General features: G+C 72.9%; 45 protein-coding genes, 1 tRNA gene and 2 pseudogenes. 28 read left to right on the top strand and 20 right to left on the bottom strand.

All coding sequences use genetic code 11. From position 1 onward, the window contains the following. The 3 genes and pseudogenes from ACFC1R_RS29530 to ACFC1R_RS29540 all read left to right on the top strand — a co-directional run. Positions 1–191 (top strand): annotated as a pseudogene (locus ACFC1R_RS29530) (transposase); the annotation flags it as partial. A gap of 41 nt (positions 192–232) precedes the next feature. Continuing rightward, positions 233–985: pseudogene (locus tag ACFC1R_RS29535) on the top strand (GNAT family N-acetyltransferase); the annotation flags it as partial. A gap of 143 nt (positions 986–1128) precedes the next feature. Further along, a complete protein-coding gene (locus ACFC1R_RS29540; RefSeq protein ID WP_375943810.1) occupies positions 1129–1398 on the top strand; it encodes a sterol carrier protein domain-containing protein in 270 nt (89 codons plus the stop codon). A gap of 114 nt (positions 1399–1512) precedes the next feature. Here the strand turns inward: ACFC1R_RS29540 and ACFC1R_RS29545 are convergent, their stop codons facing one another. Then, entirely contained in the window at positions 1513–2325 is an 813-nt protein-coding gene (locus ACFC1R_RS29545) for a TetR family transcriptional regulator (RefSeq protein WP_375943811.1), read from the bottom strand. Positions 2326–2587: 262 nt separating this feature from the next. Here ACFC1R_RS29545 and ACFC1R_RS29550 point away from each other — a divergent pair, with 262 nt between their 5' ends. Continuing rightward, complete coding sequence (locus ACFC1R_RS29550; RefSeq protein WP_375943740.1) at positions 2588–3118, top strand: GNAT family N-acetyltransferase; 531 nt, start codon at positions 2588–2590, stop codon at positions 3116–3118. Positions 3119–3249: 131 nt separating this feature from the next. Here the strand turns inward: ACFC1R_RS29550 and ACFC1R_RS29555 are convergent, their stop codons facing one another. Continuing rightward, on the bottom strand, positions 3250–3744 hold the full coding sequence (locus ACFC1R_RS29555) for a macro domain-containing protein (RefSeq protein WP_375943742.1): 495 nt from the start codon (positions 3742–3744) through the stop codon (positions 3250–3252). A 10-nt stretch (positions 3745–3754) separates the two neighbouring features. Continuing rightward, the gene (locus ACFC1R_RS29560) at positions 3755–5053 is read right to left on the bottom strand and encodes an MFS transporter (RefSeq protein ID WP_375943744.1); all 1299 of its coding nucleotides are present in this window, start codon (positions 5051–5053) and stop codon (positions 3755–3757) included. A 249-nt stretch (positions 5054–5302) separates the two neighbouring features. Between ACFC1R_RS29560 and ACFC1R_RS29565 the strand changes: the two genes are divergently transcribed. Beyond that, complete coding sequence (locus ACFC1R_RS29565; protein ID WP_375943746.1) at positions 5303–6268, top strand: LysR family transcriptional regulator; 966 nt, start codon at positions 5303–5305, stop codon at positions 6266–6268. A gap of 238 nt (positions 6269–6506) precedes the next feature. Here the strand turns inward: ACFC1R_RS29565 and ACFC1R_RS29570 are convergent, their stop codons facing one another. After that, the gene (locus ACFC1R_RS29570) at positions 6507–7118 is read right to left on the bottom strand and encodes a YceI family protein (protein WP_375943748.1); all 612 of its coding nucleotides are present in this window, start codon (positions 7116–7118) and stop codon (positions 6507–6509) included. 171 nt (positions 7119–7289) lie between these two features. Further along, on the bottom strand, positions 7290–7820 hold the full coding sequence (locus tag ACFC1R_RS29575) for a DinB family protein (RefSeq protein WP_375943750.1): 531 nt from the start codon (positions 7818–7820) through the stop codon (positions 7290–7292). Positions 7821–7955: 135 nt separating this feature from the next. Here ACFC1R_RS29575 and ACFC1R_RS29580 point away from each other — a divergent pair, with 135 nt between their 5' ends. Both ACFC1R_RS29580 and ACFC1R_RS29585 read left to right on the top strand, forming a co-directional pair. Next, a complete protein-coding gene (locus ACFC1R_RS29580; protein WP_375943752.1) occupies positions 7956–11687 on the top strand; it encodes an SNF2-related protein in 3732 nt (1243 codons plus the stop codon). A 2-nt stretch (positions 11688–11689) separates the two neighbouring features. After that, positions 11690–11950 carry a hypothetical protein gene (locus tag ACFC1R_RS29585; protein WP_375943754.1) on the top strand — a complete coding sequence of 87 codons (261 nt, stop codon included), beginning with the start codon at positions 11690–11692 and terminating at the stop codon, positions 11948–11950. Between the two features lie 127 nt (positions 11951–12077). Here the strand turns inward: ACFC1R_RS29585 and ACFC1R_RS29590 are convergent, their stop codons facing one another. Beyond that, entirely contained in the window at positions 12078–12728 is a 651-nt protein-coding gene (locus ACFC1R_RS29590; RefSeq protein ID WP_375943756.1) for a class I SAM-dependent methyltransferase, read from the bottom strand. Positions 12729–12992: 264 nt separating this feature from the next. After that, positions 12993–13901 carry an aminoglycoside phosphotransferase family protein gene (locus ACFC1R_RS29595; RefSeq protein WP_375943758.1) on the bottom strand — a complete coding sequence of 303 codons (909 nt, stop codon included), beginning with the start codon at positions 13899–13901 and terminating at the stop codon, positions 12993–12995. A 234-nt stretch (positions 13902–14135) separates the two neighbouring features. Between ACFC1R_RS29595 and ACFC1R_RS29600 the strand changes: the two genes are divergently transcribed. The 3 genes from ACFC1R_RS29600 (at position 14136) to ACFC1R_RS29610 (ending at position 15707) form a co-directional block, all read left to right on the top strand. Continuing rightward, positions 14136–14549 carry a helix-turn-helix domain-containing protein gene (locus ACFC1R_RS29600; RefSeq protein WP_375943760.1) on the top strand — a complete coding sequence of 138 codons (414 nt, stop codon included), beginning with the start codon at positions 14136–14138 and terminating at the stop codon, positions 14547–14549. Between the two features lie 104 nt (positions 14550–14653). Further along, positions 14654–15214, top strand: a complete 561-nt coding sequence (locus ACFC1R_RS29605) for a hypothetical protein (protein ID WP_375943762.1) — start codon at positions 14654–14656, stop codon at positions 15212–15214. 163 nt (positions 15215–15377) lie between these two features. Further along, positions 15378–15707: a DUF2516 family protein gene (locus ACFC1R_RS29610; protein ID WP_082119946.1), complete on the top strand. Its 330-nt coding sequence runs from the start codon at positions 15378–15380 to the stop codon at positions 15705–15707. A 136-nt stretch (positions 15708–15843) separates the two neighbouring features. On the opposite strand, the gene ACFC1R_RS29615 is transcribed toward ACFC1R_RS29610, so the two are convergent. Continuing rightward, positions 15844–17493: a PP2C family protein-serine/threonine phosphatase gene (locus ACFC1R_RS29615; protein ID WP_375943764.1), complete on the bottom strand. Its 1650-nt coding sequence runs from the start codon at positions 17491–17493 to the stop codon at positions 15844–15846. A gap of 281 nt (positions 17494–17774) precedes the next feature. Here ACFC1R_RS29615 and ACFC1R_RS29620 point away from each other — a divergent pair, with 281 nt between their 5' ends. Beyond that, the gene (locus ACFC1R_RS29620) at positions 17775–18344 is read left to right on the top strand and encodes an O-acetyl-ADP-ribose deacetylase (RefSeq protein WP_375943766.1); all 570 of its coding nucleotides are present in this window, start codon (positions 17775–17777) and stop codon (positions 18342–18344) included. A gap of 147 nt (positions 18345–18491) precedes the next feature. Here ACFC1R_RS29620 and ACFC1R_RS29625 read toward each other — a convergent pair whose 3' ends face one another. Continuing rightward, entirely contained in the window at positions 18492–19313 is an 822-nt protein-coding gene (locus ACFC1R_RS29625; protein WP_375943768.1) for a class I SAM-dependent methyltransferase, read from the bottom strand. A gap of 244 nt (positions 19314–19557) precedes the next feature. On the opposite strand from ACFC1R_RS29625, the gene mshA reads away from it, so the two are divergent. Both mshA and ACFC1R_RS29635 read left to right on the top strand, forming a co-directional pair. Further along, a complete protein-coding gene (mshA, locus tag ACFC1R_RS29630; protein WP_375943769.1) occupies positions 19558–20928 on the top strand; it encodes a D-inositol-3-phosphate glycosyltransferase in 1371 nt (456 codons plus the stop codon). Positions 20929–21233: 305 nt separating this feature from the next. Further along, complete coding sequence (locus ACFC1R_RS29635) at positions 21234–21815, top strand: YbjN domain-containing protein (protein WP_375943771.1); 582 nt, start codon at positions 21234–21236, stop codon at positions 21813–21815. Between the two features lie 118 nt (positions 21816–21933). Here the strand turns inward: ACFC1R_RS29635 and ACFC1R_RS29640 are convergent, their stop codons facing one another. Next, the gene (locus ACFC1R_RS29640; RefSeq protein WP_375943773.1) at positions 21934–23268 is read right to left on the bottom strand and encodes an MDR family MFS transporter; all 1335 of its coding nucleotides are present in this window, start codon (positions 23266–23268) and stop codon (positions 21934–21936) included. A 142-nt stretch (positions 23269–23410) separates the two neighbouring features. Between ACFC1R_RS29640 and ACFC1R_RS29645 the strand changes: the two genes are divergently transcribed. Continuing rightward, positions 23411–24169 carry a phosphoglyceromutase gene (locus tag ACFC1R_RS29645; RefSeq protein WP_375943775.1) on the top strand — a complete coding sequence of 253 codons (759 nt, stop codon included), beginning with the start codon at positions 23411–23413 and terminating at the stop codon, positions 24167–24169. Positions 24170–24568: 399 nt separating this feature from the next. Beyond that, the gene (locus ACFC1R_RS29650) at positions 24569–25156 is read left to right on the top strand and encodes a lytic polysaccharide monooxygenase (RefSeq protein ID WP_375943777.1); all 588 of its coding nucleotides are present in this window, start codon (positions 24569–24571) and stop codon (positions 25154–25156) included. A gap of 187 nt (positions 25157–25343) precedes the next feature. On the opposite strand, the gene ACFC1R_RS29655 is transcribed toward ACFC1R_RS29650, so the two are convergent. Next, on the bottom strand, positions 25344–25523 hold the full coding sequence (locus ACFC1R_RS29655) for a hypothetical protein (protein WP_045305533.1): 180 nt from the start codon (positions 25521–25523) through the stop codon (positions 25344–25346). A gap of 222 nt (positions 25524–25745) precedes the next feature. Next, complete coding sequence (phoU, locus tag ACFC1R_RS29660) at positions 25746–26426, bottom strand: phosphate signaling complex protein PhoU (RefSeq protein WP_375943779.1); 681 nt, start codon at positions 26424–26426, stop codon at positions 25746–25748. Positions 26427–26720: 294 nt separating this feature from the next. Here phoU and ACFC1R_RS29665 point away from each other — a divergent pair, with 294 nt between their 5' ends. Continuing rightward, on the top strand, positions 26721–28007 hold the full coding sequence (locus ACFC1R_RS29665) for a sensor histidine kinase (protein WP_375943781.1): 1287 nt from the start codon (positions 26721–26723) through the stop codon (positions 28005–28007). Further along, a complete protein-coding gene (locus ACFC1R_RS29670; RefSeq protein WP_045305536.1) occupies positions 28004–28699 on the top strand; it encodes a response regulator transcription factor in 696 nt (231 codons plus the stop codon). Before ACFC1R_RS29665 ends, ACFC1R_RS29670 begins: the two co-directional genes overlap by 4 nt. Before the next feature lie 91 nt (positions 28700–28790). Here the strand turns inward: ACFC1R_RS29670 and ACFC1R_RS29675 are convergent, their stop codons facing one another. Beyond that, entirely contained in the window at positions 28791–29477 is a 687-nt protein-coding gene (locus tag ACFC1R_RS29675) for a DUF461 domain-containing protein (protein WP_375943783.1), read from the bottom strand. 456 nt (positions 29478–29933) lie between these two features. Here ACFC1R_RS29675 and ACFC1R_RS29680 point away from each other — a divergent pair, with 456 nt between their 5' ends. The 7 genes from ACFC1R_RS29680 to ACFC1R_RS29710 all read left to right on the top strand — a co-directional run bounded on the left by ACFC1R_RS29680 (position 29934) and on the right by ACFC1R_RS29710 (position 37152). After that, complete coding sequence (locus tag ACFC1R_RS29680) at positions 29934–30416, top strand: CarD family transcriptional regulator (protein ID WP_014136563.1); 483 nt, start codon at positions 29934–29936, stop codon at positions 30414–30416. A gap of 352 nt (positions 30417–30768) precedes the next feature. Continuing rightward, positions 30769–31524: a 2-C-methyl-D-erythritol 4-phosphate cytidylyltransferase gene (ispD, locus tag ACFC1R_RS29685; protein WP_375943812.1), complete on the top strand. Its 756-nt coding sequence runs from the start codon at positions 30769–30771 to the stop codon at positions 31522–31524. Beyond that, complete coding sequence (ispF, locus tag ACFC1R_RS29690) at positions 31514–32005, top strand: 2-C-methyl-D-erythritol 2,4-cyclodiphosphate synthase (RefSeq protein ID WP_375943785.1); 492 nt, start codon at positions 31514–31516, stop codon at positions 32003–32005. The genes ispD and ispF overlap by 11 nt, the downstream gene beginning before the upstream one ends. A gap of 151 nt (positions 32006–32156) precedes the next feature. Next, positions 32157–32549, top strand: a complete 393-nt coding sequence (locus tag ACFC1R_RS29695) for a PPOX class F420-dependent oxidoreductase (protein WP_375943787.1) — start codon at positions 32157–32159, stop codon at positions 32547–32549. A gap of 95 nt (positions 32550–32644) precedes the next feature. After that, positions 32645–34039 (top strand): cysteine--tRNA ligase, encoded by a 1395-nt coding sequence (cysS, locus tag ACFC1R_RS29700; RefSeq protein ID WP_375943788.1) that lies wholly within the window; start codon positions 32645–32647, stop codon positions 34037–34039. Between the two features lie 154 nt (positions 34040–34193). Continuing rightward, positions 34194–35189, top strand: coding sequence for a 23S rRNA (guanosine(2251)-2'-O)-methyltransferase RlmB (rlmB, locus tag ACFC1R_RS29705; protein WP_045305542.1), 996 nt, complete (start codon positions 34194–34196; stop codon positions 35187–35189). 151 nt (positions 35190–35340) lie between these two features. Then, positions 35341–37152 carry a DoxX family membrane protein gene (locus ACFC1R_RS29710; protein WP_375943790.1) on the top strand — a complete coding sequence of 604 codons (1812 nt, stop codon included), beginning with the start codon at positions 35341–35343 and terminating at the stop codon, positions 37150–37152. 413 nt (positions 37153–37565) lie between these two features. Here the strand turns inward: ACFC1R_RS29710 and ACFC1R_RS29715 are convergent, their stop codons facing one another. From ACFC1R_RS29715 to ACFC1R_RS29725, 3 genes are all read right to left on the bottom strand, one after another. Beyond that, positions 37566–38345 (bottom strand): NDP-sugar synthase, encoded by a 780-nt coding sequence (locus ACFC1R_RS29715; protein ID WP_375943792.1) that lies wholly within the window; start codon positions 38343–38345, stop codon positions 37566–37568. 261 nt (positions 38346–38606) lie between these two features. Beyond that, positions 38607–39044 carry a hypothetical protein gene (locus tag ACFC1R_RS29720; protein WP_375943794.1) on the bottom strand — a complete coding sequence of 146 codons (438 nt, stop codon included), beginning with the start codon at positions 39042–39044 and terminating at the stop codon, positions 38607–38609. Positions 39045–39251: 207 nt separating this feature from the next. After that, positions 39252–40343, bottom strand: coding sequence for an ABC transporter ATP-binding protein (locus tag ACFC1R_RS29725; protein WP_375943796.1), 1092 nt, complete (start codon positions 40341–40343; stop codon positions 39252–39254). A 295-nt stretch (positions 40344–40638) separates the two neighbouring features. Here ACFC1R_RS29725 and ACFC1R_RS29730 point away from each other — a divergent pair. Beyond that, positions 40639–40712 (top strand) — tRNA-Thr (locus ACFC1R_RS29730). A 219-nt stretch (positions 40713–40931) separates the two neighbouring features. Here the strand turns inward: ACFC1R_RS29730 and ACFC1R_RS29735 are convergent. The 4 genes from ACFC1R_RS29735 to ACFC1R_RS29750 form a co-directional block, all read right to left on the bottom strand. Next, positions 40932–41501, bottom strand: a complete 570-nt coding sequence (locus tag ACFC1R_RS29735) for a hypothetical protein (protein ID WP_375943798.1) — start codon at positions 41499–41501, stop codon at positions 40932–40934. Positions 41502–41662: 161 nt separating this feature from the next. After that, complete coding sequence (locus tag ACFC1R_RS29740) at positions 41663–41863, bottom strand: hypothetical protein (protein WP_375943800.1); 201 nt, start codon at positions 41861–41863, stop codon at positions 41663–41665. 267 nt (positions 41864–42130) lie between these two features. Continuing rightward, positions 42131–43063: a nuclease-related domain-containing protein gene (locus tag ACFC1R_RS29745; RefSeq protein ID WP_375943802.1), complete on the bottom strand. Its 933-nt coding sequence runs from the start codon at positions 43061–43063 to the stop codon at positions 42131–42133. A 472-nt stretch (positions 43064–43535) separates the two neighbouring features. After that, entirely contained in the window at positions 43536–44762 is a 1227-nt protein-coding gene (locus ACFC1R_RS29750; protein WP_375943804.1) for a 4-hydroxybenzoate 3-monooxygenase, read from the bottom strand. Positions 44763–45060: 298 nt separating this feature from the next. On the opposite strand from ACFC1R_RS29750, the gene ACFC1R_RS29755 reads away from it, so the two are divergent. The 3 genes from ACFC1R_RS29755 to ACFC1R_RS29765 all read left to right on the top strand — a co-directional run bounded on the left by ACFC1R_RS29755 (position 45061) and on the right by ACFC1R_RS29765 (position 48910). Then, positions 45061–46287 carry an FAD-dependent oxidoreductase gene (locus tag ACFC1R_RS29755; RefSeq protein WP_375943806.1) on the top strand — a complete coding sequence of 409 codons (1227 nt, stop codon included), beginning with the start codon at positions 45061–45063 and terminating at the stop codon, positions 46285–46287. 274 nt (positions 46288–46561) lie between these two features. Continuing rightward, positions 46562–47494, top strand: a complete 933-nt coding sequence (locus tag ACFC1R_RS29760) for an alpha/beta hydrolase (protein WP_375943814.1) — start codon at positions 46562–46564, stop codon at positions 47492–47494. Between the two features lie 453 nt (positions 47495–47947). Further along, positions 47948–48910: a quinone oxidoreductase gene (locus ACFC1R_RS29765; protein ID WP_375943808.1), complete on the top strand. Its 963-nt coding sequence runs from the start codon at positions 47948–47950 to the stop codon at positions 48908–48910. The last annotated feature ends 141 nt before the right edge of the window (positions 48911–49051 follow it).

Below are 49051 nucleotides of genomic sequence, written 5' to 3' on the forward strand. Positions count from 1 at the left end.
CCCCCGCCCGGGTGCGGCGCGGGTTTCGCAACATCCGCGCGATGGCGGCCTGCCCGGCGGCCGCGCCGAAACCCTCCCGGCCGGGCCCGGGACGGTCTCCCGGCTCGAAGAATAAGCACCGGGCCAAGCGCCACGGCGTCGGCAAGACCGTCAAACGCGCCGAGTCAATCAAGGAACACCAAACCCGGTGACCATAAACGCCAAGCTCAGAGGGGGATTCCTCCGGCCGCACGTGGGGGACTGCAGCGAGTTCCGCCGGCGGCTGTTCGAACCGGAGCGCTGGCAGGGCGCGTTCGACGGCTCCGACGGGGGGCGCTGCGTCGGGACGTTCCGCAGCTTCGACACCGGCCTGACGATTCCCGGCGGCGCCGTGATCGAGGTCGACGCCATCACCGCGGTGACGGTCGGCGCCACCCACCGCCGGCGCGGCCTGCTGAGCGGCATGATGCGCCGGGACCTCGCCGCCGCCCGTGAACGCGGCTCGGTCGCCGCGATCCTGATCGCCAGCGAGTACAACATCTACGGCCGGTACGGCTTCGGCCCGGCGACCCGGGCACACGGCTGGCAGATCGACCTGGCGCGGGCCGGCGGGCTGCGTGCGGAACTGCCCGACTCGCCCGGCGGCCGGATCGACTTCGTGACCATGGAGGAGCTCCGCAGGATCGGCCCCGAGCTGCACGAGCGCTGGCGGCCGGCCCAGCCGGGCGCGATCGGGCGGACGCCCACCGGTTGGGGGCGCGCCACCGGTGAGATCCAGGTTCCGGGGGACGAGTGGAAGGAGCCGTTCGCCGCCGTGCACCGGGACGCCGAGGGCACCGTCACCGGCCTGGCCGTCTACACCGTGGACGGCGCCTGGGAGGGCAGCTACCCCAACTGCACCCTCACGGTCGGGGACTTCCTCGCCCTCGACCGGGGCACCGCCGTCGCCCTGTGGCGGTTCCTCCTGTCGGTGGACTGGGTGCGCAGGGTCACGGTGAAGAACCTCGCCCCGGACGACCCGCTGCCGCTGCTGCTCACCGACCCGCGCGCCGCCACCCGCACCCGGAGAACGCCGACTTCACCTGGCTCCGCCTCCTCGACGTGCCCGCCGCCTTCGCCGCCCGCAGCTACGCCGCGCCCGGCCGGGTGGTGCTCCAGGTCACTGACCCGGAGCGGTACGCCGAGGGGCGGTGGGCCCTGGAGGCCGGTGCCGACGGCGTCGGACGCTGCACGCCCACCGAGGACGAGCCGGACCTGGCCCTCGGCGCGGGCGCCCTCGCCTCGCTCTACCTCGGCGGCGAGACGGTGCCCCGGCTGGCCGCCGCCGCACTGGTCACCGAGCTGCGCCCGGGTGGGATCGCCGCTGCCGACCTGCTGCTGCGCACGCCGTTCGCGCCGTGGAACCCGGACCTCTTCTGACCGCTTCCCGATTCCGGCCGTCTGCCGACCGGCCGGCGTCCGATGACCGGTGGAGCCCCGTCCACCAGAACCCAAGCCGGGTGGACGGGGCCCCACCGGGCGGCGGGTCTTCCGTTACCTGGCGGTGCGCCCGATCGTCGGCAGGATGAAGTCCTGGATCAGCCCCTTGGCGTCCCGGACTATCGGGCGGAACACCCGGTAGCGCGAGAGGTTGATGATGCGTGCCGCCATCGGGGTCGAGCGGCGGACGAACTCGCGGGTGCGCTCGGTGTCCGGCGTCCGGTCGAACACCCAGTAGAGGACGACGACCATCAGGTGCAGCCAGAGCAGGTCGGGCAACAGCTCGGCGAGTTCGGAGTCCAGCTTCGGCGCGAGCTCCGAGCCGGCCAGTACCTCGCTGAACAGGGCCACCGCCGTCGTGCGGGCCGGGTGCGACTCGTTGGAGAACGGGCTCAGCGAACTGGTCGGGTCGGCCGCCGTGCGGAAGAACTGGGCCGCGAATTCGTGGTAGTCGGTCGCGCAGTCGAGCCACGAGGTGAGGGCGATCTCCAGCCGTTCGGCGAAATCGCTGGTGCCGGCCATGCGGACACGGGCGTCGGCGGCGTGCTCGTACGTCATCCGGTCGTAGAACCCCTGGATCAGGAATTCCTTCTTCTCGAAGTAGTAGTAGGCATTCCCGACCGAGACGCCCGCCTCGGCGGCGATGGCGCGCATGGTGGTCTTCTCGTAGCCGCGTTCCTGGAACAACCGCATCGCGGTCTCGAGAATCAGCGCACGGGTCTGCTCGCTCTTGTCGGTCTTGGGCTGGGCGCGCCCGCCGCGTACCTCGGGAGCGGGGCCGGAGACGGGCGGCCTGCCGTCCGGGGCGGCTGCGCCCGCAGGGCTGTCCGCGCTGGTCGGGCCACTGCCGCCGTTCGTCGTTGCCACGTCGTCCACGGTTCCTGAGCCTAGCGGGACACGGCGGCGGCGCGGTCGTCGCTATCGGGCTGCGTCGTACCGGATGTCCCCGGTGCATCCGGTGCGACGCAGCCCGATGATCCCCTTCCCCCCGTCCCCCTCGTTCCCCCCGGGGTCTCCGGTGTCCAGTCGGTGACCCCGGGTGGTTTCGAACGCGTTCAAAACCACCCGGGCATGACTCTAGGGGCAGTCCCTGAACGTGTTCAAGTCGGTGACGTGGGAGGCTCGTCACATGAACAGACAGACCGTCATCCGCGTCGGGGGCGCCGCCGACACCGAAGCCGTCGCCGCGCTGCACTCCGAGAGCTGGCGTACCGCGTACGCGGGAATCGTCCCGCCGGGGGCGCTGGGCGACGGGCTGGCCGAGGAACGCCGCGACATCTGGGCGATCCGGCTGACCGCCGACTACGGCACGCCCGGGAACACCCCGCTGCTCCTGGTCGCCGAGCTGGACGGGGAGACGGTCGGCTTCGCCTACCTGGTCCCGCAGCCCGACGGCCGGGTGCTGGTGGACAGCCTGCACGTCCGTCCCGGACTCACCGGCGGCGGTATCGGGCGCGCGTTGCTGGACGAGGCGTTGGTGCGCACCCCGCACGCCCCGCTCTATCTGGAGGTGCTGTCCGGCAACACCCGTGCGGTCGCCTTCTACGAGCGCGCGGGCGGCGTTCGGACCGACGAGCGCGAGGGTTGGTTCCCGGGCGGGCACCTGCTGCCCGAGTACGAGTACACCTGGGCGCCGGGCACCCGCGGCGCGTCGGCCTGAGCGGGCATCCGGCGGGTCGGCGGGCCGGGGTGCCCGACGGCCGGCCGTACTCGGGCGGTTGCCGTCGGGCCGGCGAGCAAGGGCCGCAGGCGGCGCCCCGGCGAAGGCCGGTGGCCCCTGCACACCCCCGGTCAGTCGTGGTCGTACACCGTCACCGGAACCCCGCGATCCGTCAGCCGGGCCCTGACCAGCGGCTCGATCAACTCCCAGCGGCCGCCCGCCAGGCCGCAGCCGATCCGGGGCATGTGCACGGACGCGCCGAGTCGCAGCGCGTGCTCGCCGAGCCGGGCCAGCGCCGAGTCGATCGCCTCGTACCGGACCGGGACGCCCGTCGACCGTCCGGTCCTGATGCCCCGCTGGCCGATCAGGTTGGCCACCCACACGTACCTCTCGACCTGCACCAACTGGGCTGCGCCGAGGCCGAAGTCGTTGCCCGGACGCTCACGGTGCCAGCGCCGGTACGCCGCCTCCGGCTCGGGCCAGCGGCGGGAGAGCGCCACCACGAAGCCCTTGCCCCAGCCGCCCAGGTCGTTGTAGACGTGCGCGATCACCTTGACGCCCTTACCCTGCGGGGCGGTCGCGTCCCCCCGGAGGTACCTGATCCCGCTGCTCGTCCCTTCCCCCATGGCCGCAACGCTAGCGATCGGCACCGACAGTCGCCGCTGGATTTCGTGCGGGGGCCTCGGTCGGTGCCGCCGGTGCTGACGTCGCTGGTGCTGCTGCCGTCGGTTCCACCGGTGCCGTCGTGGGTCGTTGCAGCCGGCGGTGGCCCACGGCAGTGAGCAGCAGGGCCAGCACCGCAGCGGACGCCGGGACGAGGTAGCCGGTGCCGGGGGCGGTGTGCTGGGCGATCGTGCCGCCGAGTGCGGAACCGGCGGAGATCCCGACCACGATGCCGGACACCGCGAGCGCCATCCCTTCGTTCAACTGTCCCTCCGGCACCGCCTCCTGGACCACCGTCATGCCCGCCACCATGGTGGGGGCGGTTCCCGAACCGGCCACGAACAGCGCGACCGCCAGTACGGCCGTCCCCGCCCCCGCGGACGCAACGGTCAGCGGCAGGAGCAGCAGTCCGGCCATCGCGGCCGTCCCCGCGAGCAGCCGGGTGGCCGCCGGGCGCCGGAACCGGACCAGGCCGAACGCCAGCCCGGACGCGCAGGAGCCGGCCGCGAGCAGCGCCAGCATGCCGCCCCCCGAGGCCCGCTGTCCGAGGGCGTCGGTGTACGCGATGGTGGTGACCTCCATCGACCCGAACACCAGGCCGGTCGCGAGGAAGACCGGTACCACCGCCCGCAGCCCGGCCGCCCGCCAGGCGCCGCCCCCGCCTCGAGCCACCGGCCGCACCGGCGGCTCGGTGCGGCGCTGCGCGGCGAACAGCAGCACGCCCGTGCCCGACAGCAGCCCGGCGACCAGCAGTCCGGCCTCCGGGAAGAGCGTGGTGCAGAGCAGCATCGACAGCACCGGCCCGGTCATGAAGCAGAGTTCGTCCAGGACCTGTTCGAAGGAGTTGGCGAGATGGCGGGCGGCCGGGTCGTCCCGGTGGAGGTGGGCCCAGCGGGCCCGCACCATGCCGCCCAGGTTCGGCTGCACCGAAGCGGCGGGCCAGCATACGAAGTACGTCCAGGTGGGCGCGCCGTAGTGCACGCAGAGCAGCAGGCCGGCGAACGGACCGGCGGCGACCAGTACGCTGCGCACCGCCACCTTCCGCTGCCCGTACCGGTCGACCAGCCGTCCCAGCAGCGGCATCCCGAGTGCGACGGCCGCCACACCGGCCGCCGATACCGCTCCCGCGAGCGCGTAGGAGTCCCGGCGGGTGGCGATCATCACCAGGGTCCCGACGCCCGTCATCGAGGACGAGAGCCGTCCGCACAGTCCGGCCAGGGTGAAGGCGACCGTCCCCGGCGGGGCGAAGATGCGGCGGTACGAGGCGAGCACGGGTCTCCCGGGGCGGTGGTGGGTGGTGGTCGGTCCGCCGGTAAGCCTTGCGCCGCCGGGTGCGGCCGGTCCAACACCTGTTCTGCCGGATTGACGCGTCCGCGTTGTCAATCGCCGTTGTCGATCGCCGCCGTCGAACTCCGCTGTCAATCGCCGCTGTCGGCCGCCCGAGGCGGGTGGCGGATCGCGGCGCAGGTGGGGCTGAGCTCTCCCGGGGCGGGGCGGGAACCGCGTTGCTAACCTGCCGACATGCCCGTCGACCTGCATCCGCGCCTGCTGCGCGGCTTCCTGGCCACCGCCGAGACGCTGCACTTCGGCCGCGCGGCCCAGCGGCTGCACATCGCGCAGCAGGCCCTCAGCCGGGACATCCGGGCGCTGGAACGGGCGCTCGGTGGCGCGCTGTTCAGCCGCACCACCCGGACCGTCCAACTCACCCCGGCCGGAGAGCAGTTGCTGCCGAAGGTGCGCCGACTGCTGGCACTGCACGACGAGATCGTGGCCGGCGCCGACGAGCGGGCCCTGCTGGTCGATCTCAACAGCGCGGTCACCGGCGAGGACCTGACCGCGGACCGGCTGCTCGCCGCCGCCCGCACGGCACTGCCCGCCTGTGAACTCCTCGCCCGCTACTGCGGAGGGCTCGCCGCCGCCGCGGGGGAGTTGCTGGCGCACCGGCTGGATGTCTCGTTCGGCCGCTACGCCGGTCTGGCGGTGCCGGTCCGCAGCCAACTCGCCCACACGCCGGTGCGGTTGGAGCGGATGGCGGTGCTGCTGCCGGTGGCGCACCCGCTCGCCGGGCAGGAGGGGATCCCGCTGGCCGCGCTGGCCGGCCACCCGGTCGACATCTGCGCGGGCAACCCGGCGACCACCGAGTGGACCGACCTCGGGCGCCGACTCGCCGCCGAGCACGGCCTGGTGGCCGCCCCGCCGTACACCCCGCCGGTCGGCGCGGACGAGATGGCCCATTATCTGACCCGGCACGGCGAGGCGGTGCTCACCACGGTCGGCGGGCCCGTGATTCCCGGCGCGGTCACCCGTCCGCTGGTCGAACCGGTTCCGCTGAGCCTGGTCGGCCTGGTCCACCGCCCGGAACTGCGCCACCCGGGACTGGGCGCACTGCGCACCGCGGCGGCGGAGTTCGGTGCGCGCGAGGGCTGGCTGCGGCGGCCGCCGGGCAGTTGGCTGCCGCGTGAGGACGCCGCGCTGCTGGCCGGCTGACGTCCGGACCGGGCCGGTCGGGCCAGGTGGTCGGTTCGGGTCGGCTGTGCTCGGAACGGGTTGTCCCGGGTCGGCGCGGGTCCGCTGCGGCCGGGACGGGTTGTCCTGGCTCGGCGGGGGTCGGCCGTGATCGGGGGCAGCGGTGCGGAAACGCGAGCGCCCCCGCCGTCAGGGGATCGGCGGGGGCAGCTCGCGATGCTCGATGTGTCCGGGGCGCACGGTGGTTCGGGTGGCCGGTTCAGGCCGCCTTGACCGCGGAGATGTCGAAGGACAGCTTCACCTTCTCGCCGATCAGCACGCCGCCGGTCTCCAGTGCCGCGTTGTAGGTGAGGCCCCACTGGGTGCGGTCGATGGTGGCCGAGCCCTCGAAGCCGACCCGCTCGGCGCCGTAGACGTCGGTCGCGTGGCCGGTGAATTCGAGGTCGAGGACGACCTGGCGGGTGGTGTCCTTGACGGTGAGGTCGCCGGTCATCCGGTAGGAGTCGCCGCGCAGCCGTTCGGCGGAGGTGCTCCGGAAGGTGATCTCCGGGTAGGTGTCGGCGGCGAAGAAGTCGCCGGTGCGCAGGTGCTCGTCGCGCTGGGCCTGGTTGGTGTCGATGCTGGCGACCTTGATCACCAGTTCGGCGGAGGAGTCGGCCGGGTTGCTGCCGTCCAGGTGCAGCTTGCCCTCGTACTCGGTGAACTCGCCGCGCACGTTGGTGACCATGGCGTGGCGGACGGCGAAGCCGACCTGGCTGTGTGCCGGGTCGATGCCGTAGTCGCCGGTCAGGTGGGACAGGTCCGAGCCTGCGGGTGCTGCGACGGTGGCGACCGCGGTGGCGGCGTTCTTGTTGCGGCTGAAGATGTTCATGGCTCCTCCTGGTGCTCCGAAGCCATTTGTTTAGGCTTCAACTTGTTGGCTCCAGCGTAGCCCGCTTTCGTTCAATGTTCAACCATGCGGTGGGGGATTCCCGGAGGAATCCCCCGAACGGCCCTGCCCGCCGGGGTGCACCAGGGGTGCACCCCGGTGTTCGGCGGCCGGTCAGCCCCGGGTGGCATCCACCAGTTCGAAGGCGGTGCGGCCGTCGATGCTCTCCCGGACGATGTCCGCGTGCCCCGCGTGCCGCGCCACCTCCTCGATCAGGTGGGTCAGGATCCAGCGCGCCGTGCGCCGGCTGTTCGGCGGGAACCACGGCGCGGGCGGCAGCGGCGCGTCCACCTCCAGGCTGGGCAGGCCCCGGACGATCTCCTCGGTCTCGGCGGCCACCGCCTCGTACTCCTTGAGCCAGCCCGCGAGCGTCTCGCCCTCCAGCAGCCGGTGCTCGTCGGCCCACTGCTCCGGCTGCAGCTTCCCGCGCTCGTCGTCCATCAGGACGCCGACGATCCAGAAGCGTTCGCACCGCGCCACGTGCTTGACCAGTCCGGCCACGGACAGCGCGCTGACGCTGGGCGTGGCCACCCCCTGCTCCTCGGTCAGGCCGAACGCCGCCCGGCGGACCGCGCCGCGCTGGGCTTCCAGGAAGGCCAGCAGACTGTCGCGCTCGCTGTTCTCCGCGCGCACCAGGATGGGCATGTCGACTCCCTCTCGTCGTGGGCTTTCCGCCTCGGTAGGACCGACGGTAGCGAGCAATCAGGACAGTTCCGGTCCGCTATGGGCCTCCGGATAGGGTCGATCGAGTCCGCGTTCGCACCCCGGGAGGCCAGGCCGATGTACGCCCTGCACGCGCTCTGGCAGGCAGACGGCCGACTGGCCCTGTGGGCCGAGGACGCGCGGGCGTTCGGCGTGCCGTCCCGCGAGGTTCACCCGGTCGGCGGTTCGTCCGCGCTGTCGGCCGGGCTGTTCGGTCGGCCGGGACGGGGAGCGGAGGTGAGCGCGGGGGCGGGCGCCCCGGAAGCCCCCGACGCGCGACCGGCGGGCCGTGCCCGGTCGAGCTCCGATCGTGCCGCAGGTCCCGCGCGCCCTGCCGACCCCGGGCGCCGGGCGCCCAAGGGGGTACGCGCGGCCGCGCACCCCTACGCGTGCCCCGCCGACGAGCTCGCGCGCCTGCTCGGTGCCATCGGCCCCGGGCTCGGATGGCTCGCCGAGCAGGCCCGCGAACGGTGGGCGACCCTGCTGCTGCCCGGATTCAGCGCCACGCCCACCCCCTCCCCGCAGCTGCCGGTCGGCGCCGTCGAGCACGGCGTCACGCTCTCCCCCTGGCGGGTCCCGGTGCTGCTCTTCGAGGCTCCCGAGGCGGCCCAGCTGCTCGGCGAGCTCTTCGACCCGTACTGCTCGGTGGCCGTCGCCGAGCTCCCCGGCACCGGCCCGGTCGAGGTCGCGTACGGGGCCTCACTGCGCTGGCTCACCGCGGTCCACGACCTCGCCTGGCGGCTGGTCGGCCGAGGACGCGTACTGCCCGTACTCCGGGAGACGGGCGGCGGGCTCCACGCGCACTGGCAGCCCGCCCTCGACGCGGCGGCTCGGCGTGAGGCCGAGGCGCTTGCCGCCGGATGCCCGCCGGTCTGCCGTGCCGAGCGCAGCCCCGGTGCCCGGGCCCGGACCGGCACCGAGCTGCTGGCCGAACTGCTGGACGTCCTGGTCGACCGGGAGACCCGGGTGGCCCTCGAAGGTGCACCGCCCCCGCTGCGCCGGGCTCCCGCCACCGTCGCGGAAGCCTGGCTGGCGGCGCTCCACGCCGCCGACGGGCTCCTCGCACCCGTGATGCCCCAGGCGCTGCCGGCCGCCGGATCGCAGGGGAGTCTCCCGGGCCCCGGTTCCGCCCGGCCTTCTGCCCCCGGCTCCGCCTCCGGTTCTTCCTCCGGCCGGAGCGGCGCGGGCGCGGACCCGGGGCCGGACACGGGCGCGGGCACGGGTGCAGGCGTGGGTGCTGATTCGGCGAAGCGAGCCGCCGCAGACCTCACGGCCCGGCTGGCCGCCTGGTACGCGGGGGCGCCCGCTCCCGATCAGGCGCTGCGCCTCTGCTTCCGGCTCTCCGAGCCACTCGGCCACGACGCCGGTCTGCCGGACGCGCCGGACGCGGCAGCCCTGGCAGCTGTCGCCGGCCGGCCCGCCGGTGACGACGACTGGCGTATCGACTTCCTGCTCCAGTCCGTCGACCAGCCGTCCCTCCTCGTCACCGCCGAGGACCTCTGGTCCGGTGGACCGGCATGGGCCGCGCTCTCCCGGCAGAGCGACGACCCGGTCGGCAGTTACGCCGCAGAACTCGACCGGGCTGTGCTCCGCCGCCCGGAACTCCGCCGGGCACTCCGTACCTCGCGTCCCACCGGACTCACGCTCGACCGGGTTGAAGCCCTCGACTTCCTCCGCGAGGCCGCGCCCGTACTGGCCGACGCCGGCTTCGGCGTGCTGCTCCCCGCCTGGTGGCAGCGCCGCCCGCGCCTCGGCCTGGTTCTCAAGGCGGCTCGCACACCGGTCGCCGGCGCGCTGGAGCGGGCCGGCCGGATCGACCGTGATGCGGTCATGGACTTCCGCTGGTCCGCGGCGATCGGCGAACTCGACCTCACCGAAAAGGAGTTGGCCGAGCTCGGGGCGGCCCAGCAGGGCCTGGTCCGGTTGCGCGGTCGCTGGATCGAGGTGGATGCGAAGCAGATCGAGGCCGCGCTCGCCTTCCTGGCCCACCGGGGCGCCGGCGTGATGTCCACAACGGAGGTGCTGCGGCTGGCACTCGACCCGACCGTGCGGGTCGCCGGGCTGCCGGTCGCCCGGGTCGAGGCGGTCGGCCCGCTGGGTGACCTGCTCGCAGGAGGTGCGGGCAGTGCAGGCGACCCGGCCGGTGAGGCCGAGGCGCCTGGGCCCGGACGCGGCGCGGAACGCGCGTCGCCGCCCGCGCTCCCGGAAGGCTTCGGGGCGACGCTGCGCCCGTACCAGGAGCGGGGTCTGGCCTGGCTGCACAGCCTCGCCCGCCTCGGCCTCGGGGCCGTCCTGGCCGACGACATGGGGCTCGGCAAGACCGTGCAGACGCTCGCCCTGCTCGCCGTGGAGAAGGCCGAGCGGTCCGAGTGCTCCGGGCGGTCCGACCGGTCCGACCGGGCTGGGCAGGGTGACCGGGCCTGGCGGGCCGGGCCGGCTGAGCGGGCCCCGGGGCCCGCCACGGCGAACCTCCTGGTCTGCCCGATGTCCCTGGTCGGCAACTGGCAGCGGGAGGCGGAGCGGTTCGCCCCGATGCTGCGCGTCCACGTCCACCACGGCACCGGCCGGGCGGAGGGTTCGGTCACCCGGGCGGTCGCGGACGGTGCCGACCTGGTCATCACCACCTACGGGCTGGCCCAGCGGGACGCCGACGAGCTGGGCCGGATCGCCTGGCGCCGGGTCGTCGTGGACGAGGCGCAGTTCATCAAGAACGCGGCCACCGCCCAGTCGCGGGCGGTCCGTTCGCTGAAGGCCGAGCACCGGATCGCCCTCACCGGGACGCCCGTGGAGAACCGGCTCGCCGAGCTGCATGCTGTGCTCGACTTCGCGAACCCGGGGTTGTTCGGGTCGGCGGAGTCCTTCAAGGAGCGCTACGCCGTTCCCGTCGAGCTCAATGCGAACTCGGCCATGACCGACCAACTCCGCAGGCTGGCCGGACCTTTCATGCTCCGCCGGTCCAAGTCGGACCCGGCGGTCGCGGCCGAGCTCCCCGCCAAGCAGGAGATCACCGTCTGGTGCAACCTCACCGCCGAGCAGGCCGGCCTGTACCGGGCGGTGGTGGCCGACCTGTTGCAGCGCCTCGGCGGCGTGCGCGGGGTCGAACGCCAGGGGGCCGTGCTCTCGGCGATCGGCAGGCTCAAGCAGGTGTGCAACCATCCGGCCCAACTGCTGCACGACCGTTCGGTGTTGGGCGACCGTTCGGGCAAGGTGGCGCGCCTGGAGGGGATCCTGGCGGAGGCCCTCGCGGAGGGTGGCCGGGTGCTGGTCTTCACCCAGTACGCGGAGTTCGGCCGGATGCTCCAGCCCCACCTGGCCGCCCGCCTCGGCGAGGAGGTGCTCTATCTGCACGGGGGCGTGCCGAAGCGGCGGCGCGAGGAGATGGTCGCCCGCTTCCAGTCGCCGGACGGCCCCAGGGTGTTCCTGCTGTCGCTCAAGGCCGGTGGCACCGGGCTCAACCTGACCAACGCCAACCACGTCGTCCACCTGGACCGTTGGTGGAACCCGGCGGTGGAGGACCAGGCGACCGACCGCGCCTTCCGGATCGGCCAGCGCAGGGACGTCCAGGTGCGGCGCCTGGTCTGCGTCGGCACCGTGGAGGAGCGGATCGCCGAACTGATCGAGTCCAAGCGTGCGCTGGCCGAAGCCGTGGTCGGCGAGGGAGAGCAGTGGCTCGGCGAGCTCTCCGCGACCACGCTGCGCGAGCTGATCTCCCTCTCCGCCGATGCGGTCGGCGAGGCCGATGCGGTCGTTGCGTCCGAACCGGTCGGTGCGTCCGATCCGGTCGGCGAGACCACTGGAGGAGTGATCTGACGATGACCGACACGCAGCCGCTGTCCGAGCTCCTGGACACCTTCTGGGAGGGTGACTTCACCCTTCACGCCACCCCGGCGGCACCCGCCTCCCCCGCGCCGGATCCCGGCCCGGCTCCCGGCCCGACCCCGGGCTCGTCCCCCGACCCCGGCCCCGCCCCGGCCATTGCCGCCCTCGGCCCCTCGGGCATCCGGATCGCCGGACGCGACCTCGCGACCCTGCTGGCGCCCACCTACCGGCAGCTGACCGAGCCCGCCGACTGACGGCCTCGCGCGGCGGGCCGGCCGTCCCGCGCCGCCAGGACCGACAGCATGCCCGCGCCGATCCCGGCGCCAGGGGCGGGCCCCTGGCGCCGGCAGCAGGGACAGGCCCGCCCGTCGGCGGCTGCGGCTACGGCTGGACCGGCTTGCGCACCAGGACGTACGCCTGCCCGAACCGTTCGGTCTCGGCGGGCTCGCGCAACAGCCGGGCAACCTCGACCAGTCCGGCGTCGAGCAGCAGCCCGACGATCCGGTCGGGCGACCAGCGGTAGGCGAGCGAGACCTTGTGGTCGAACGCCTGGACGGGAATCAGCGGTTCGTCGCTGACCTGGAACGCGAGCAGCAGGTGGCCGCCCGGAGCCAGCACCCGGTGGAACTCCGCGAACACCGCCGGCAGGTGCTCCGGCGGCGTGTGGATGATGGAGTACCGGGCGAGAACGCCGCCGAGAGCCTCGTCCGCCAGGTCCAGGGCGTTCATCGAACCCTCGTCGAACCGCAGCCCCGGGTGCGCCTGGCGGGCCAGTGCGACCATCGCCGACGACAGGTCGATGCCGAAGGCGTCCAGCCCGAGTGAGCACAGGTGCGCCGTTGCGCGGCCGGGCCCGCAGCCGAGATCGGCCACCGGCCCGCCGCCGGCGGCCAGCACGAGTTCGGCGAACGAGGTGAGCATCGCGCGATCCAGCGGCTGGCGCTCGAGTTCGGAGCCGAAGCGCTCGGCGTAGACGACGGCGACGCTGTCGTAGGCCGTCTGAGTGGAGTGCAGGTAGGAAGGTTCGGTCATGGTCGAGCACGGTAGTCCGTGCCCGCCTCCGCTGACCCCGCCGTGCCCGCTGTCCCCACTCCCGCTGTGCCCGCCTCTCGTCGTGCCCGCTGTGCCCGCCTCTCGTCGTGCCCGCCTCTCGTCGTGCCCGCGGTGCCCGCCTCTCGTCGTGCCCGCCTCTCGTCGTGCCCGCGGTGCCCGCCTCTCGTCGTGCCCGCCTCTCGTCGTGCCTGCCTCTTTCCGTGCTGGCTGTGCGGCGCGTTCGCGCATGCCGGGCAGAGCGGTTCACCGCTCGTCGGCGGCCTCCAGGATCGCGCGCAGACGCGACAGGCATTCACTGACGAAGGCTGGATACGTGCCCCAGTAGTACGACACCCCGCTGACCCCGACGGCGATGGCCCACGCCCGGGCACGCAGCCACGTCACGTCGTCGAGGCCGGCGGCGTCCCGGTACGCCCGTCGAGCTTCGGGCGGGAGGTCCCACAGGGGCGAGTGTTCGGCGTCGGGAAAGCCGACCGAGAGGCCTCCGAAGTCGATGACCGCGTGCAGCCTGCCCCGCCGGACCAGCAGGTTGCTGGGTTTGAGATCCCCGTGGAGCCAGACCTGGCGGCCGGACGGCTCGGGCAGGGCGAGCGCACCCTGCCACAGCTCGCGCAGGTGCGCGACGTCGAGATCGAGGCCCTGGATCGCCCGGCAGGCGTCGAAGCACCCGCTGACCCACCGGCCACAGGCGCGCAGGCCACCTCCGCGGTACCAGCTGAGCTCGCCCTGACGAGCGGCTCCCATGAGGGGGACGGAGTGCAGGCTCTGCACGATCGCCGCCAGGTCGGCCCCGAAGGCGGGCCAGTCGGTGACCGATCCCGGGCCGGCCTCATCGCCGTTGATCCAGCGGTACACCGACCAGGCGAGCGGGAAGGCGGAACTCGGGGTGCCGGCGTGCACCGGCTCCGGGATGCGACAGGGAAGATGCGGCGCCAGCAGGGGCAACCACGTCTGCTCCTTCCGTACGGCCTCCGCGTTGTCCGGGGTGCGCGGCAGCCGCACGAGCAACTGGTCGCCGAGCCGGTACATCGTGTTGTCGGTGCCGGCGCCAGCCGGTGAGACGGGGAGGCCGGCCCATTCCGGTCGCTGCTCCCGCAGCAGCGACCGGACGACCGACTCGTCCACGCGGATCTCGTTCTCGTGAAGTGCCACGGTGCGAGCCTTCTGCCCGGGCTTCGCCGCCGCCAGTGAATTTCCCGGTGCGCCGGCCGTGCGGAACGCGACCCGCCGAGGGTCTGCCCGGCCGGGTGAGGCCGAGTGGGTCCGTCCCGGCTCGGCTGGGACCGGACACCGCGCCCGTGACCAGCCCAGACGCCCGGCGGCACGGTGGTTGCTCGTGTTAGCGCCGTGCTTGCATTTGCAAGCACGGCGGGGCAGACTTCCGGTATGGCCTCACTGAACGTCGGCTCACTCGGCGAGTACATCCGGGAACAGCGGCGGAATGCGCAGTTCTCACTGCGGCAGTTGGCGGAGGCCGCCGGCGTGTCCAACCCGTACCTCAGCCAGATCGAGCGCGGGCTGCGCAAGCCGAGCGCGGAGATCCTGCAGCAGATCGCCAAAGCCCTGCGGATCTCGGCGGAGACGCTGTACGTCCAGGCCGGGATCCTGGAGGAGCGGCAGGGTGAGGGGCTCGAACTGCGGGCCGCGATCCTGGCCGATCCGCTGATCAACGAGCGGCAGAAGCAGGCGCTGCTCGCGGTCTACGACGCCTTCCTGAAGGAGAACAAGGAAGGGCCGTCGACGGACGGCGGGCCGGCGGCCGGGCCGGCCGCACGGATGGCGGACGCCGACCGGCGCTGAACGCCGACAAGGACTGAACACGGGTGGCCGCCCGGTCGGGCGGCCACCGGCAGAGACCCACGACAGACCGGCAGCCGGCTGTCGACGCAAAGGGAGGACCGGTCATGCCGATCACCGACGAGATCAAGAAAACCCTCAGCGACCCGACCCCGCTGTACGCCCTGGCGGGCGCCGGTGACCTCGCGTACGAGAAGCTGCGCGAGGTGCCGGGCAAGGTCGAGGCTCTGGCGGCCGACCGCAAGGGCACCCAGGAGAAGGCCGCGGTCCGGCTGCAGGAGGCGCAGACCCGGCTGGTCGAGGCGCAGGCGAAGGTGACCGAGACGGTCACCACGCTGCCGACCGACCTCAAGACGCTCCAGGAGAAGGCCCAGGTCTTCGCCCTGCAGCAGGTCGGCCGGGCCGCGGAGCTCGCGGTCAAGGCGAAGGAGGTCTACGACGAGCTGGCCGTACGCGGCAAGGCGGTCGTGGACAAGGGTCAGACCGGGGTCGGGGGCTGGTCGGCAGTGACCGAGCCGGCCGTGGTCGCGGTCGACGCGGACGAGCCCGTCGAGGCGGAGATCGTGGAGGAGTCGCCGGAGGCGCAGGACGCTCCGGAGGGCGCCAGGAAGACCCCGCGGGCGCGGAAGTCCGCCGAGAAGCCCGCTCCGGACGCGACGGACGACTGACCGACGGACGACGGACGACCGAGGCCGGGCACATCGGGCCGGACCGGTTCGTTCTCGGGTGGGCAGAGGGTCGGACGTGTCACGATGGAAGTGGCCTGGCCCGACCCGGTAGCGCCGAGGCCGGTGTCGCCGAAGCCGCAGTGAGGAGACCGCAGTGGGACAGATCCTGCTCTTCGACTATCTGAATCCGTTCTGGTGGCTGACCACCGCGATGGTGTGCTTCAAGCTCTTCGCCTTCGTGGACGCTGCGACGCGCCGCGAGGACGCCTACCGTGCGGCGGACAAGAAGACGAAGCAGTTCTGGCTGATTATCCTCGGCCTCGCCCTGGTGCTCGACCTGTTGCTCGGATCGAGCGTGTTCGCCCTGCTGTCGCTGGCCGGCCTGGTGGGTGCGATCGTCTACATGGTCGACGTCCGGCCCGCCATCAAGCAGTTGACCGACGGCCGGGGCAAGGGCGACCGGCGGAACGTGGGACCGTACGGCCCCTGGTGACGTGACGGATCCGCGGCGGCGCCGTGGACGGCAGTGGGGCGGTACCCGACCGGGTGCCGCCCCACTGCCGTCCCCAGGCGGGCCCTGCCGTCCCCAGGCGGGCCCTGCCGTCCCCAGGTGGGCCGGGCCGCCCAGGTCAGCCCATGATGAGCGGCACGGGGTTGCGCTCCAGCAACAGGACGGCCACGTCGTCGGTGAGCGCGCCGCCGTTGAGTTCCTCGACCTCGGCGATGGCGCTGTCGACCAGCCGGCCCCGGGTGAGACCGGTGGACTGGTGGTCGCCGATCAGCTCGACCAGGCCGTCCTGGCCCAGTCGGCGGGAGCCCGCGCCGACCCGGCCCTCGACCAGTCCGTCGGTGTAGAGCATCAGTCGCCAGCCGGGCTGGAGTTCGAGCTCCTGGGCTGGCCAGACCGCCTGGCCGTCGTCGCACGGGACCAGCCCGAGCGCGGGGCCGGCCTGCTCGGACGGGAGCAGCACGGGAGGCCCGTCCGGCCGGAGCAGCAGCGGCGCCGGGTGCCCGGCCAGGTAGAGCCGGGCGTGCTCCGCCGGTGCGGAGCCGCCGGGCGGGGCCGCTCCGGGGGAGAGCACCAGCATGCAGAGCGTCGCGAAGATCTCGTCGCTGCGGCGCTCGTGCTCCAGGACGTGCTGGAGGGTGCTGAGCAGTGTCTCGCCGGTGAGCCCGGCGAAGACCAGGGTGCGCCACGCTATCCGCAGGGCGACGCCGAGGGCGGCCTCGTCGGGTCCGTGGCCGCAGACGTCGCCGATCACCACGTGGACGGTGCCGTCGGAGGTGCGCACGGCGTCGTAGAAGTCGCCGCCGAGGAGTGCGCGGCGGCGGCCGGGGCGGTAGCGGCGGGTGAAGGCGAGCCCGGCGCCGTCGAGCAGCGGGGTGGGGAGCAGGTGGCGCTGCAGGCGGGCGTTCTCCTGGCCGCGCAGCTCGGCCTCGACCAGGCGGCGCTGCGACTCGTCGGCCCGCTTGCGCTCGACCGCGTAGCGCAGGGCGCGGGCCAGCAGCGGACCGTCCGTCTGGTGCTTGACGAGGAAGTCCTGGGCGCCTGCGGCGACGGCGGCGGCCCCGAGCTCCGCGCTGTCGGCATCGGTCAGGACCACGACGGCGGTGTGCGGGGCCCGGCGCAGGAGCTCGCGCAGCCCGTCGAGCCCGTCGGGGCCGTCCGGAGCGTCGGTTCCGCCGGCGCCGTTCACCCGGCTCGGAGCGTCCGGCAGCGCGGCCGGCCCACCAGGGGGCGTCGGGTCGCCGGGGGCCGCCGACCCGGTAGGAGCGGGCAGGTCGCCGGGGGCGGCCAGGTCGAGCAGGACGCAGCTGAAGTCGGACCCGCGCGGGCGCCCCCGCCGGGCGCCGGGCAATGTGGGGGAGAGCAGGGTGGCGGCCTGGTCGATCCCCTGGGCCCAGTGGATCTCGATCGGGGTGCCGCTGTCGGCGACCAACTGCTCGATCAGGACCGCGTCGGAGACGTCGCTCTCGATGACGAGCAGCCGGAACGGCGCACCGCGGGAGGGTGTCACGGGGCCGCTGTGGGTGCTCCGGGGGTGCGGTATGGGGTTGACCGCGACATCGGGCCGCCCGTCGTGCCGGTCGGCGGGCGAGCCGCCGCAGCCGTCGGCCCGGGTGTCGGTGCGTCCGCCGGCGAGGCCGTCCGAGTGGACCGAGGCGCGGCCGCCCGTCCGCTTGGCCGACCGGCCCGTGGTGGCCTCACCGCTGCCGTCGAGGTGGTCGGTGCCGCTGCCGACGGTGCGGGCCGCGGTGCTGACGGCATGTTCGGTCAAGACTTGGCCGGTGCTGCCCGGCCGGTACGAGGCACGTGGTGCCCGCCCGTCTCCCGTTGCGGGCATTGGTCGATCCTCCCTTTCCCCGACTGGGCAACGGCTGGGGACCGTGCTCAGTGCCCGCATGGCGCTGTGTGTCGGGAAGCTTCTCGCGACCATAACGTGATCTCCGGCGATTTCTCTGACCGACCGGCGTCGATGTGGCTATTGCCACGCTCCCAGCGGCCAGGGTGGTTAGTGTGGGCGCCTTGTGGACGCGGTGTGACGGGAGGTCGGGTTCGGTGACGCAGATCACGTTGGTCGAGGGTGACATCACGGAGCAGCAGGTGGACGTCATCGTGAACGCTGCCAACTCCTCTCTCCTCGGTGGCGGCGGGGTGGACGGCGCGATCCACCGCAAGGGCGGACCGGAGATCCTCGCGGACTGCCGCAGGCTGCGGGCCTCGCACTACGGCAAGGGGCTGCCGACCGGCCGGGCCGTCGCCACGACGGCCGGCCACCTGCCCGCCCGGTGGGTCGTGCACACGGTGGGGCCCGTCCACCTGCCGGACGAGTACGAGCAGCGGGCTGGTCTGCTGGCCTCCTGTTATCGCGAATCGCTGCGGGTCGCGGTCGAGTTGGGTGCGCGCACGGTGGCGTTCCCGGCGATCTCGACCGGGGTGTACGGCTGGCCGTTGGAGGACGCGGCGCGGATCGCCCTCACGGCTGTGGCGGAAGCGGTGGCGGAGTCGGCCGGGCCGCAGGGGCAGGCGGAGGCTGCGGGGGTGACCGAGATCCGGTTCGTGCTGTTCGGTGCGGAGGCGTACGGAGTCTTCGAACGGGTGCAGCGCGAGCTGGGGCAGAGGAACTGACGGTGCCTCAATCGGCATATCGGCCGATGACCGCCGGTTCGTGCAACCGCCCCTATGGTGACGCCGCGGGGCGTCAACATGCCAGAGGTATTCGATAACTCGTTCGAGTGAAAATCCGTGTGCCGACCCTGGCCGGACCGGCTCCGGCTAGGGCGCCAGTGCGGTCCACGGCAGCGTGACCTCGCCCTGCCGCCAGCGCCCGCGCGCGTCCACCAGCGGCCAGCTCCCCGCCAGCGCGGTGCACGCGGCCACCCAGCGCTGCCTCGCCCCGAACGCCCCGTACGGCGCCGCCGCCGCCCAGGCCCGGTCGAAGTCGGTCAGGAAGGCGTGCACCGGACGGCCGGGGACGTTGTGGTGGATCAGCGCCTTCGGCAGCCGTTCGGCCAGGTCGGACGGCTGGCCGAGACCGCCGAGCCGGGCCGCGAAGGTCACGGTGCGGGGGCCCTCGGGGCCGAGCGCCACCCAGACGTGCCGCCGGCCGATCTCGTCGCAGGTCCCCTCCACCAGCAGGCCGCCGGGGGCCAGTCGTCCGCAGAGCCGTTCCCAGACCGCCGCGACCGCCGACTCCTCGTACTGCCGCAGTACGTTCGCCGCCCGGATCAGCAGCGGGGCGGCCCCGTCCAGCGGGACCTCGAACCCGCCACGGCGGAACGTCAGCAGCGGGGGCTCGGCGTACGGGAGGGCGGCCGTGACCCGCTCGGGCTCGATCTCGATGCCCACCACCCGGAGGTCCGACCGCGCGGACCGCAGGCGGGTGGAGAGCTCGACGGCGGTCCAGGGCGCCGCGCCGTAGCCGAGGTCCACGGCGATCGGCGGCCGGTCGGCGGAGCGCAGGGCGGGCCCGAGCGTGTGGGCGATCCAGCGGTCCATCCGGCGCAGGCGGTTGGTGTTGGTGGTGCCCCGGGTGACCGTCCCGACCGGGCGGGCGGAGCGCCCGCGGGTGGGAGGGGGTTCGAACGAGGCGGCCATGCCAGGCAGCCTACGCGGACGGGACCGTCGCATCTCATCCTGCGAGACGGGAATACCGGCCGGCGACCCGACGGTTGTCACACTGGACGAATGCCCGCCCGAGCCACCGCCGTCCGGCGGCGTCCCGGTGGGGGCAGGAGGACAGCGGTCCGGTGCGGCAGGCGCACCGGGGCGTCAGGCCCGCAGGTCCCAGCACGGCCCTAGGCAGCTAGGCAGTCGGGGAGCAAGAGGAGGCTTCAGCCCGGTGACCCAGCACCCCGTACGGACGTCACGCCGTGCCCAGCTCGCGCTCACGCCCACCCGCGGCCGTCTGCAGGCGCTGGTCGGCGGGCGCTCGCGCAGGCCCCGGCGGATAGCCATGCTGAGTGTCCACACCTCGCCGCTGCACCAGCCGGGCACCGGCGACGCGGGCGGGATGAACGTCTACATCGTCGAGCTGGCCAAGCGGCTGGCCGACCTGGACATCGAAGTCGAGATCTTCACCAGGGCGATCCGCTCCGAGGACGCCCCCACGGTCCAGCTCGCGCCCGGGGTGCTGGTCCGCCACGTCACCGCCGGGCCGTACGAGGGGCTGGTCAAGGAGGACCTGCCGGCCCAGCTCTGCGCCTTCACCCACGGCGTGCTGCGCACCGAGGCCGGGCACCGGCCGGGCCACTACGACCTGGTCCACTCGCACTACTGGCTCTCCGGCCAGGTCGGCTGGCTGGCCGCCGAACGCTGGGGCGTGCCGCTGGTGCACACCATGCACACCATGGCCAAGGTCAAGAACGCCGCCCTCGCCGAGGGCGACACGCCGGAGCCGGCGGCGCGGGTGATCGGCGAGACCCAGGTGGTCGAGGCCGCGGACCGCCTGATCGCCAACACGGCCGAGGAGGCCGACGAGCTCTCCCACCACTACGCCGCCCGCAAGGACCAGCTCGCCGTCGTCCACCCCGGCGTCAACCTGGACATCTTCCGGCCCGGCGACCGCGCCGCCGCCCGCACCCGGCTCGGCCTCCCGCAGGACGCCACCGTCCTGCTCTTCGCCGGGCGGATCCAGCCGCTGAAGGCACCCGACGTGCTGCTCAAGGCCGTTGCGGTGCTGCTCGAACGGGAGCCGGGTCTGCGCGAGCGGCTGGTCGTCCCGGTCGTCGGCGGCCCCTCCGGCACGGGGCTGGCCAAGCCGGAGAGCCTGCACAAGCTCTCCGCCCAGCTCGGCATCTCGGACGTGGTCTGCTTCCACCCGCCGGTCGGCCAGTCCGAGCTGGCCGAGTGGTACCAGGCCGCGTCGGCGCTGGTGATGCCCTCCTACAGCGAGTCCTTCGGGCTGGTCGCCCTGGAGGCTCAGGCCTGCGGCACTCCCGTCGTCGCGGCGGCCGTCGGCGGCCTGCCGGTCGCCGTCCAGGACGGCCGCACCGGGACGCTGGTGCACGGCCACGACCCGCACGCCTGGGCCGACGCGCTGCTCCAGTACGCCACCCGCCCCGAGCTGGTCGACCGGCAGGGCGCGGCCGCGGCCCGGCACGCGGCGGGCTTCGGCTGGAGCACGGCCGCCGCCGCCACGGCGGACGTCTACGCGGGCGCACTCGCCCGCCCGGCAGGCCGCCTCGGCCGCTCCCGCATCCGACTGGGCTGACCCACCCGCCTGCTGTCGGGCCGCACGACCGGTCGGGCAGTTTCTCGGGGGTGCGGGCGGCCGCGCCGCCGGACGGTGCGACCGACCGGCTGCGATCCCGGGCCTCCAGGTCTCCCGGGGTCTTCCGGGGTTGCGTGGGGCCGCGTGACGTCACGTGCGGCTTCGCGCTGGGCTGACCGGGCGGTTCCTCGCCCCCCGAGCGGTTGCCTGTCCGCCTGTCCGCCTGCCTGCCTGCCGTGGCGGGAAGGCCGTTCCCGGGGCGCCCCGGCTGCACCGGCGGCCTACCGCCGAGTAGCGTCTTCCCCATGTCAATCCGCACGAAGGACGACGCCCTCGGGCTGCTCCGCGCCGCGCTGGACGAGACCGGGGTGGCCTGGGAGCCGGCCGTGACCGATCCGTACACCCTGGTCGCCTCGCTTCCGGGCACCCGGAAGCTGGCCACCACCTGCGCGCTGCGGGTCGGTGACCACACCCTCTCGGTGAACGCGTTCGTGATCCGCCGCCCCGACGAGAACCACGAGGCGGTCTACCGCTGGCTGCTGGAACGCAACACCCGCCTGTACGGGGTCGCGTACGCCGTCGACCGGCTCGGCGACGTCTATCTCGCGGGCCGGCTCCCGCTGGAGGCGCTCACCCCGGACACGGTCGACCGCCTGCTCGGCACCGTGCTGGAGAACGCCGACGAACCCTTCAACACCCTGCTCGAACTCGGCTTCGCGTCCGCGATCCGCCGCGAGTGGGAGTGGCGCACCAAGCGCGGGGAGTCGACCCGCAATCTCGAAGCCTTCGCCAACCTCGCCGGACCGGCCGCCCCCGGATCGGCCGCCTCCGAGCCGTCCTCCTCCGAGCCGGGGCAGCAGGAGGACGGCCGACCGGCGGCCGGATAGGCCGGGTCGCACTGCCGCCCGCACCGGGGGCGTCCCGGGCGCCGCGCCGTCCCGGGCGCCGCGCCGTCCCGGGCGCCGCCGCGCGGTGCAGGGCGCGGGCCGTGCGGCCGGCCGGTGCTCAGGACGGGGAGAGCGCCTCTCGTTCCGCCGTGGCCCCGGGCGCGCCAGGGGTGTCCGAGGCGGCAACGGGTGCCGCGTCCGACTGCTCCGTACGGCGCCGTCCGAGCAGCAGGAACCCGGCGCCCGCGGCCGTCCCGCAGACCGCGCAGGCCCCCCAGACCGCACCGCCGCCCGCATGCTGGAGGAGGTAGCCGCCGGCCGCTGGCCCGAGGAAGGACGCCAGCGACCAGGAGAGGGAGTACATGCCCTGGTAGCGGCCGCGGGCCGAGGCCGGTGAGAGCTCGGTGACCAGACTCATCATGGTAGGCGCGCTGATGATCTCGCCGATCGTCCAGACGGCCACGGTGACGGCGTAGAAGGCCGCCGAGGACCCGGCGAAGTAGGTCAGCCCGAAGCCCCAGCCGGTCAGCAGGGCGCCTGCGAGCAGCAGTGCGGTCCGGTTGTGGCCGCTGATCAGACGGGTCAGCGGCAGCTGGAGCAGCACGATCAGCAGCCCGTTCAGGCCGATGACGAAGCCGTACTGGGTGGTGGAGATGCCCGCCTCGCCCATGCCCACCGCGAGTGTGGTGCTGCCCTGCTGGGCGACCAGCGCGAGCAGCAGGTTGATGCCGACCACGGCCATGAACCGGCCGTCCCGGAAGACCGTCCCCAGGCCGATCCGTGCGGTGTCCGGTGTCTCGGCTGCCGTTCCCGCTGTGGTGTCACCCGCTGTGGTGTCACCTGCCGTGGTGGCCTCCGGCCGGGTCTCCGGAATCCTGACGAAGACCACCACGGCGCAGAGCAGCGTGCTGACCGCGTCCAGCAGGAAGAGGGTCAGGTAGCCGTGGGTCGCGATCAGCCCGGCGGCCGCCGCCGAGACGCCGAAGCCGATGTTGATCGCCCAGTAGTTGAGCGAGAAGGCGCGGACCCGGTCCTTCGCCGGGACGACGTCGGCGATGATCGCCGAGACCGCCGGGCGGGAGGCGTTGTTCGCCAGGCCGACCAGGAAGGCGACCACCGCGATGGCCACCTGGCCGTCGGTGAAGCCGAGCACCGCGGTGAAGACCGCGGTGGAGACCTGCGCGGCCAGCAGGGTCGGCCGCCGCCCGATCCGGTCGGTGAGCACGCCCGCGCCGACCGCCGCAATGGCCGAGCCGAGCCCGAACAGCGCCGCCACCAGGCCCGCGTACGAGGCCGAGTAGCCGCGCTCCGCGGTCAGGTAGAGGGCCAGGAACGTGACCACGAAGCCGCCGAGCCGGTTCACCAGGGTCGAGGTCCAGAGCCACCAGAACTGTCGCGGTAGCCCGCCGACGGTCTCCGAGAAGGCGGTGCGTATACGGGCGGATCCGGGCAAGGGGGGCTCCGAGGGCAGCAGGAGCCCGCCGGGCGGACTGGGAACTCCCGACGGGCACGTAAGTGGTCAAAAGCTTGATCAGATGTTACCGAGGGACCTTCGGCCCGGCCACCGGTTATTCGGCTCCATTAAGCTGTGGGCCATGGCTGACACGACGTACCGACTCATCCTGCTCCGTCACGGCGAGAGCCAGTGGAACCAGAAGAACCTCTTCACCGGCTGGGTCGACGTCGACCTCAACGAGAAGGGGGAGAAGGAGGCCGCGCGCGGTGGCGAACTGCTCGCCGCCGAGGGCTTCTTCCCCGATGTGGTGCACACCTCCCTGCTGCGCCGCGCGATCCGCACCTCGCAGATCGCCCTGGACAAGGCCGACCGCCACTGGATCCCGGTCAGCCGCAGCTGGCGCCTGAACGAGCGTCACTACGGTGCGCTCCAGGGCAAGGACAAGGCCCAGACCCTGGCCGAGTTCGGCGAGGAGCAGTTCCAGCTCTGGCGCCGCTCGTACGACACCCCGCCGCCGGTGCTCGCCGACGACGCCGAGTACTCGCAGGCCGGTGACGCCCGCTACGCCGACATCCCGAGCGAGCTGCGCCCGCGCACCGAGTGCCTGAAGGACGTCGTCGACCGCATGCTGCCGTACTGGTACGACGCGATCGTCCCGGACCTGGCCGCCGGCCGGACCGTGCTGGTCACCGCCCACGGCAACAGCCTGCGCGCGCTGGTCAAGCACCTCGACGGCATCTCCGACGAGGACATCGCCGGTCTGAACATCCCCACCGGCATCCCGCTGGTGTACGAGCTGGACGCCGACTTCAAGCCGGTCGTCAAGGGTGGCCGCTACCTGGACGCCGAGGCCGCCGCGGCTGCCATCGAGGCCGTGAAGAACCAGGGCAAGAAGTAGCAGCAGCCGTCTTGCCCGCTCCGCACCGAGCCCTCCGCCCGCGGTTCCCCGCGCGGCAGGGGGCTCGGTTGCGTGCGGGCCGATCCAGGGGGGCGGGGTTGCCGGGGCGGGCGCCGCTCACGGCCCGGCGGTACGGGCTGCGCCAAGACGGCCCGAACGTCCGCGAGTTGCCGATCGCCGCGACAACTCCCCTGGCGTCCAAGGTGGTTCAGACCATTGACGGTCGCAGGCGGCGCTTCTAGCGTAAGTGCCGGAACCGGCGCGGGCACGCCGTGATCCACCCCCGGATCCTGCCCCCACGCAGGCGGCCCGTGCCTTTCGTGCACTCCCTTTCGTGTACTCCGTCCACCCCCACACCCTGCTTCGGCATGCCCGGAAGCGGGGCCAGGAAGGAGCACCATGCGTAAACGCCATGCCCTGGTCGCGGCAGCCGTGGCGGCGGCCGTCCCGGTCGCTCTCGCGGTACCGGCCCGGTCACACGGCTACATCTCGACCCCGCCGAGCCGGGCCGCTCTGTGTGCGGCCGGGACCGTGACCGACTGCGGTGAGATCCAGTGGGAGCCGCAGAGCGTCGAGGGCCCCAAGGGCTTCCCGGCGAAGGGGCCCGCCGACGGCACCCTCTGCGCGGGCGGGAACACCAGATTCGCCGAACTCGACGACCCGCGCGGCGGTGCCTGGCCCACCACCAGGGTGACGGCCGGGCAGCGGCTCACCTTCACCTGGACGTTCACCGCCCGGCACGCGACCACCTCGTTCCGGTACTTCCTCACCAAGCCCGGCTACGACGCCTCCCAGCCGCTGACCCGCAGCAGCCTGGACACCACGCCCTTCCTCACCGTCCCCTACGGCGGCGCCCAGCCGCCGAGCACGCTCAGCCACACCGCGACCCTCCCGACCGGGCGGACCGGTCACCAGGTGGTGCTCGCGGTCTGGGACATCGCCGACACCGGCAACGCCTTCTACTCCTGCACCGACGTCGCCTTCTGAAGCCCGCCCCCCGAAGCCCCGAACCCCCTGGAGTTCCGGCCTTCCGGAGCCCCGGCACCCCGAAGGCCCCGGAGTCCCCCGGTGCTCGCGCGAACCGGTGCCCGCGCGAACCGGTGCCCGCGCGAAAAGCCGGACCGGGTGCCCCGCCGTACAGCGGGACACCCGGTCGCGGACGAGGAGCGGGTGCTCAGTGGCCGCCGCAGCAGCCGCCGCTGGCGCCGCCGCACTGGCACGGCGCTCCGGACTGGCAGCCGCAGCCGCAGCCGGGTCCGCAGCCGCAGCCTGCGGCGAGGATCGGCAGCAGGGCCGGGGCCGGCGGTTCGACGACGCTCGGCGGGGGAGTGGTCGGGGTCGGGGTTGCCTTCATCGCGCTTGGCCCTCCTCGGGACGGGCACACGTCGGTGTGCCTACTCCACGAGTGAAGCCCTCCCGTGACGGGGCGTCAACGGGCGCGCGGAGGCGCCCGAACGGCGTCCCGTGCGCCCCCTCACCGCGCCCGGCAGGCGCGAGCCGTGCGCGACGGGTTCCGACGCCGTCCGGTCGGCCGCGCGGCCGCTGCCACCCCCTGCGGCGTCGCCCCGGGGCCCGCCTACTCGGCCTGGGCCGCCTCGTTCGCGGCGACGAACTCGCTCGCGTGCTCGCCCGTCACCAGGAACACCACGCGCTTGGCCACCGACACCGCGTGGTCGGCGAACCGCTCGTAGTAGCGGCCGACCAGGGTCACGTCGACCGCGGTCTCGATGCCGTGCTGCCAGCGGTCGTCCAGCAGGTGCGAGAAGAGCTCGCGGTGCAGCGCGTCGATCGCGTCGTCGTCCTGCTCCAGCTCCAGCGCCTTGTCCACGTTCTTGGTGGAGATGACCAGACCGGCCTTGGCGACCAGGCGCTGCGCGAGCTGCCCCATCTCCAGCACGATCGGGTGCAGGTCGTTGGGGACGGCCGTGGCGGGGTAGCGCAGGCGGGCCACCTTGGCGACGTGCCGGGCGAGGTCGCCGCAGCGCTCGAGATCGGCGCTCATCCGCAGGCTGGTGACGACGATCCGCAGGTCGGTGGCGACCGGCTGCTGGCGGGCCAGCAGGTCGATGGCCCGGCTCTCCAGGTCGTGGTGGAGCTCGTTGATCTTCTCGTCGGCGGCGATGACACTCTCGGCCAGCGCCAGGTCGGCGTCGAGCAGCGCGGTGGTGGCCCGGCCCATGGCCGAACCGACCAGCCGCGCCATCTCGACCAGTCCGTCGCTGATCGAGTCGAGTTCCTCGTGGTACGCGTCGCGCATGCTCTCTCCCTCAGTAGCTGTGTCGGTGGCGGTGCCGACCGGCCGTCCCGTCGTTCCGTACGACCACGCCCGCGGACGGGTCGACGGCGGCCGGGGGGCCGCTGCTGGCGGCGCGAATCGTACGCTCGCCACCGTCCGCACGGGCTGCGCCACCCAGACTGGGCCGTCCGGGCGACGGCGCACGGCCGCCGCAGTGAACCGGCAGCAACCTGAAGGTGAATTCTCGGCAACGTAAGGCCGATCCCTTGATCGCAGGCCGGGGGGTGGTCTTCACCTAGCGCTTAGGCTGACCGTATGGACGTGAATGTGGCCGCCGCCGCTGCCTGCGCCATAGCCGGGCTCGGAGTCGGCCTCACCGCCGCCATAGCCTTCCGTTGGAGCGAGCGAGAGCAGAACCGGAGCAGCAGGGGCAGCAGCGGCAAGAGCAGGACCAGTACGAGCAGCGCACCCGTGAACGAGCCGGCGCTGCCACCCGGCGTGGACACCGTGCTCTCGGTGCTGCGCTCCTGCGCCATTGTGCTCGGCGAGGGCGACGAGGTGGTCAAGGCCAGCTCGGCCGCCTACGCGATGGGCCTGGTCAGGGGCGGCGCGATGGCCGTCGAACAGATGCTCTCGCTGGCCCGGGCCACCCGGCGTGACGGCGAGATCCGGCAGGTCGAGCTGGAGGTGCCCCGCCCCGGGGTGGCCCGGACGGCCGATCCGCTCGCGGTCTCGGTCCGGGTCGCCCCGCTCGGCTCCCGGCTGGTGCTGGTCCTGGTCGAGGACCTCACCGAGCGCCGCCGGATCGAGGCGGTCCGCCGCGACTTCGTGGCCAACGTCAGCCATGAGCTCAAGACCCCGGTCGGCGCGCTCTCGCTGCTGTCCGAGGCCGTTGCGGACGCCTCCGACGACCCCGAGGCCGTCCAGCGCTTCGCGGGCCGGATGCAGATCGAGGCCACCAGGCTCGCCAGCCTGGTCCAGGAGATCATCGATCTCTCCCGGGTCCAGGACGACCAGCTGCTGATGGATCCGGAGCCGGTGCCGGTGGACGAGCTGATCGCGGAGGCGGTCGACCGCTGCCGCCAGCCCGCCGCCGCCAAGCAGATCCACATCGCCTCCGGTGGTGTCGGCGGTCTCTACCTGCACGGCAACCGCGGCCAGCTGGCCGCGGCGCTCGGCAACCTGGTCGAGAACGCGGTCAACTACAGTCCGCCGCGCACCCGGGTGGCCATCGCCACCCGCCGCATCTCCAGCGCCGCCGCGCTCGGCGAGGCGGACGGCGAGCTGATCGAGATATCGGTGACCGACCAGGGCATCGGCATCTCGGAGAAGGACCGCGAGCGGATCTTCGAACGGTTCTACCGGGTCGATCCGGCGCGTTCCCGAGCCACCGGCGGAACCGGCCTCGGCCTCTCCATCGTCAAGCACGTTGCCGCTTCGCACGGCGGCACCGTGTCCGTCTGGAGCGTCGAGGGCCAGGGCTCCACCTTCACGGTGCGGCTCCCCGCCGGGCAGATCCCGGCGGAGCGGCCGCCCACCCCGCTGTCGACCCACACTCCCGCAACCGCAACCCCCCTTCCTGCCCCGGAGGCCCGATCGTGACCCGAGTACTGGTGGTCGAGGACGAGGAGTCGTTCAGCGACGCCCTCTCGTACATGCTCCGCAAGGAGGGCTTCGAGGTGGCCATCGCCGCCACCGGCCCCGACGCGCTGGAGCAGTTCGAACGGAACGGTGCCGACCTGGTGCTGCTCGACCTGATGCTCCCGGGTCTGCCGGGCACCGAGGTCTGCCGCCAGCTGAGGGTCCGCTCCAACGTCCCGGTGATCATGGTGACCGCCAAGGACAGCGAGATCGACAAGGTGGTCGGCCTGGAGATAGGGGCCGACGACTACGTCACCAAGCCGTACTCGACCCGGGAGCTGGTCGCCCGGATCCGCGCGGTGCTGCGCCGCCGCGGCGAGGACGCCGGCGGCAACGGCGACGGTGGCGGCCCCGGCGCCCTGGAGGCCGGTCCGGTCCGGATGGACGTCGACCGGCACGTGGTCACGGTGGACGGCGCCAAGGTCGACCTGCCGCTGAAGGAGTTCGACCTGCTGGAGATGCTGCTGCGCAACGCGGGCCGGGTGCTCACCCGGATGCAGCTGATCGACCGGGTCTGGGGGGCCGACTACGTCGGTGACACCAAGACCCTGGACGTCCACGTCAAGCGCCTGCGGGCGAAGATCGAGCCGGACCCGGGCGCGCCGCGCTACCTGGTCACGGTGCGCGGTCTCGGCTACAAGTTCGAGCCGTAACCACGGCGGAGCGCGGTAGCTCCCGCACCACGACGCCGAAGGGCCCCTGCGCTGCAGGGGCCCTTCGGCGTCGTGTGCCGCTGTGCTCGCGTCAGTGCGCGGCCGGGCTGCCGGAGGCGCTGCCGCTCGGGACCCCGCCGGCCGGAGCCGAGGCCGACGCGGGTGCCGAGGCCGGGCCGGAGGCCGGCGCCGAAGCAGAGGCGGCAGCGGACGCCGGGGCGGAGGCGGAGGCGGAGGCCGACGGGACGGGCGGGGCCGCGGCCACGGTCGGGCCGAACGCGGCGTACAGGCCGGTGGCCGGGCTGACCTGGGCCTGCGCGGTCACCTTGCCGGCCTTGGCGAAGGAGAAGGTCACCGGGGCGAAGCCACCGACCTTGGCGGCCGCCGAGGCGAGGTGGGCGGCCGGCTGGCCCTGGCCGCCGAGCAGCACCGACCCGCCGGCCGGAACGACGACCTCGGTCACCGGAGCGCCCTTGGCGTCGGTGAAGGTCGCCGGAGCGCCCTCGCCGACCGTGACGGACTGCAGCGTCTCGGGGGTGGTGCCGCTGTTGGCGATGTTGACCGAGACGTTGGCCGGGCCGGTCTGGTCGCCGATCGCGTCGGCCTTGGTCACCACCACGATGTTGTTGAGCTTCAGGTTCTGCCCGATTGCGGTGGCCGCGTTGTCCGGCTTGATCTGCAGGGTATCGGGGGTGTTCCCGGCTGCGCAGGCGGACAGCGGGACGATCGCTGCGAGGACGAGAGCGGCGATGGCGCCGCGTCGAAGGCTCCGGCTCACGGCGGCGACTTCTCCTTGGATCACGTGTCGGGTGGTCAGGGGTCAGACTACCGACCACACTTATCCGGCTCTCACGGGGTGGCCCCGTGTCGCGTCCCAAGTGCCCGTCCGCGACCCCTTTCCCGTCGTCCGCGGGGGTGCGCCGTCCACGAACGACGATCACTCCTCGCCGGCCCGGGGCCCGTCGGCGAGGCCTGTGATCGGAATCGCGGACGGGCCGCGAAGCGGCATGGGGCAAAAACTCAAGATCCAATCATGGTTTCCGGGCTGTCGCCAGAGGTTTCGTCAGGTCCTCCATACCGCCTCCGACCTGCGAGAAGCCTTCGTCGAACACCGGTCGCAGCACGTCAAGGGGGTGGTTGTCAAGCCCCGAGACCCGCCCTGACCTGCGAAAACGCCCTTCGGGTGCGCCGAAAAGCGTGTTATTCTGGAAAGCCACGGAAGGGGTCCTGTCACATGACGTTCAAGGTTGGCGACACGGTGGTCTACCCCCATCACGGGGCTGCGCTGATCGAGGCCATCGAAACTCGCCAGATCAAAGGTGTGGACAAGACCTACCTGGTGCTCAAGGTGCAGCAGGGAGACCTGACGCTGCGCGTGCCCGCGGAGAACGCAGAGTTCGTCGGCGTGCGTGACGTAGTCGGCCAGGAGGGTCTGGACCGCGTCTTCGAGGTGCTGCGTGCACCGTACACCGAAGAGCCCACCAACTGGTCCCGCCGCTACAAGGCGAACCTGGAGAAGCTGGCGTCGGGTGACGTTATCAAGGTCGCCGAGGTTGTGCGCGACCTGTGGCGTCGCGAGCGCGAGCGTGGCCTGTCGGCCGGTGAGAAGCGGATGCTGGCCAAGGCTCGGCAGATCCTGGTCAGCGAGCTGGCTCTGGCCGAGAACACCAACGAGGACAAGGCGGAGACGCTGCTCGACGAGGTCCTGGCCTCCTGAGGCCGACCTCCCGGTAGTCCCGCGATGCCACAGCGCCCGATGTCGGCGCGCCATCATGGTCGGGTACGTCGCGTACCCGGCCGGACGGTGCGACGGCACCTCGGGCGCTTCGGCGTACCCGCGTCCGGGCGGGCCGATGCGGCGGACCGGGGGATCCCGGTGTGACGGCGGACCGACCCCGAGCGGACCGACCCCGAGGGGGCCGGCGGGGCCGGACTCCAGCGGTGCGATGCCCGAGCCGGTGCGGATGTGCGAGTGTGCGGTGGTTCACGGGCCTGCGGTTGGAAGGGGTCCGGGCCGTGCACCCGCCGCGCACGCCATGGCCATACCCACTTCGGCGAAGGAGTGAAACCTGAACGCCACAGCAGCAGTTGCAGCAGCCGTCGTACCCGCCGCCGGGCGGGGCGAGCGGCTCGGCCCCGGCGCTCCCAAGGCGCTGCGCGAACTCGGCGGGGTGCCCCTGCTGGTGCACGCGGTACGGGCGCTGGCGCGCAGCCGGGCGGTCGGCCTGGTGGTGGTCGCCGCACCGCCGGACGGCGTGGCCGAGGTGGCCGCGCTACTGGACAGTCACGGCCTGGACGGCAAGGACCTCCGGGTGGTGGCCGGCGGCGCGACCCGGCAGGAGTCGGTGCGCCTGGGCCTGGCCGCGATCCCGGCCGGGACCGGGATCGTGCTGGTGCACGACGCGGCCCGGCCGCTGGTCCCGGTGGACGTGGTGGACGCGGTCGTCGCCGCCGTCCGGGCGGGCGCCGAGGCCGTGGTCCCCGCGGTGTCGCTGGCCGACACGGTCAAGCGGGTCGCGGCGGCTGCCGCGCCCGGCGGGCCCGAGCCGGTCCTCGACACGCCCGACCGGGCCACGCTGCGCGCCGTGCAGACCCCGCAGGGCTTCCTCCGGGACACCCTGCACGAGGTGCACGAGAAGGCGCTGGCCGAGGAGGCCGACGGCGGCCTGCCGCCGGTCACCGACGACGCCGGGCTGGTCGAGCGCTTCGGCGGCCAGGTGGTCGTGGTCCCCGGACACGAAGAGGCCTTCAAGGTCACCCGCCCCCTGGACCTCGTGCTCGCCGAGGCCGTACTCGCCCGACGGAGGGCCTCCGATGGCTTCTGATCCCGTGCTCCCCCGGATCGGTGTCGGCACCGATGTGCACGCCTTCGAGGCGGGCCGTCCGCTCCGGGTGGCCGGTCTCGAGTGGCCGGACTCCGAGGTCGGCCTGGCCGGGCACTCGGACGCCGACGTGGCCGCCCACGCGGCCTGTGACGCGCTCTTCTCGGCCGCCGGCATCGGGGACCTGGGGGCGCACTTCGGGACCGACCGGCCGGAGTGGTCCGGCGCGGCCGGGGTGACGCTGCTCGCCGAGGCGGCCCGGCTGGTCCGCGCGGCGGGCTTCGAGATCGGCAACGTCGCGATCCAGGTGATCGGCGTCCGTCCGAAGATCGGCAAGCGCCGGGACGAGGCGCAGGCCGCGCTCTCCGCCGCGGTCGGCGCCCCGGTCTCGGTCTCCGGCACCACCACCGACGGCCTCGGGCTGACCGGCCGGGGCGAGGGCCTGGCGGCGATCGCCACCGCACTGGTGTACCGGGCCGGCTGACCCGTACGGATCCGGCCGGCCGTCCGGGTAGGACGATCGATCGCCTGACGAGTGTTCAACCCGCCTCCGCCGCACGTGAGTCGATAGCGTGGGCAGGCAGCCGACCGCTGCCTGCCCGTCCGCCGACCGCACGAGATGAGGGGTACACCACATGGCTGCAGAGCTCCCCGAGAAGGCAAAGGCACTGATCGACGGCAGGAGCTTCGCCGTCGTGACCACCCTGGAGCCCGACGGCAGCCCGCAGTCGTCCGTCGTCTGGGTGAAGCGGGACGGCGACGACGTCCTGTTCTCCACCGTCGAGGGCCGCCGCAAGCACCTCAACCTGGTCAAGGACCCGAGGATCAACGTGCTGGTCAACCCGCCGGAGGAGCCCTACACCTACGTCGAGCTGCGCGGCGAGGCGACCATGAGCAGGGAGGGCGGCCGGGAGCTGATCAACGAGCTGTCCCACAAGTACCTGGGTCAGGACTACGGCGCGGACGGCCCCGAGGACGTCCGCGTGGTGGTCCGGGTCAGGCCCCGCAAGGTGGTCGCCCGGGCCTGAACGGACCGCCGGTCGGCGCGGACACGACGAAGAACTGAGGATCGCGTCCCGGAAAGGTGGCGGGGCACCCCCCGCCGCCCACTACGCTTGACGCTGTGAGCCTTCGCCTGTACGACACCAGCACCCGCCAGGTACGCGACTTCGTCCCGCTTGTACCGGGCTGTGTCTCGATGTACCTGTGTGGGGCGACCGTTCAGGCGGCCCCGCACATCGGACACATCCGGTCCAACCTCAACTTCGACGTGATGCGCCGGTGGTTCACCTACCGGGGCTACCAGGTCACCTTCGTCCGCAACGTCACGGACATCGACGACAAGGTGATCAAGAAGGAGCGCGAGCTCGGCACCCCGTGGTTCGAGATCGCCTACACCAACGAGCGGGCCTTCAACGAGGGCTACGGCGCTCTCGGTTGCCTGCCGCCTTCCGTCGAGCCGCGGGCCACCGGACACGTCCCCGAGATGATCGAGATGATGCAGACGCTCATCGAGAAGGGGCACGCGTACGAGTCCGAGGGCAACGTCTACTTCGCCGTCACCACCTACCCCGACTACCTCGCGCTCTCCAACCAGCAGCTGGAGAACCTCCGGCAGCCGGAGGGCGAGGGCGAGACCGGCAAGCGGGACCCGCGCGACTTCGCGATGTGGAAGCGCGCCAAGGAGGGGGAGCCCAGCTGGGACACCCCGTGGGGCCGGGGGCGGCCCGGCTGGCACCTGGAGTGCTCGGCCATGGCGCACAAGTACCTCGGCACGGCCTTCGACATCCACGGCGGCGGGCTCGACCTGATCTTCCCGCACCACGAGAACGAGATCGCCCAGTCCAAGGCGTTCGGCGACGAGTTCGCCAGCTTCTGGGTGCACAACGCCTGGGTCACCATGAGCGGCGAGAAGATGAGCAAGTCGCTCGGCAACTCGGTGCTGATCTCCGAGATGGTCCAGCGCTGGCGGCCGATCGTGCTCCGCTACTACCTGTCCGCCCCGCACTACCGCTCGATGATCGAGTACAGCGAGGAGTCGATCGGCGAGGCCGAGACCGGGTTCGCCCGGATCGAGGGCTTCATCGAGCGCGCCGTCGAGCGCTGCGGCCTGGTGGACGCCGCGCCCGAGGTGCCGCTGGCCTTCGCCGAGGCGATGGACGACGACCTCGGGGTGCCGCAGGCGCTCGCGGTCGTGCACACCGCCGTCCGGCAGGGCAACAGCGCGCTCACGGCGGACGACAAGGAGAGCGCGGTGGCGCGCCTCGCCGAGGTCCGTGCGATGCTCGGTGTGCTGGGTCTCGACCCGCTCGACGAGCAGTGGGCCGGGGCCGACCGGGGCGACGACCTCCACGGTGTGGTCGACTCGCTGGTCCAGCTGGTGCTGGAGCAGCGGCAGGCGGCCCGCGGGCGCAAGGACTTCGCCACGGCGGATGCCATCCGCGACCAGCTCGCGCTGGCCGGGCTGTCGATCGAGGACACCCCGTCCGGCTCGCGCTGGACGCTCAACAACCAGTAACCCCTCGGTACCGATGGGGTGAGGGTGGGCCGTACCGGACCGGTGCGGCCCTCCCTCCTTGTCCGGCAGCGGACGGGAGGGACCCACATGACGCAGAGCATGTCGTAGGCGGGAAACGGCCGTCGGGCATGACGGACAGACAGGAAGTACAGCCATGGCCGGCAACAGCGCACGCAGGAACCGCCGCAACCCCGGGTCGAAGAAGGGCGCGAGTGTCGGGACCGGCGGCCACAGCCGGAAGGCGCTCCAGGGCAAGGGCCCGACCCCGCCCGGTGAGGCCCGCAAGGGGCACCCCAAGCAGCGCGCCGCCAACGCCGCGGTGAAGCGCGAGCGCGACGCCAAGGCCCGCGCCGGCATGCGCCGGGCCGGTGGCGCAGGGCGCGGCGGGCGCGGCGGCGCGGGCGCGGCGGAGCTGGTGGTCGGCCGCAACTCGGTGGTCGAGGCCCTGCAGGGCGGTGTCCCGGCCAACGCGCTGTACGTGATGCAGTTCATCGACACCGACGACCGGGTCCGCGACGCCTTCCAGGCCGCCAACGACCGGGGTGTCCCGCTGATGGAGGCCCCGCGCGCCCAGCTGGACCAGATGACCGGCGGCCTGAACCACCAGGGCCTGGTGCTCCAGGTCCCGCCGTACGAGTACGCGCACCCCGACGACCTGATCGTGGCCGCCTCCGAGTCCGGCGAGGACGCGCTGATCATGGCGCTGGACGGGGTCACCGACTCCCGCAACCTCGGCGCCGTGGTCCGCTCCGCCGCCGCCTTCGGCGCGCACGGCGTGGTCATCCCCGAGCGCCGGGCCGCCGGTATGACGGCGGGCGCCTGGAAGACCTCCTCGGGTGCGGCGGCACGGCTGCCCGTCGCCCGCGCCACCAACCTCACCCGGGCCCTGGAGGCGTACCAGAAGGCCGGCCTGATGGTCGTCGGCCTGGCCGCCGACGGCGAGGCCGAGATCGGCGACCTGGACGCGCTGACCGGGCCGGTCGTGATCGTCGCGGGCAGCGAGGGCCGCGGCCTGTCCCGGCTGGTCTCCGAGACCTGCGACATCCGGGTGCGGATCCCGATGCCGGGCCAGACCGAGTCGCTGAACGCCGGTGTCGCGGCGGGCATCGTGATGTACGAGGCCGCGCGGCTGCGCGCCAAGCGGGGCTGACCGCCGCCGCCGGGATCCCGTCCGGCGGCTTTGTGACCGTCAACCGATCGGGCCTGACCGGGCCCGATCGGTTCGCGCATGATCACTTCAATCACCGCCAGGAATCCACCCAGGAGAGTGTCCTAACCGGCCGTCACCCGGTTAGACGGGTGTGGACACCAGAACACCTCGGCGCCCGGGGCAGGGCAGCTCGGCGGGGATAGACGACGGCCCCGGCCTCAACACGGTCAAGGTTCCGTCCGACCCGTCCAGGCTCAGCAGCACCCAGGCCAGTTTCCGGGTACGGCTCTCCACCCCGGTGACCTCGCTGATCGAGTCCCCGGCCGGTGCGGCCTTCGGCGATCCGTACGGCATGCAGAGCCTCGGCGGCAGGCCGCTGGTCACCCCGCAGGTCGTGGTGGACGGCGCGGCGTTCGCGGCGCTGACCGGTGTCGGCATGGTCGGGTCCGTCGGCGCGGGCGGGGTTGGCGGGGCGGTCGGGTCCGTCGGCACACCGGTACGGCGCAAGGGCCGGGTCACCGCCGTCACCTGGACCGGGCAGACCGCGCCGGGCGACGTGGCCGCGACCCAGCTCCTCGAAGCCGTCCGCCTCAACACCGTGCCCGCCCCGGCAGCCGCGCCCGGCGGTCCGGGCCCGCTCGGCGTGGACGACACCCAGCGGCTGGAACCGTACCCGCAGCCCGGAGCGTACGGGCAGCCCGATCCGTACGGGTACCCGGAGCCCTACGGGCAGGCCGTGCCCAAGCAGTCGGGCTCGCCCGAGGGCGGCGGCCGCGGCCGCCCGGGCGGGGGCTCGTACGGGGGTTCTCCCGTGGCACCGGGGATGCGGATGCGACCCCCGTGGACGCCCGGCGGCGAGCTGCCCGAGGCCGCCTACCCGCCCAGCGGCGAGACCCGGCACGCCTGGTACCCCGGCCGGAAGGTCGACCTCGGCCTGGTGCTGCTGCCGCTGCGCGTGCTGCTCGGCTCGCTCTCGGTCTACGCCGGGTTCAGCAAGCTCTGCGACCCGGTGTACTTCGACGGCGGCCAGCGCGGTTCGATGATGCGCTGGCTCGGCTCGCTGCACCCCTGGAAGGTGGCGCAGCCGCTGCTCGACTTCGCCATGGCGCACCCCGTCGGGGCCGGGCTCGGCGTGGCGTTCACCGAGGTCGTGGTCGGCGTCCTGTCGATCCTCGGCCTCTGGCAGCGGCTCGCGGCCGGGGCGGCGATGGCACTCTCCGCCGCCCTGCTCTTCACCGTCAGCTGGCGGGCCGTCCCGGTCTACGACGCGCCCGACCTGATCTTCCTGGCGGCCTGGAGCCCACTGCTGATCGCCGGCGCCCCGTTCGGCTCGCTGGACGGCCGGATCGCCCTGGAGGCCTGGCGCCGCTACGGCTCCGACGCGCCGGCCGCGCTGCGCCGCCGGATCCTGCGCCGCGGCACGGTGGTCGCCACGCTGGTGGTCGGAGCGACCCTGCTGATCGGCTCCACACTGGGCGCGGCGGTCCGTACCGGCGGCCGCCCCGGCCCTGCGCCGGTCAAGCCGCCGACCGACTACGGAACCCCGGTGTGGCCGGCCACCGGCCCGTCCCCGGTGCCCGTTCTCCCGGTCGTGCCCGCGCCGCTGCCCAGTGCGGCCACCTCGGCCCCGCCGTCCCCGTCGTCCACACCGTCACCCACGGCCTCGTCGCCGTCCGCAACGCCCTCGTCCGCGGCCAAGACCGCGAAGTCGCACGCCACGAAGACGGAGCGGAGCCCGAGCGGCTCCGGCGGCGAGGGCACCGGTGCGGGCGGTGCGGGCGGTCGCAGCGGCAGCGGGACGGCCACCGGCTCGGGCTCCGGTACGAGCTCCACCCCGAAGTCGGGCTCCACGGGCGGCGGCCTGCTCGGCGGGGTGCTCGGCAGCGGCCCGATGCCCGACCTGCCGGCCCTCGGGATGAGCGGCGGCAGGGGCGGCGGGCGGCCGGGGGGTACGACCGTCTGACCGTACGGCTTCCCAGGCGGCTGCCGGGTCCCTCCTGATGGGGAGGGGCCCGGCAGCCGTGCTGTGTCGGGGCTCGGCGGCGGGACGCTCTTCCCGAGGGCACGCTGGCTGAGGGGCTGAGGGGCTGAGGGGCTGAGGTCGGGGGTCTGGCGTGGTCGGCCGTCGACGCGGGGCTGTGCGTGGAGGTGCGTGAGGTGTGCGGGGATTCGCGAGGGGCAGCGGGCGGCGGCTCGGCTGGGTTCGACCGGGCTGGGCCGTTGGGTGCCCTGTCGCCGTGGACGTCAAGCTCTCGGGGCGGGGGGGAGCGTGAGCTCGGCGCACTACTGCGGTGGGAGGTGTGCGCGCAGCTCCCCGCTCCCCTGGACGGTTGCTCCCGCCGCGCCCGCTCGCCCACCCGGGTGCCCGCCGTGCGGTCAGACGTGACCGATGGTGGAAGCGTCGGAGGCGAGCTCCTTGGCGGCCTCGGTGAGGTCCTTCGCGGTGTCGATGGCCCGCCAGTAGCAGCCCTGCGGCAGCTGGTAGCCCGCCAGCCGCCTGCTGCGGGCGAGCTGCGGGAAGGTGGTGCGCTCGTGGTCGCCGATGTCCGGCAGCAGCTCACGGAACTCCGGCCCGAAGACGTACAGCCCGGCGTTGATCAGGAACGGGGACGGCGGCGCCTCGATGAAGTCCAGCACATTGCCGAACTGGTCGGTCTCGACGGCACCCCAGGGGATCCGCGGCCGGGCCAGCGCGAGCGTGGCGACGGCGTCGCGCTCGCGGTGGAAGGCGGCCATGTCACGCAGGCTGAAACGCGTCCAGATGTCGCCGTTGGTGGCGTACCAGTCCTCGTCCGGGCGGGGCAGTGCCTTCGAGGCGTGCTTCAGGCCGCCACCACGGCCGAGCGGCTCGGCCTCCACGACCGTGCGGACGTCCAGCGGCAGATCGGCGTTGTCCAGCCATTCCTGGAGCACGTCCGCCAGGTGCCCGCAGGAGATGACCGCGTCGGTGACGCCCTCCGAGGCCAGCCATGCCAGCTGGTGCCCGAGGATCGGCACCCCGGTGCCGGGGATCTCGACCAGCGGCTTGGGCCGGTCGTCCGTGTACGGGCGCAGCCGGGAACCCTGACCGCCGGCCAGGATGACGGCCTGGGTCACGGTCGGCGGGGCGACGTGCGGGACGACGTGCGGGGCGGGGTGCGGCGCGGCAGCGGTCATGCCGAGAACAATAAGGTCCACCGCCGGTGCCGCGGAGTGCGGTGGAGCGCAGCCGGGTGCCGTCGTGTGCCGTGGTGGCCGGGGGTGACTTGGGCGGGGTCGGTCCGAGCGGGTGCCCAGCCCTCGGGCCGACCGACCGCCGGGGCCCGCCGACTGCCCGGGCCGTCGAGTCTCGGGGCCCGCCGACCGTCGCCGGGCCAGCCGGTTCTTTCCGGCCCGCCGATCGTCGATCGCTGCCGGGCCCGCCCGTCCTCGTTGGCGTCAGCCGACCACACCTGCCGCGAAGGAACCGTCGCAGACCGGGCGGGCGAAGGAGCGGGCCCGCTGGACGTCACCCTGGTACTTGCGTACGGCGGCGCGCCCGAGGTCCGCGGCCAGGTTGCTGCAGTACGGGGTGAGGGCCGGCTTCTCGCGCATGGTGCGCTCCAGCAGGTCGAGCGCGGTGCCCGGGTTGTGGTTGCGGAGCTCGTCCATCAGGTCGGCCCGGAGGGCGTCCTGCGGGGCGAGCCCTTCGGTGCTGCCGGCCGTGCTGGAGCGGCCGATGGTGCCGTCGCCGCTGGACGCCGCGACCACCTGCTGGTCGAGACCGGTGGGCGGGGCCCAGGGGACACGGGTCACCGCGAGGGTACCGGTGGTCACCAGAATCACGGGCAGGGTGAGGGCAACGGTCTGGCCGATGCGGCGCACGAGCTGTTTCACGTTCAGGAGAGTAGCGCTGGGTGGGCTTCGGGTTGCACTCCGTTACACCATCGAGTGAGTCGTGTCCTGATTTATCCGTCCGGCGTGTTGACGCGCGGTCGGCGTACGGACCAACGCGCGAGGCCCCGGCGGACACTGTCCGCCGGGGGCTCGTCGCTGTTCGGTCCACCGTGTCCGGTTCACCCTGCCGGGTTCACCGGGTCCGGCTCAGGAGCTCAGGCGCGCGCCCGTGCTGCTGGAGAAGACGTGCGCCTCGCCGCCGGTCGGGACCACGTGGATGGTCTCGCCCTTCTGCGGGACCTGGCGGCCGTGCACGCGCACGACGATGTCCGTGTCCGCGCCGCCGATCTTGGTGGTGCCGTACACGAAGCCGTCCGCGCCGAGCTCCTCGACCACGTTGACGGTGACCGCGACGCCCTCGATGCCGCCGGCGGGGACGATCTCGAAGTGCTCCGGGCGGATGCCGACGGTCACGGTCTTGTCGCTGCCGGCCCCGGACAGGTCCTCGCGCGAGATGTTGACGACCGAGCCGCCGAACTTCACGCCGCCGTCCACCAGCGGGACGTCGACCAGGTTCATCGCCGGCGAGCCGATGAAGCCGGCCACGAAGACGTTGGCGGGCCTGTCGTACATCGCCCGGGGAGTGTCGACCTGCTGCAGCAGGCCGTCCTTGAGCACGGCGACGCGGTCGCCCATGGTCATGGCCTCGGTCTGGTCGTGCGTCACGTACACGGTGGTGATGCCCAGGCGGCGCTGCAGGCCCGCGATCTGGGTGCGGGTGGAGACGCGGAGCTTGGCGTCCAGGTTGGACAGCGGCTCGTCCATCAGGAAGACCTGCGGCTCGCGGACGATCGCGCGCCCCATCGCGACACGCTGGCGCTGGCCGCCGGAGAGTGCCTTCGGCTTGCGGTCCAGGTACTCGGTGAGGTCGAGGATCTTCGCGGCCTCCTCGACCTTGGTGCGGATCTCGGTCTTGTTGACGCCCGCGATCTTGAGCGCGAAGCCCATGTTGTCGGCGACGGTCATGTGCGGGTACAGCGCGTAGTTCTGGAACACCATCGCGATGTCCCGGTCCTTCGGCGGCAGGTGGGTCACGTCCCGGTCGCCGATCCGGATGGCGCCGCCGTTGACGTCCTCCAGCCCCGCCAGCATCCGGAGGCTGGTCGACTTGCCGCAGCCGGACGGGCCGACCAGCACGAGGAACTCACCGTCCTCGATGTGCAGGTCCAGCGCGTCGACGGCCGGCTTGGTGCCGCCCGGGTAGAGGCGGGTCGCCTTGTCGTACGTCACAGAAGCCATGACTGTGCTCTCCTTCACCGGCAGGAACGTGCCGGACGATCCGAGTAAAGGGTTGGGTTGTGTGTCGCCGCCCCGCCCCGAGTGGTCTGAACCATTCGACGAGTCGGCTCCCGGCGACGCTACCGGCCGGTTCGCTCCCTGTCAGCCCCCCACAGCACCCGATTTCGGCATCGATCCGATCACAACCGGGACAGCCTGGTCATACCGGTCACCTTGATATCCGCCGCCACCACGCGCTCCCGTCCCGGTAGACTGCCCCTGGTGCCGCCGTGGTCCATCCGCGGACGGTCACCGCGCCTCCTTAGCTCAGCTGGCCAGAGCACCGCTCTTGTAAAGCGGGGGTCGTCGGTTCGAACCCGACAGGGGGCTCAGCTTCCACCCCAGGTCAAACGATCTGAGGCTGTGGAACGCCCCGGGCCAGCAGCGGCCCGGGGCGTTTTTGCATCATCAGCTGACATCAGCCGGTCTTTCGGCGCCGCTTCAGCAGCCGGTCCATGTCGGGCAACGATCTCTGGGCACTCCCGGGCGGCGGTCACTACATCGGTTAGGTGCCGCGTCAAGCAGTGTCCGCCCCGATGCGGGGGAACGTCAGGAACCCGAGCCCGGAGCTGTCGGCCCCCGGGCTGGGCTCGGACGGCGTTTCTCGGCGGTGACCGCCCAGGCGCGCAGTAGCAGGGCCAGGGGAAGGAACAGGGCCAACATGAAGACGTCGGAGGCGAAGTAACTGGTGCCACGGTCGGAGGGGATGATGGCCGCGTAGAGGATGGCGAAGGCCAGCGCGAGGTAGAAGCAGAGCCGGATGACTTTCGCGGATCGACGCTCGAAGCGATAGATCAGAAGCACTCTGCTCGGGGAAAGCTGGGGTCGCTCGGCGACAGGCAACTGCTTGGCCTCGGCGACCAGCATTGAGGCCTCGTTCAGCCACGCAAGACTCGTGGCCTTGGCCTGGGCCAGTTCATCGGGTTGCGGACTCAGCAGCTCCATCGCCTTCCACCACTCCGTTGCGAAGGACACCCGCCGTGATGCGTCCTCGAACAGCGTCTCCCGACGTTCGAGCCGAGAGCGTCGCGCGAGCCAGTCCTGAATCACGAAGCCGAGCAGGCTGACAACGGTGGTGGTGGCAGCCGCCGCCACGGCGGCGGTTGTCTGCGAGTTCACGTGTTCCTCCAAGGCTGCCCGCCCACGGTGGCGAGGCGGAGCAGCCCGGGACGGGACCATGCCGAAGCAGATCTTCTCAGCAGTGTGGAGGCTCGGTTCGACCGTTCGCCTGATCCCGCGCGGTGTCGAAGGTTCGATGAACTCTTCGGAACCACTCGTGTCTACGCCGTCACGGCTCCGGACAGCCCGTTCTCCACACGCTGTGTGGCGGCGTGGATATCAGGTTCGGCCCCACGGATGAACCGGCCGACGATGCTGTCCGGACCGTATCGGCCTACGATCTCGACGATCCTTGCTGGCGCTGTGGTCGGGGTGGTCATGTCGCAGTAGATCAGTGCGTCGACCAGATGGGGCTCCTCCACGGGGAACCCTGATTCAGGCAGCAAGCTCTCTGGCGACTCTTGGCGGGATTGCCCGTCGACCGGCGGTTGAGATCTTCGCGGGTGGCTCGAACGCCCGAACGAGCCTGTAGAGCGGGGGTCATCGGTTCGAACCCGACAGGGGGCTCGCGCAGGAAGTGTTGCGACTGACGCTGGGGCCGGCATCTTCGGGTGCCGGCCCTCTGTGCTGTTCGGGCGGTGGAGTGGGGGCTGCCGTCGTAGCTTCGTGGTGTGGCCGAGGTGGTCGGGTCACCGGGTGTGCGGGCGCCTGCCCAGTCGGCTCCACACGTACCGGTGGCGGGCCACCGCGTAGATCTGCTCCAGCTGACCCGGTGTGAGGACCGGCGGCCGGGAGGGCAGGATCACGGCGATCTGCTCGCCGTCGATGACGTCCACCGTGGGTGCGCTGGCGGCGTGGGTGATCTTTCGAGTGCCGACCAGCGCGATGACCGGGCGAACGGGTACGTCGAACCCGCACCAGTGGGAAAGCAGCTTCGCCGTTCGGCCGGCTTCGAACTCGGAGTTCTGCAGGTACGGGAGGCCGCTCCGGTTGACCTTCATGGCGCCGTCGCCCACCCACACCGATGCGTCGGGGTGGTGCTTGGAGTTGACGGTGAAGACGCCCGGCGGGCCGATGACCACGTGGTCGATGTCCGACCCGGTCGGTAGCGGAATCCCGTGCAGCACCCGCCAGCCGGCGGGTTTCAGCCGCTCCAGGCAGGCACCGACGACCTTCTCGCCGTCCAGGCCCTTGAGGATGCTGGGGTCTCCCAGCCGTTGCCCCGTGAGTCTGGCCGCGAGCCGTACGACCCGGTTGTACTGCTTCTGGCTCTCCCTGAGCATGCCCTCCATGCCGGCGCCGGGTCGGTTGCCGGCAAGGTCGTCGGCGCTGGTGAGGGGCGGCAGCACGGGCGAGCCGGCCGGGGGACGCAGAGCCGGGACCGGTGTGGGCCGTGGCGCCGTCCCGCATCGCACCACGCGCGGCGGGATGGTCCTTCCGCACGTGCGGCACCACGACTCGATCAGTGCGAGTGCCGCAGCCTCGTAGCCGGGATCGTCGATCGTGACCGTCCCGGTCTGACAGTCGAGCCACGCGACCGAATCCCCGCGCACCCCGGGCCGGTTCACGTACAACCGGTCCTTGCCCGGCACCCGCCACGGCTTGACCGTCAGTTCCTCCATGCCGCCCCCTCAAGCGCACCGGCCCTGCCCCGAGATCAGCATGCCCAGTGCGGCAGCGGCAAGAACGTGACCGGCCAAGCAGTGGCGCACCCGACGTTCCTACCCGGCGCACCAGTCGCGTTCGGCGCGTTCGGCGGGTCGGGACGCCGGACGTGGTGTGACGCGGACCGGACGCGTGGAGGGATGCGGACCGGATGCGTGGTGTGACGCGGAACGGACGCGTGGAGGGATGCGGACCGGATGCGTGGTGTGACGCGGAACGGACGCGTGGTGTGACGCGGAACGGACGCGTGGTGTGACGCGGAACGGACGCGTGGAAGTCCGGGCCACGGGCTCGGGCGGTCCGCCGCAGGTGTGGGGCAGCGCCCGGGTACGCCGCAGACCGAGGGCAACCAGCCTGCAGAGAAGTCGAGTCGGCCCGGTGCTGCGCCGGTGCGGCACATCCTGGACGTCCCCGGTCCGTGGGCCGGAACTACCTCCGGTCCGCAGTTCGGGGCCGGGAGACGGCCGGGTGGTCGAACGGACCCACGTAACTGTCCGAGAACATCGCCGTGTACGGGGGCGAGTACCGGAGTTGAGCCAGCCGGGACAGCTGGAGCCGGTGCATGAAGGCCGAGTCGGGCTGCCCGGCCGCCGGGCTGTGCAGCAGGTGCAGCAGCCAGTGCGAGAACTCCTGGGCCTGCCAGATCCGCGGCAGGCAGGCGGCGGAGTAGCCGTCGAGGGCGCCGCTGCCCGCGCCGGAGTAGTGGGCGAGCAGCCCGGCCGCCAGCTCCGCGGCGTCGGCGACAGCCAGGTTCATGCCCTTGCCGCCGGCCGGGGTGATGATGTGCGCGGCGTCGCCGAGCAGGAAGAGCCTGCCGTACTGCATCGGCTCGACCACGAAGCTGCGCATGTCCAGGACGTTCTTCTCGGTGACCGGGCCCGGCTTCAGTTCGGTGTCCGTCAGGCCGAGGCGACGGTGCAGCGCGGGCCAGATCCGCTCGTCGGGCCAGCTCTCCGGCCGGTCGCCGACCGGGCACTGGAGGTAGAAGCGGGTCACCGACGGCGTACGCAGCATGTGGCCCGCGAAGCCGTCCTCGTGCAGGGCGTAGATGACCTCCTCGCCGACCGGTGGGGTCTCGGCCAGGACGGCGAGCCAGCCGAACTCGTGGTCCTTGGTGAAGGTGTGCAGCCGGCCGGCGGGCACCGCCTGCCGCGACACCCCGTAGAAGCCGTCGCAGCCCGCGACGAAGTCGCACTCGATGTCCAGCGGGTCCGCCCCGTCCGGCTCGCAGCGCAGGACCGGCCGGTCGCCGTCCAGGCCGTGCAGGGCCGCGGCCGGGTGGGAGAAGAGCAGGGTGCCGCCGCCCGCTAGATAGGCGGCCACGAGGTCGCGGACCAGGAACTGCTGCGGGTACACGTGGTGGGAGCGCTCTGCGGCGAGGTCCCGGTAGCTGATCGAGAACCGCTCGCCCTGATGGCGGAATTCGCAGCTGCCGTGCTCGGATCCCTCGGCGAGCAGCCGGTCGGCGAGCCCGTGGCCGGCCAGGAACTCGACGGTCCGGTGGTCGATCAGGCCCGCCCTGGCGCGTGCCTCGACGTAGGCGCGGGTCTGCCGCTCCACCACGACGCAGTCGATGCCGGCCTGCTGCAGGACGTTGGCCAGGGTGAGTCCGGCCGGGCCGGCGCCCACGATGGCCACTCGCGTGCGAAGACGCATGGTTCCCCCAGGTCCGAGCGCGCCCGTCCGAGCGCGCCTACGGCTGCCGGGCCGCCGCAGCTGTGGCACGCCCCGTCCAGGATAGCCACGGGTGCAGACGAGGGCAGGTGATTGAGCCATCACCTGATGATCATTCATCTTCCTTGCCGATGAGGTGATTTGACGATCGCTGCCAGCCTGACGGGAGTGACGGGAGTGACGGGAGTGGGGGCGGCGGCGGGGGCGGTGAGTGCTAGCCTGACCGAGCGGTCAGTTGACTGACCGCTCGGTCAGTATTCGCTGCGAGGGGAGCGTGGGCGTGGAACGGACGACGTGCTGTGTGGTGGGGGGCGGTCCGGCCGGGATGATGCTCGGGCTGCTGCTGGCCCGGGCCGGGGTCGAGGTCACCGTGCTGGAGAAGCACGGTGACTTCCTGCGGGACTTCCGGGGGGACACCGTCCACCCCTCCACCCTGCGGCTGCTGGACGAACTCGGCCTCGGCCGGCGCTTCGCCGAACTCCCGGCCCGCAGGCTGGAGGAGATGCGGATCCAGATCGGCCGGCACGTCGTCACCATGGCCGACTTCCGGCGCATCCCCGGGCGACACAAGTACATCGCCATGGTCCCGCAGTGGGACTTCCTCAACCTGCTCGCGGAAGCCGCCGGCGCCGAGCCCGCGTTCACCCTGCGGATGCGCACCGCCGTCACCGGCCTGCGCGGCGAGCGGGGCCGGGTCACCGGCGTCCGGTACGTCGACGAGGACGGCTCGCCCGGCGAGATCGCCGCAGACCTGGTGGTCGCCTGCGACGGTCGCGACTCCCTGGTCCGCCGGGAGTCCGGGCTGCGGCCCGACTGGTTCGAGGTGCCGATGGACGTCTGGAACGTCCGGATACCGGTCCGGCGCGCCGACAGCGCCAGGGAGGGCCGGGTCTTCGCCCGGGTCGGCGACCGGCAGGTGGCCGTCACCATGGACCGGGGCGAGTACTACCAGACCTCGTATCTGATCCCCAAGGGCGGCGACCCCGAGCTGCGGGCCCGCGGACTGCGGTCGTTCCGCGACCGGCTCGGCGAACTCCTGGACTGGGACGCCGAGATGACGGGCGCGATCACTTCCTGGGAGGACGTCAGGCTGCTGGAGGTGACGATGGGACGGCTCCCGCGCTGGTACCGGGACGGCCTGCTGTGCATCGGCGACGCCGCGCACATCATGTCCCCGGTCGGCGGTGTGGGGGTCAACCTGGCGGTGCAGGACGCCGTCGCGGCCGCCAGGATCCTCGCCGGGCCGCTGCGGCGGGGCGCGGTCGGACCAGCCGATCTGGCGCGGGTGCAGAAGCGGCGCCGGCTTCCGGTGGCCGTCGCGCAGAAGGCGCAGCTCGGCGAACACGAGATGCTGCTCAGGCCGGCCCTCGAAGGCACGCTCGGTGCCGACCGCCTCCCGGTGCCCTTCCGGGTGCTGCGACGCCTGCCCGTCCTGCGCGCCGTGACCGCCTACCTGGGTGGCGTCGGCCTGCGCCCCGAACACGCACCCGCCTTCGCGCGGAGGTAGCCCGGGCGGGTCTTCCGGGCCCGGTCGCTCCGGTCACTCCGGGCAGATGCGGCGGCGTCGCCCGGCCGGGGTGCGCGCCCGGCCGGAGCCTTCCCCACGGGCGTGGTCGGGCTGGCAAGCTGTCCCGGTCGGGATGCCGTCAGGCATCCCTCGGCCTGGGGGAGGTCCTGTCGTGGGTGTTGATGTCGTGGGTGTCGGTGGAGTGCCACTGGAGCACGGCCCTGCCTCGGCGGCTCGGCACGCGCCTCCCTTCGACCCGGAGCTGCGCGCCGTGCTGACGGCCTTGGGAGAGGCGGCGAGGGAGCCGGTCACCCCGGAGGGCCTTGCGGCCAGGCAGGAGCGGGATGCTGCGGCCCGGCCCAGGCCGACGGTCCGGGAGCTCCGGGACGGCGGCCGGTTCGAGGTCGAGGAGCTGCGGGTGCCGGGAGACCGGGACGGGCGGGAGGTGAGGCTCGTCAGCGCACGGCCCGCCGGGTCCGCCGGGCCGCTGCCGCTCCTGTACTACATGCACGGCGGCGGAATGATCATGGGTAACGCATGGTCCGTACTTCCGCGGCTGCTCCGCGAATGGGCTCTCCCGCTGCAGCTCGCCGTCGTCTCGGTCGAGTACCGACTGGCTCCGCAGGCGCAGTACCCCGGACCCGTGGAGGACTGTTACGCCGGACTGGTCTGGGCGGCCGATCACGCGGCCGGACTCGGCCTCGACGCGGACCGCATCATGGTCGGGGGGAAGAGCGCCGGCGGTGGACTCGCCGCAGCACTCGCCCTGCTGACCCGCGACCGCGGCGGGCCGGCTCCGATCGGCCAACTGCTCCTGAGCCCGATGCTCGACGACCGCAACGACACCTTCTCCAGTCACCAGATGGCCGGCCGCGACACCTGGGACCGAACCTCCAACGCGACCGCGTGGCAGGCGCTGCTGGGCGACCGGTACGGCGCTGCCGACCTGCCGCCCTACGCGGCCGCTGCCCGCGCCACGGACCTGTCCGAGCTGCCCCCGGCCTACATCGAGGTCGGGTCGGCCGAGACCTTCAGGGACGAGGCGGTGGCCTATGCCAACGCGATCTGGCAGGCCGGCGGTGAGGCCGAACTGCACGTGTGGCCCGGCGCCTTCCACGGCTTCGACACACTCGCACCCCGGGCGGTACTCAGCCAGGATGCCCGCGACGCCCGTTCCCGCTGGCTCCGGCGGATCATCGGACGATGAGCCTTCTTCGGCCCGGCGGGCAGTGGTCGGGACGGTCAACGGCCCTTGCCGGTCGAGACGTTGGCGTGAGCGCGTGAACGGCGTGAGGCGCGTGAGCGCGTGAACGGCGTGAGGCGCGTGAGCGCGTGGATGGCGTGAGGCGCGCGAAGTGCGTGGATGGCACGGGAGCGCCCGGACCGGATTCGACCCGGGGTGACCTGGAAGTGAGCCGTTTCCCCGCGCCGACCTGCGGTGATCACGAGCGATAACGGCCCAGGGGTCAGCTCGACCACCGGTGGAGCCCGGTGGTCGGTGCGCCCCGGGCCCCGTCCGGCCCCGTCCGGCCCCGGGGAGGCGGCGGGGTGGCCAACTCGTCCGCGCGGCACGGGTTTTGGACTTGCTGGTCCATTTTTTGCGGCCTACTGTGCTGCCATTCCCAGTGACGCGCACGCTCGTACAGAGAGGTGTCAACCCATGCACGCGATCCGTATCGAAGAGCACGGCGGCCCCGAGGTCATGCGGTGGACCGAGCTGCCGGACCCGGTTCCCGGCCCCGGCGAGGCGCTGGTGCGGCTGGGTGCGGCGGGGGTGAACTACATGGACACCGGTGCCCGCGCGCAGGGCGGGCCGGGGTGGGAGGCTCCCGTGGTCCTGGGTGCCGAGGGGATGGGCTACGTCGCCGCCCTCGGCGAGGGGGTGCGGGGGCTGGCCGTCGGCGACCGGGTGGCTTGGTTCTACCACCCCGGCAGCTACGCCGAGTTGCTCGCCGTCCCGGCGGACTCGCTGGTCAAGGTGCCCGACGGGGTGCCGGACGAGACGGCGGCCGCCGTGATGCTCCAGGGTCTGACCGCGAGTCACCTGAGCACCGAGACCTATCCGGTCGGGCCGGGTGACACGGCCGTGGTGCACGCGGCGGCGGGCGGGGTGGGCCTGCTGCTCACGCAGATGGTCAAGGCCCGCGGCGGCCGCGTGATCGGCCTGGTCTCCCGCCCGGAGAAGGCCGACGCCGCGCGGGAGGCCGGCGCCGACGACGTACTGGTCCACTCCGGCGGCGGGTTCGAGGAGCGGGTCAGGGAGCTGACCGGCGGCCGGGGGGCGGACGTCGTCTACGACGGCGGCGGCGCCGGGACCTTCCGCTCCTCGCAGCTGGCCCTGCGCCCGCACGGGGTGCACGCGTACTACGGCCCCTTCATGGGGGTCCCGACGCTGCGGCCCACCGACCTGCCCGACAGCATCCTGCTGACGTACCCGGTGGTGCACCATCACGTCCCCACCCGGGAGGCCCTGCTGCGGCGCACCGGCGAGGTGTTCGACCTGGTCCTGGACGGGCGGCTGACCCCGCGTGTCACGGGCCGCTACCCGCTCGCGGACGCGGCGCGGGCGCACGCGGACATCGAGTCGCGCAGGACCACCGGCAAGCTGCTGCTCCTGCCGTGACCGGGTGGGGTCAGGTCGGACCGGCCCGGACCTGAGCCGCCCGGACCTAGGGCCTGTTGCGAAAGTGCTGGTCAACTATTCAGGTGGGCGATGCCGTGTTCGACCGGCATGCGGCATAAGGAGTGTTCGAAGCGGGCCTGG

It is taken from the genome of Kitasatospora sp. NPDC056138, from assembly GCF_042264695.1.
In the GTDB taxonomy this organism is placed as follows: domain Bacteria; phylum Actinomycetota; class Actinomycetes; order Streptomycetales; family Streptomycetaceae; genus Kitasatospora.

Coding starts and splice junctions, on each gene's coding strand:
- ACFC1R_RS29550 (WP_375943740.1), top strand. CDS start 2,588: ATGAACAGACAGACCGTCATCCGCGTCGGGGGCGCCGCCGACACCGAA.
- ACFC1R_RS29555 (WP_375943742.1), bottom strand. CDS start 3,744: ATGGGGGAAGGGACGAGCAGCGGGATCAGGTACCTCCGGGGGGACGCG.
- ACFC1R_RS29565 (WP_375943746.1), top strand. CDS start 5,303: ATGCCCGTCGACCTGCATCCGCGCCTGCTGCGCGGCTTCCTGGCCACC.
- ACFC1R_RS29570 (WP_375943748.1), bottom strand. CDS start 7,118: ATGAACATCTTCAGCCGCAACAAGAACGCCGCCACCGCGGTCGCCACC.
- ACFC1R_RS29575 (WP_375943750.1), bottom strand. CDS start 7,820: ATGCCCATCCTGGTGCGCGCGGAGAACAGCGAGCGCGACAGTCTGCTG.
- ACFC1R_RS29580 (WP_375943752.1), top strand. CDS start 7,956: ATGTACGCCCTGCACGCGCTCTGGCAGGCAGACGGCCGACTGGCCCTG.
- ACFC1R_RS29585 (WP_375943754.1), top strand. CDS start 11,690: ATGACCGACACGCAGCCGCTGTCCGAGCTCCTGGACACCTTCTGGGAG.
- ACFC1R_RS29590 (WP_375943756.1), bottom strand. CDS start 12,728: ATGACCGAACCTTCCTACCTGCACTCCACTCAGACGGCCTACGACAGC.
- ACFC1R_RS29600 (WP_375943760.1), top strand. CDS start 14,136: ATGGCCTCACTGAACGTCGGCTCACTCGGCGAGTACATCCGGGAACAG.
- ACFC1R_RS29605 (WP_375943762.1), top strand. CDS start 14,654: ATGCCGATCACCGACGAGATCAAGAAAACCCTCAGCGACCCGACCCCG.
- ACFC1R_RS29625 (WP_375943768.1), bottom strand. CDS start 19,313: ATGGCCGCCTCGTTCGAACCCCCTCCCACCCGCGGGCGCTCCGCCCGC.
- ACFC1R_RS29635 (WP_375943771.1), top strand. CDS start 21,234: ATGTCAATCCGCACGAAGGACGACGCCCTCGGGCTGCTCCGCGCCGCG.
- ACFC1R_RS29645 (WP_375943775.1), top strand. CDS start 23,411: ATGGCTGACACGACGTACCGACTCATCCTGCTCCGTCACGGCGAGAGC.
- ACFC1R_RS29650 (WP_375943777.1), top strand. CDS start 24,569: ATGCGTAAACGCCATGCCCTGGTCGCGGCAGCCGTGGCGGCGGCCGTC.
- ACFC1R_RS29655 (WP_045305533.1), bottom strand. CDS start 25,523: ATGAAGGCAACCCCGACCCCGACCACTCCCCCGCCGAGCGTCGTCGAA.
- phoU (WP_375943779.1), bottom strand. CDS start 26,426: ATGCGCGACGCGTACCACGAGGAACTCGACTCGATCAGCGACGGACTG.
- ACFC1R_RS29665 (WP_375943781.1), top strand. CDS start 26,721: ATGGACGTGAATGTGGCCGCCGCCGCTGCCTGCGCCATAGCCGGGCTC.
- ACFC1R_RS29680 (WP_014136563.1), top strand. CDS start 29,934: ATGACGTTCAAGGTTGGCGACACGGTGGTCTACCCCCATCACGGGGCT.
- ispF (WP_375943785.1), top strand. CDS start 31,514: ATGGCTTCTGATCCCGTGCTCCCCCGGATCGGTGTCGGCACCGATGTG.
- ACFC1R_RS29695 (WP_375943787.1), top strand. CDS start 32,157: ATGGCTGCAGAGCTCCCCGAGAAGGCAAAGGCACTGATCGACGGCAGG.
- rlmB (WP_045305542.1), top strand. CDS start 34,194: ATGGCCGGCAACAGCGCACGCAGGAACCGCCGCAACCCCGGGTCGAAG.
- ACFC1R_RS29715 (WP_375943792.1), bottom strand. CDS start 38,345: ATGACCGCTGCCGCGCCGCACCCCGCCCCGCACGTCGTCCCGCACGTC.
- ACFC1R_RS29725 (WP_375943796.1), bottom strand. CDS start 40,343: ATGGCTTCTGTGACGTACGACAAGGCGACCCGCCTCTACCCGGGCGGC.
- ACFC1R_RS29745 (WP_375943802.1), bottom strand. CDS start 43,063: ATGGAGGAACTGACGGTCAAGCCGTGGCGGGTGCCGGGCAAGGACCGG.
- ACFC1R_RS29750 (WP_375943804.1), bottom strand. CDS start 44,762: ATGCGTCTTCGCACGCGAGTGGCCATCGTGGGCGCCGGCCCGGCCGGA.
- ACFC1R_RS29765 (WP_375943808.1), top strand. CDS start 47,948: ATGCACGCGATCCGTATCGAAGAGCACGGCGGCCCCGAGGTCATGCGG.